The 40410-nt window shown below is 37.7% G+C and carries 35 protein-coding genes and 3 pseudogenes; 17 read left to right on the top strand and 21 right to left on the bottom strand.

What is annotated here, in order from left to right:
• The 3 genes from PVV60_RS06365 to PVV60_RS06355 form a co-directional block, all read right to left on the bottom strand.
• On the bottom strand, positions 1-638 hold a 638-nt coding region (locus tag PVV60_RS06365), incomplete at its 3' end, for an Arm DNA-binding domain-containing protein (protein ID WP_273723866.1).
• 381 nt (positions 639-1019) lie between these two features.
• The gene (locus PVV60_RS06360; RefSeq protein ID WP_273723865.1) at positions 1020-1637 is read right to left on the bottom strand and encodes an HD family hydrolase; all 618 of its coding nucleotides are present in this window, start codon (positions 1635-1637) and stop codon (positions 1020-1022) included.
• Entirely contained in the window at positions 1630-2502 is an 873-nt protein-coding gene (locus tag PVV60_RS06355) for a folate-binding protein YgfZ (RefSeq protein WP_273723864.1), read from the bottom strand. The genes PVV60_RS06360 and PVV60_RS06355 overlap by 8 nt, the downstream gene beginning before the upstream one ends.
• 64 nt (positions 2503-2566) lie before the next feature.
• On the opposite strand from PVV60_RS06355, the gene PVV60_RS06350 reads away from it, so the two are divergent.
• Positions 2567-3895, top strand: a complete 1329-nt coding sequence (locus tag PVV60_RS06350; protein WP_273723863.1) for a dihydroorotase — start codon at positions 2567-2569, stop codon at positions 3893-3895.
• Between the two features lie 415 nt (positions 3896-4310).
• Here the strand turns inward: PVV60_RS06350 and PVV60_RS06345 are convergent, their stop codons facing one another.
• The gene (locus PVV60_RS06345) at positions 4311-4679 is read right to left on the bottom strand and encodes a TIGR02301 family protein (RefSeq protein WP_273723862.1); all 369 of its coding nucleotides are present in this window, start codon (positions 4677-4679) and stop codon (positions 4311-4313) included.
• A 489-nt stretch (positions 4680-5168) separates the two neighbouring features.
• Here PVV60_RS06345 and cysS point away from each other — a divergent pair, with 489 nt between their 5' ends.
• The 5 genes from cysS to pssA all read left to right on the top strand — a co-directional run bounded on the left by cysS (position 5169) and on the right by pssA (position 11055).
• The gene (gene cysS, locus PVV60_RS06340) at positions 5169-6677 is read left to right on the top strand and encodes a cysteine--tRNA ligase (RefSeq protein ID WP_273723861.1); all 1509 of its coding nucleotides are present in this window, start codon (positions 5169-5171) and stop codon (positions 6675-6677) included.
• A gap of 44 nt (positions 6678-6721) precedes the next feature.
• A complete protein-coding gene (locus tag PVV60_RS06335; protein WP_273723860.1) occupies positions 6722-7393 on the top strand; it encodes a DUF421 domain-containing protein in 672 nt (223 codons plus the stop codon).
• A 114-nt stretch (positions 7394-7507) separates the two neighbouring features.
• Positions 7508-9391: an ABC transporter ATP-binding protein/permease gene (locus PVV60_RS06330; protein WP_273723859.1), complete on the top strand. Its 1884-nt coding sequence runs from the start codon at positions 7508-7510 to the stop codon at positions 9389-9391.
• 117 nt (positions 9392-9508) lie between these two features.
• Entirely contained in the window at positions 9509-10207 is a 699-nt protein-coding gene (locus PVV60_RS06325) for a phosphatidylserine decarboxylase (protein WP_273723858.1), read from the top strand.
• Between the two features lie 8 nt (positions 10208-10215).
• On the top strand, positions 10216-11055 hold the full coding sequence (pssA, locus tag PVV60_RS06320) for a CDP-diacylglycerol--serine O-phosphatidyltransferase (protein ID WP_273723857.1): 840 nt from the start codon (positions 10216-10218) through the stop codon (positions 11053-11055).
• A 70-nt stretch (positions 11056-11125) separates the two neighbouring features.
• Here the strand turns inward: pssA and PVV60_RS06315 are convergent, their stop codons facing one another.
• The 10 genes and pseudogenes from PVV60_RS06315 to rpsF all read right to left on the bottom strand — a co-directional run bounded on the left by PVV60_RS06315 (position 11126) and on the right by rpsF (position 21556).
• Positions 11126-11875, bottom strand: coding sequence for an SDR family NAD(P)-dependent oxidoreductase (locus PVV60_RS06315; RefSeq protein WP_273723856.1), 750 nt, complete (start codon positions 11873-11875; stop codon positions 11126-11128).
• A gap of 2 nt (positions 11876-11877) precedes the next feature.
• Positions 11878-13371, bottom strand: coding sequence for an amidophosphoribosyltransferase (gene purF / locus PVV60_RS06310; protein WP_404977300.1), 1494 nt, complete (start codon positions 13369-13371; stop codon positions 11878-11880).
• 75 nt (positions 13372-13446) lie between these two features.
• Positions 13447-14028: a CvpA family protein gene (locus PVV60_RS06305; RefSeq protein ID WP_273723855.1), complete on the bottom strand. Its 582-nt coding sequence runs from the start codon at positions 14026-14028 to the stop codon at positions 13447-13449.
• A gap of 142 nt (positions 14029-14170) precedes the next feature.
• A complete protein-coding gene (gene radA, locus PVV60_RS06300; RefSeq protein ID WP_273723854.1) occupies positions 14171-15547 on the bottom strand; it encodes a DNA repair protein RadA in 1377 nt (458 codons plus the stop codon).
• Positions 15548-15553: 6 nt separating this feature from the next.
• Positions 15554-16477, bottom strand: a pseudogene (locus tag PVV60_RS06295) (DnaB-like helicase C-terminal domain-containing protein); the annotation flags it as partial.
• A 632-nt stretch (positions 16478-17109) separates the two neighbouring features.
• A complete protein-coding gene (locus tag PVV60_RS06290) occupies positions 17110-18600 on the bottom strand; it encodes a replicative DNA helicase (protein WP_273723853.1) in 1491 nt (496 codons plus the stop codon).
• Between the two features lie 574 nt (positions 18601-19174).
• Positions 19175-19747, bottom strand: coding sequence for a 50S ribosomal protein L9 (gene rplI, locus PVV60_RS06285; protein ID WP_273723852.1), 573 nt, complete (start codon positions 19745-19747; stop codon positions 19175-19177).
• A 25-nt stretch (positions 19748-19772) separates the two neighbouring features.
• Positions 19773-20753, bottom strand: coding sequence for a hypothetical protein (locus PVV60_RS06280; protein WP_273723851.1), 981 nt, complete (start codon positions 20751-20753; stop codon positions 19773-19775).
• Between the two features lie 147 nt (positions 20754-20900).
• Positions 20901-21149 (bottom strand): 30S ribosomal protein S18, encoded by a 249-nt coding sequence (rpsR, locus tag PVV60_RS06275; RefSeq protein WP_012754957.1) that lies wholly within the window; start codon positions 21147-21149, stop codon positions 20901-20903.
• Positions 21149-21556, bottom strand: coding sequence for a 30S ribosomal protein S6 (rpsF, locus tag PVV60_RS06270; RefSeq protein ID WP_273723850.1), 408 nt, complete (start codon positions 21554-21556; stop codon positions 21149-21151). The genes rpsR and rpsF overlap by 1 nt, the downstream gene beginning before the upstream one ends.
• Positions 21557-21885: 329 nt before the next feature.
• On the opposite strand from rpsF, the gene PVV60_RS06265 reads away from it, so the two are divergent.
• The 7 genes and pseudogenes from PVV60_RS06265 (at position 21886) to gmk (ending at position 28296) form a co-directional block, all read left to right on the top strand.
• Positions 21886-22473, top strand: coding sequence for an undecaprenyl-diphosphatase (locus PVV60_RS06265; RefSeq protein ID WP_273723849.1), 588 nt, complete (start codon positions 21886-21888; stop codon positions 22471-22473).
• Positions 22474-22550: 77 nt separating this feature from the next.
• Positions 22551-23495: an ACP S-malonyltransferase gene (fabD, locus tag PVV60_RS06260; RefSeq protein ID WP_273723848.1), complete on the top strand. Its 945-nt coding sequence runs from the start codon at positions 22551-22553 to the stop codon at positions 23493-23495.
• A gap of 18 nt (positions 23496-23513) precedes the next feature.
• Entirely contained in the window at positions 23514-24251 is a 738-nt protein-coding gene (fabG, locus tag PVV60_RS06255; RefSeq protein WP_273723847.1) for a 3-oxoacyl-[acyl-carrier-protein] reductase, read from the top strand.
• A 262-nt stretch (positions 24252-24513) separates the two neighbouring features.
• Complete coding sequence (locus PVV60_RS06250) at positions 24514-24750, top strand: acyl carrier protein (RefSeq protein ID WP_004860281.1); 237 nt, start codon at positions 24514-24516, stop codon at positions 24748-24750.
• 100 nt (positions 24751-24850) lie between these two features.
• Entirely contained in the window at positions 24851-26113 is a 1263-nt protein-coding gene (gene fabF / locus PVV60_RS06245; RefSeq protein ID WP_273723846.1) for a beta-ketoacyl-ACP synthase II, read from the top strand.
• A 96-nt stretch (positions 26114-26209) separates the two neighbouring features.
• Positions 26210-27319: pseudogene (gene mltG, locus PVV60_RS06240) on the top strand (endolytic transglycosylase MltG).
• A 299-nt stretch (positions 27320-27618) separates the two neighbouring features.
• On the top strand, positions 27619-28296 hold the full coding sequence (gmk, locus tag PVV60_RS06235; RefSeq protein ID WP_273723844.1) for a guanylate kinase: 678 nt from the start codon (positions 27619-27621) through the stop codon (positions 28294-28296).
• A gap of 30 nt (positions 28297-28326) precedes the next feature.
• On the opposite strand, the gene rsmA is transcribed toward gmk, so the two are convergent.
• The 6 genes from rsmA to lptF all read right to left on the bottom strand — a co-directional run bounded on the left by rsmA (position 28327) and on the right by lptF (position 35866).
• Positions 28327-29157, bottom strand: coding sequence for a 16S rRNA (adenine(1518)-N(6)/adenine(1519)-N(6))-dimethyltransferase RsmA (gene rsmA, locus PVV60_RS06230; RefSeq protein ID WP_273723843.1), 831 nt, complete (start codon positions 29155-29157; stop codon positions 28327-28329).
• On the bottom strand, positions 29148-30161 hold the full coding sequence (pdxA, locus tag PVV60_RS06225; RefSeq protein ID WP_273723842.1) for a 4-hydroxythreonine-4-phosphate dehydrogenase PdxA: 1014 nt from the start codon (positions 30159-30161) through the stop codon (positions 29148-29150). The genes rsmA and pdxA overlap by 10 nt, the downstream gene beginning before the upstream one ends.
• Positions 30161-31117, bottom strand: a complete 957-nt coding sequence (locus PVV60_RS06220) for a peptidylprolyl isomerase (protein ID WP_273723841.1) — start codon at positions 31115-31117, stop codon at positions 30161-30163. The genes pdxA and PVV60_RS06220 overlap by 1 nt, the downstream gene beginning before the upstream one ends.
• A gap of 109 nt (positions 31118-31226) precedes the next feature.
• Positions 31227-33587 carry an LPS-assembly protein LptD gene (locus PVV60_RS06215; RefSeq protein ID WP_273723840.1) on the bottom strand — a complete coding sequence of 787 codons (2361 nt, stop codon included), beginning with the start codon at positions 33585-33587 and terminating at the stop codon, positions 31227-31229.
• Positions 33588-34679, bottom strand: a complete 1092-nt coding sequence (gene lptG, locus PVV60_RS06210) for an LPS export ABC transporter permease LptG (protein ID WP_273723839.1) — start codon at positions 34677-34679, stop codon at positions 33588-33590.
• Positions 34676-35866, bottom strand: a complete 1191-nt coding sequence (lptF, locus tag PVV60_RS06205) for an LPS export ABC transporter permease LptF (RefSeq protein ID WP_273723838.1) — start codon at positions 35864-35866, stop codon at positions 34676-34678. Before lptF ends, lptG begins: the two co-directional genes overlap by 4 nt.
• A gap of 401 nt (positions 35867-36267) precedes the next feature.
• Here lptF and PVV60_RS06200 point away from each other — a divergent pair, with 401 nt between their 5' ends.
• Positions 36268-36714, top strand: coding sequence for a DNA polymerase III subunit chi (locus tag PVV60_RS06200; protein WP_273723837.1), 447 nt, complete (start codon positions 36268-36270; stop codon positions 36712-36714).
• Between the two features lie 165 nt (positions 36715-36879).
• On the top strand, positions 36880-37140 hold the full coding sequence (locus tag PVV60_RS06195; protein ID WP_273723836.1) for a hypothetical protein: 261 nt from the start codon (positions 36880-36882) through the stop codon (positions 37138-37140).
• Here the strand turns inward: PVV60_RS06195 and PVV60_RS06190 are convergent.
• Entirely contained in the window at positions 37137-38426 is a 1290-nt protein-coding gene (locus tag PVV60_RS06190; RefSeq protein ID WP_273723835.1) for an MFS transporter, read from the bottom strand. The two genes, PVV60_RS06195 and PVV60_RS06190, sit on opposite strands and share 4 nt — an antisense overlap.
• A gap of 570 nt (positions 38427-38996) precedes the next feature.
• Here PVV60_RS06190 and PVV60_RS06185 point away from each other — a divergent pair.
• Both PVV60_RS06185 and PVV60_RS06180 read left to right on the top strand, forming a co-directional pair.
• A complete protein-coding gene (locus tag PVV60_RS06185) occupies positions 38997-39119 on the top strand; it encodes a hypothetical protein (protein WP_273723834.1) in 123 nt (40 codons plus the stop codon).
• 360 nt (positions 39120-39479) lie between these two features.
• Positions 39480-40410, top strand: a pseudogene (locus tag PVV60_RS06180) (DUF6990 domain-containing protein); the annotation flags it as partial.

Here is a 40410-nt window from a genome sequence, read left to right as displayed (position 1 = left end):
TCTCTCCAATCCATGGCTGGTCTATTAATGGTTTTATGACGTTGTTTACCTAAAAGAGCGCGTGCTTTTGTTGTTGCTTGTAAATCAACATCCAAACCCAAGGCAGCTGCATGTTTGAGACAGAGATTAAGACGTATCAATGCTGTTTGGGCAGTTCTCGCTTTTGAATGCCAAATAGGAGCAAGGGTATCGCGTATCTCTGTTTGTGTAATCTCTGAAACGGGCATACAGCCTAATTTAGGGAGAATATGAAGGCGTAAATGTAAAAACCAATTTCCATCTTTCCCATCTCCTTTTAGTTCAGCTTTACGACTTTCAAAAGCATCCACGGCAATATCTTTTAAGTAATGGAGATTGCGCATTGCCTCACGCTTTTGTTTATTACGTTCTTGAATAGGGTCACGCCCTTCACGTAAAACAGAACGCCATTGCATTGCACATTCACGGGCTTGTTTTAAAGAGACATCTCTTAAAGCACCCAAGCCCATTTCGCGACGACGCCCATGAATGGTATAACGATAAAGCCATTGAGCACCTCCATCTTTACGTTTGTGAAGAAGCAAGCCAGCACCATCATTATATTTGCCAGCCCCCAATGTTGCGACAGACCTTGCATTAAGACGGTTCATAAGAGCCATTTTTAGTCCTTTCTTGTATAAATTTTACCCACACACCAGCCCCGCTTTTGACGTGCAAGCAAGTGATTTTAATTGATTCAATATGAGAGGGTTTGTGATGAGAAAATCTTACTATATTCGGAGGTCTAATTCAATATGAATAACGACAAATTATCTATATAAATCAATGTATTGAATTCTTTCTTTAAAAATTTTTATCCATATGCTGGTCTCGCTTATAATGTGCAAGAGAATGATTTTGATTGATTCAATATAAACAGATTTGAAATGGGTGAATCATGCGATATTAGGGGCTCTCATGCAACATGAAAAAACAATGAATTATTATTATAAATCAGTGTGATGTTTCTGTAATGACAAGGAATCAACAATGCGAAAAGGTTATAATCTTTCGGCATCCAAGTCATTAAAGCGAGTTAAAAATGCGTTTTCAGTTTGTTGGGTAGAATAGGGGTATAAACTAAGATCATCGGGTAAAATATTATTGGGAGAGCCAAAATAGCGAAGGGCTTCTTCTGTATTAAATCCAGCAAGCGTAATTGCTTCATAATATGCAGCGATACGGTCGGCTTGTTTGATTTTTTTTAAAAGTTTTTGAGAAAGATCAACGGGAAGAGAAAAGCGCATGTGGATAGCATCTTGAATGCCTTTTTCAATGCGTTCATATTGTTTTCCTATGACAGCTTTAAAGGGGGAAATCATATCGCCGATGACATATTCTGGAGCATCATGAAGAAGAGCATAAAGACATTCGTTGCTTCCTGATTGTGGAAAAAGTTTTTGAAATATTTGTTCAACCAAAAGTGAATGTTGTGCAACAGAATAGGCATGCTCCCCTCGTGTTTGACCGTTCCAACGTGCCACGCGAGAAAGTCCATGGGCAATATCTTCAATTTCAACATCAAAAGGAGAAGGGTTGAGAAGATCAAGTCTGCGTCCAGAGAGCATTCTTTGCCAAGCGCGTGCTTCTCCATTTTTTAATAATTCAGCTTTAGCCATGCGTATTTTCTATAGTATTTTCAGGAAAGGTAAAATTCATATTTTCAGCAATGTTTATAGTGACAGGAATGTTTTTTACAGTAAAGGGGATATTATGGTCCATAGAATCTTTGACATGGTCCATACGCATTAAAGCGAGAGCCTCATTTTCTACACACGTTCCCAAGTAGCCAAGCACTTTTGTTCCTGCTTCAATGCTAGATTGAGGGGGCAATTCACACTGGCCTTTTACAATAAAAATACGGCGACGTGCTGCACGGTGGTGGTGCATTCGTGAAACAATTTCTTGTCCAATATAACATCCTTTATTGAATGAGAGTCCATTGATTTGATCGTAATTAATATCATGAGGAAAGACTTTACCAATTTCATAGTCTTGATCGCTTTCCGCAATTGCATAACGGATACGCAATTGATTCCATGTGTCATGATATTCTGAAGTCAAAAAAGGTTTTTTGCCATAGATTCGTATTATTTTTTCTTGTTGTGGGAAGCGTTTATCAACAAAACTTGAATCAAAATTTAAAGCTTCTGATTCTTTATTCAAAGAAACTGTAACAAGCTCTTGTAATGGTTGTGTAATTTCTACTTTTTTACGCAGCTTATAGAGCAACAGACGTTGGTGAAGGGTATCAGCTAAAGGCATTCTGATATCAATCAGATAACCATCTTCTTTTTTTCCGATAAGAAAATCAGCAAGAACCTTTCCTTGTGGGGATAAAAGGGCCCCGGGGAAAAGTTCCTGTGGGCTGATTTTTTTTACATCTGTCGTGATAAGGGATTGTAGAAAATCTGTTGCTTCTTCGCCTGTAATTTGAATAAGCCTGCGGTTTTTTAAGCAAATGGCATTTTGTTTTTCAATCATGGTTCTTGCCTTTCTGCTCAAAGTTACATAATCGATAAGTGAGCAATATGTAAGGAGCGTGGCTATGTTTAAAACATTTGATACAATTTTTAAAGGTGCAACACTTGTGAATCATGATGGAAGAAGCAAGCGTGATATTGGTATTACAAATGGTCGTATTGCTGAAATAGGCGACCTTACATGTGCATCGGCTAGTGAGGTCATTGATTGTACGGGACTTCATATTTTACCAGGAATTATTGATAGCCAAGTGCATTTTCGTGAGCCAGGAAATGAATATAAGGAGGATTTGGAAAGTGGCTCGTATTCTGCTGTGTTAGGGGGTGTTACGGCAGTTTTTGACATGCCTAATACCAATCCATTGACAACATCAGAAGAAACATTAAGCGATAAGGTTAAACGCGGATTTCATCGAATGCATTGTGATTTTGCATTTTGGGTTGGAGGAACGCGTGAAAATGCCCATGAACTCTCTGAGTTAGAAAGACTTCCTGGTGCGGCTGGAATTAAAGTCTTTATGGGGTCCTCTACTGGTAATCTTTTGGTTGATGATGATGAAAGTGTACGCCTTATTTTGAAGAATACACGTCGTCGTGCAGCTTTTCATTCTGAAGATGAGGCGAGGCTCAAAGAGCGTAAAATATTGCGTATTGAAGGGGATGCATCGTCACATCCGATTTGGCGTGATGAAGTTGCGGCATTAAAATGTACACAGCGTTTGGTAAAAATTGCCCATGAGACGAAGGCACGGATTCATGTGCTCCATCTTTCGACAGAAGAAGAAATTGATTTTTTAAAAAAACATAAGGATGTTGCAACAATTGAAGTGACACAACATCATTTGACTCTCACGGCTGATGATTATAAGAAGCTCGGTACACTCATTCAGATGAATCCGCCTATTCGTGAGTCGCGCCACCGTGAAGCTCTTTGGTACGGTGTTCAACAAGGAATTATTGATGTCTTAGGCTCAGATCATGCGCCTCATACTCTTGAAGAAAAGCTTAAACCTTATCCCTCTTCACCTTCAGGAATGACAGGGGTGCAAACAACAGCAGCACTTATGTTAACACATGTGAATGCAGAGAAAATATCTCTTGAACGTTTTGTTGATCTTACTTCACATGGCCCTAGTCGTATTTTTGGTATAAGCTGCAAAGGGCGTATTGCTGTTGGGTACGATGCTGATTTAACCATTGTTGATCTTAAGAGAGAAGAAATTATCACGAATAGCTTAATTGGTTCGCGTGCCGGTTGGACACCTTATGATGGTCAAAAAGTTAAAGGTTGGCCTGTTGGGACTATTATCCGTGGTATGCGCGTTATGTGGGAAGGTGAAATTGTCACACCGTCACAAGGAGAGCCTGTTAAATTTATAGAAACTTTGGTGTAAACAGATTAAAATTATAAGTATGCTGTAAAATATCATCTTTTAGAGTGTTGATATAGGGTATGTCAGCCTCTTTTGCACATAAGTGTTTTTTTATGCGTGGTGAATATTCTTAGGATTGTTTGTAGGAACTATGAAGCAAATTACATACGTTAGAAGCCAAGAGGAATCTTGTTCAACAAGAACCTAGATTATTTACAGAGCAAATTTAGTTAAAAATCTTCGTTCTTTGAGGTATGGGGGGAAGCCAAAGAGCGATTTTGTATGGGAAAAGGCGCTCATACGAATAAAAGCGTATTGAGACATTATTCTTTAAAAATCTCTCTATTTTCAGAGCTGGTTTATTGTTCCTCGCATTTGTGAGAGGAGTATCACTGATATCGCTAAAATTAAGGGAGATACTTTTTGTATAGATTAATTATTTATAATGCATGAGGAGATTTTCAGATAAAATTCTTCCTTCCTCAATGTATCTTTGATTGGCTTCAATGGCTGCTTGTGTACAATGATGATAATTTTCTGAGAAAGCACGATAAGCTTCATTAAACGCTTCATAAAAATAAGCACGTCTTTGTGGAATGAGGTGTTCTGCTTCAATCAGTGCATTCATATAATCATACCATTGGTTTGTTGGAGGCTCGCAAAGATTTTGGAGAGAATGCAATGATCCCAAAATTTCTGCTAATCGGAGTAATTTTTTTTCATAAGGTGGAGATTGTTGCGCAAAGGCTGGCGTTGAAATGACAAGAAATATTAAAATAATGATGTTCATCAATCTATTAAGCATTATTTTGATCGCTTTCTTTGAATAAAACTCTGTACAGATAAAATAATTTTGTCATGAGAACGATGTAAAAAAATAGAGTTAATTGCTGCATTATTCTCAATTGTTGATTTAAAATATAGGGCGTAAGAGGCAGTAAGGAACCCGTTGTGGAATTATTGAAAATACTGACAAAGCTTTGTGTAGTTTAAAATTTAAGATTTGCTTCCTGCAAACGATCTATTTTTCACATAGATTTTTGCCTATAGAATTTTTTCTAAGTTCGTTTTGTTTAAAGAGGGAAAGCATCTCTAATGATAGAATGCTTTTGTTCAATCAAATAAAATAGATTGTTTTTATGATAAATGATGAATACAGCCGTGAATACAATGGAAAATGGTAAGAAGAATTTACTATAGGATAAAATTTTTGAGCCTAAACCGCGTAATAGGATAAGTTGAGATAAGATACATCTAAAAGGAGCGGTGCATAATATCGTCCATGGAGTTAATAATGAAAGAGTTGCGATTTTATAATACGCTGACACGTAAAAAAGAAAATTTTACACCAATAGATGCGACAAGAGTACGTCTTTATGTTTGTGGCCCGACAGTTTATGATTATGCGCATATAGGAAATGCACGCCCTGTCATTGTTTTTGATGTTTTATTTCGTTTATTGCGTCATGTTTATGGCAATGAGCATGTTCTATATGCACGTAATATTACAGATGTTGATGATAAAATTAATGCGCGAGCAGCTTGCGAATATCCAAACTTGTCACTGAATGACGCTATTCGTCAATTAACAGAACGTACATATTTCCAGTTTCAACAAGATACAATAGCACTTGGTTGTCTATTGCCAACTAGCCAGCCACGCGCAACCGAGCATTTAGAGGAGATGCGCTCTTTAATTGAAAGATTACTTGAAAAGGGGCACGCTTATAAAGCGGAAAATCATATATTATTTTCTGTAAGTAGCATAAAAAATCCTCCCCATTATGGGGCATTTGCAAATCGTTCTTTAGATGAAATGAGGGCGGGGGCACGTATTGATGTTGCTGCTTATAAAAGGGAAGAGATGGATTTTGTTTTATGGAAGCCTTCTGTGGAAGGGGAGCCGGGTTGGGAATCGCCGGCCGGAATTCCTGTTTTAGGTCGTCCAGGTTGGCATATTGAATGTTCTGCGATGTCAATGGCAAAGTTATTAGCACCCTATGGCGGTGGTTTAACCTGTGATGATCCGACCGCGAATGTTTTTGATATCCATGGTGGTGGACTTGATTTAATTTTTCCTCATCATGAAAATGAGATTGCACAAAGTTGTTCAGCTTTTGGGACGGAGAGAATGGCTAATTTTTGGATGCATAATGGTTTTTTACAAGTTGAAGGCAAAAAGATGTCGAAAAGCTTTGGCAATTTCATAACTATTCGTTCTGTTTTAGAGAGTAATTTTGGGGAGTTTAATGGTATTTTAACCGATGAAATGAAGCAAAATTGGGCTGGTTTGTCTGCACGTTTTTCTATGTTGCAAACGCATTATCGTGAACCATTAAATTGGACAGCACAGCGTTTAATACAATCGAGCAGCGAACTGTATCGTTGGTATGAATTGCTTCGCAGCAAAAAAAGTGAGATGGAAAACAATGAAGCGATTGATGATACTTTGATAGATGCACTCAGTGATGATCTTAATACTCCAAAAGCACTGACTCTTTTACGAGAGTTTTATAAAAAAGGGAATGCTTTGGCTCTTGCTAATGGGATGAATTTATTAGGACTGTTACGACAAGAATGGATTAAAGAAATAGACTGCCTATTATTTATGAGAAAAACTTTCCTTGATACAAAATTTATTGATCAGCGCATTGCCGAAAGACTACGACTTATCCATAATAAAGAGTGGGAAGCTGCGGATACAATTCGTGATGAGCTTGCAGCCGAGGGGGTTCTTTTAAAAGACAGTAAGGATCCGCAGAGTGGTGAGCGCATAACTTTGTGGGAAATAAAACGATTCTAATTTTCCTATCCCAGCAGCTTACATAAATAAAGGGAGAAAGTTTGATGGAATTTTTATATCATTATGGATATATCGCGCTTAAGCTGGTTGTAGGTCTTGTTGCCTTCTTATTTATTTTAAGAACGACGGGGCGGGGGAGTCTTAGTCAGATGACACCAGTTGATTTGGTCAGTAATTTTGTTATGGGAGGTATTATTGGAGGCGTTATCTATAATCAGAATATTAGTAGCCTTCAATTATTGCTTGTTTTATTCATCTGGCAAACCTTGATTACATCTTTTAATTTTTTTGCACGCTATTCAGTTTTTTTTCGTCGTCTTATTGCAGGGCGGAATGTCACATTAGTTTTAGATGGAGTTTTCCAAATGGATAAGATTAAGAATTTAGGGATCAATATTAATGATCTCATTACGATGTTACGTCTTAAAGGGTGTCACTTACATGAAGCTGCTTTTGTTCGTTTGGAAACCAATGGTGATTGCACTGTCATTAAAAAGGACGAGGGAAAGAAATCGACGATTTTAATAGAAAATGGTGAAGTTATTGATGATGGACTTAAAGAGATTGGTAAAACAAAAAAGTGGCTTCAGGCAGAATTGAGAAAAAAGCATGTAAAAGTTGAAAATTTGTTTGCAGCAGAGTGGTATGAAAATACAGATCAAAATAATAAATTGTATAGTGGATTATTTCTTGTTCCTTTTTCAAAAACAGTCTAACTTCAAATAACAAGTGGGGATAGCTTATTGGAAGCATAATGAAGAGATGAGCCTATAAACAACCGCAAGGGGTATTTTGCCTGTTTGTGCGGATGATAGAGAAGTAAGGACTTTATGAAACGCAATGAAATGACAAAAACTGTATCATCAGATACAGGGAAAACTCTGCACACACTTTACAATTTATGGCCCTATATGTGGCCAGTAGGTCGGCGTGATCTAAAAATGCGTGTGCTATGGGCAATATTTTATCTTGTTTTGGCTAAGCTTGTTCTCATATCTGTACCGTATTTCTTTAAATATTCTACGAATGTGCTTGATTCAAGCTTTCAGCCACCTGAATGGTTTCCATCCAGTTGGATTATTCCCATCATGCTCGTTTTGGCATACAACGTCGCGCGTATTATGCAGGCTGGATTAAATCAATTACGCGATTCCCTTTTTGCTACTGTTGGTCAATACGCTGTTCGTCAATTAGCTTATAAAACCTTTGTACATATGCATGAGTTATCCTTGCGCTTTCATTTGGAACGCCGAACAGGCGGTCTTTCTCGTGTGATTGAGCGTGGAACAAAAGGAATTGAAGCGATCGTAAGATTTTCAATTCTTAGTACAGTACCGACAGTTTTAGAATTTATATTAACGGCACTGGTATTTTACATAAGTTATGGGTGGCATTATCTTCTCATCGTTGTTGCAACGGTTGGATTATATATCTTGTTTACCATTAAGGCGAGTGATTGGCGTATTCGTATTCGGCAAAAAATGAATACAGCGGATACTGAGGCGAATACTCGCGCTGTTGATTCTCTTTTGAATTTTGAAACGGTCAAATATTTTGGTAATGAAACTCTAGAAGCCGATCGATTTGATGCTTCTATGGTAGGTTATGAAAAAGCCGCAACAAAGATTTGGACATCGTTAAGTTGGCTTAATTTTGGTCAGACTCTTATCTTTGGTCTTGGAATGACGATCATGATGCTGATGTCAGCTTATGAAGTTTTTTATAAGACACAAACTTTAGGAGATTTTGTTTTTATTAATGCACTTTTAATGCAACTTTCCATTCCACTGAATTTTATTGGTTCAATGTATCGTGATATTCGACAAGGTTTAACGGATATTGAAGCAATGTTTGATCTTTTAGATGTTCAGAAGGAGATCGTTGATAAATCGGATGCTAAACCGTTAGAGATAAGCGATGGGACCATTTGTTTTCATCAGGTGAAGTTTTCCTATGATTCGAGACGTCAGATTCTCAGAGATATTGATTTTAAAGTTCCTGGAGGAAAAACAGTCGCCATTGTCGGTCCATCTGGTGCAGGTAAATCAACTATTTCTCGGTTGCTTTTTCGGTTTTATGATGTTGACGCGGGTTCTATCACAATTGACGGGCAGGATATTCGTGACGTAACACAAAAGAGTTTGCGTAAAGCGATTGGCATGGTCCCACAAGATACAGTGTTATTTAATGATACAATTGCCTATAATATTTGCTATGGGCGTCCAAGTGCTACAGATGAAGAAATGCGCAAAGCTGCTGAAATGGCACAAATATCAAAATTTATTGAAATTTTACCGGAAGGTTTTCAGTCTATGGTAGGAGAGCGAGGTCTCAAATTATCAGGTGGTGAAAAACAACGTGTGGCTATTGCACGGACACTTTTAAAAGCTCCCCCACTTCTTATTCTAGATGAAGCAACATCGGCTCTTGATACGGCAACGGAACAGGAAATTCAACAAGCATTGGATATTGTAAGCCGTGGACGTACAACATTGATTATTGCTCACCGTCTTTCTACTGTTATCAATGCTGATGAAATTTTAGTTCTTAAAAGTGGTCGTATTATTGAAAATGGGACGCATACAGAGCTTTTACGTAAGAAAGGTTTATATGCTTCAATGTGGAATAAGCAGCTTGAAGCATCGAAAGCTGAAGAAAAATTACGTAAAATGCGTGAAGAAGATGAGACGAGTGCTGTTAATCGTAAAAAATAAATAGAGCAAAATGTAATCTATATCTTTATATGGAGTGATTGATTAAATACATAAAAAGACACAAGAGGAACAAAAAGATTTGTTGCTTGTTTAAGTTTACGATGAATAGGAAATTATATGAGTATTCTGCAATCTTTCCATAATAGCTTTGTATCGGTTCATAAAGAAGGTTATCCTTTTATTGTAGCGTTTTTTGTTGTTTCGCTCATTCTTGGTTGGATATGGAGTCCGTTGTTTTGGTTTGGTCTCATTCTCACTGTGTGGTGTATATACTTTTTCCGTGATCCAGATCGTGTGATTCCTTTGAATTCAAATTGGGTTATGTCTCCTGCAGATGGGCGTATTTCATTTGTGGAATCATGTGTTCCACCTGAAGAATTAGGATTAGGGAAAGATGAAATGATCCGTATTTCCATTTTTATGGATGTTTTTTCATGCCATATTAATCGTATTCCTATCAGTGGTACAGTAGAGTCTATCGTTTATCATCCAGGTCGATTTACCAATGCTGACTTTGATAAAGCGAGTCAGTTTAATGAGCGTAATGGGGTAGTGATTGATAGCAAACATGGTAAAATTGGTATCGTACAAATAGCAGGAATGGTTGCACGCCGGATTGTTTGCTGGTCAAAAGAAAACGATGCCGTTATAACTGGTGAGCGATTTGGATTGATTCGTTTTGGTTCTCGCCTTGATATTTATATACCAACTGAAATGAAATTGCGTGTTGCAGTTGGACAGACAGCAATTGCTGGAGAGACAGTTTTGGGTTCTTTTGATGATAAGAGTGCCACAACGGATTTCAGATACGATTAGGATTCACAATGAAAAATTTTTCGCCATTTTCTTCATTCAATCCTGAGGGGCAGCATGATGATGTTGCAAATCGGCGGCGTTCACCTACATCAATGCGGTATGTCATTCCCAATATCATTACTATTTTAGCAATTTGTGCAGGAATGAGCAGCATTCGTTTAGCTTTTGAACATCGCTATGAAGCTGCTATTTTAATGGTGCTTTTGGCCGCAGTTTTAGACGGCGCTGATGGTCGCATTGCCCGTTTAATAGATGGTAGTTCATCTTTTGGGGCACAGATGGATTCTCTTGCTGATGTTGTAAATTTTGGTGTTACCCCTGCACTTATTGTTTATTCCTTTATCTTGAATCAAGCAAATCACATTGGTTGGGTTGCTGCCCTTGTTTATTGTGTTGCTTGTTGTTTGCGGTTAGCACGTTTTAATGTGATGTTGGATAACACCAATATACCTAAGTGGCAGAAAAGTTATTTTGTTGGTGTTCCAGCACCAGCAGGAGCATTACTCCTTTTATTGCCTACCTATTTAGGCACTCTTGGTTTGGTTCCCAGTTGGGGGTGGGCATTGTTTTTTAGTCTTTATACTGTAATTATTGCTTTTCTTTTGATTAGTCGTTTACCAGTATGGAATGCAAAAACAATTGATCAAAATTTAAGGCGCGATATTGTTATACCATGCATGTTGGTGATTGTTATTTATGTCGGTTTTCTTGCGACGTACACATGGAAAACTTTATTGATTACAGCAGTTAGCTATATGATTTTTCTCCCCTGTAGTTTTATCGCTTATAATAAACGTGCTACTTTAGAAGAGAAAAAAGCTGATGCTAAAGCTATCCAAGAATCATAAAGTGCTTCATTCTTCTGCTGAGAAGTACAGGAAAAAGAGATAATCAAACGATTTATTTCTCATATGATGATCAATCAGGTACGTGATAATCTACAAACCGATTTTTACGGACATTAAAGAGTTTTCCAGTTTCCTTTAAATCAGGTGATAACAGATGTACTATCTTTTTTGCAACCTCTTGTGGTGAAGGGAGAGTTTGTGGATCTTCACCGGGCATAGCTTCAGCGCGCATGGCAGTGCGTGTGGCACCAGGGTTGACACAATTAATCTTTATAGGGGTTTGTTTGAGTTCTTCTGCCCAACAGCGGGCAATCATCTCTAAAGCCGCTTTCGAGGCTGCATAAGCTCCCCAGAAAGGGCGCGCAGCATGCGCAACGCTTGAGGATAACAGGATGGCCCGTCCAGCATCAGATTTACGTAATAAAGGCTCAACGGCTTTCATTAAGCGCCATTGGCTGAAAAAGTTTATTTGAAAAACATCTTCAAATACCGTGTTTTCTATATGCGCTATTGGTGAAAGTGTTCCAAGAATTCCTGCGTTTGCAACGATAATATCAAGTTTTTTCCAGCGTTTGGCAATTGAGATAGCGAGAGTATCGATGTTTTCCATATGATGCAAGTCAAGGGGAACAAGGGTTGCATGAGCCCCTTTTTCTCGTATTTGATTATCTAATTCAGTAAGTCCACTGACTGTGCGTGCAAGAGCAATAATATGAGCGCCGCGTGCAGCAAGCTCGAGTGCTAAATAATAGCCAATTCCTCTTGATGCGCCAGTAACAAGTGCAACACGCCCATGGAGACTAAAGTCAAGTTTTGTCATCATTAATCTCTTGTTTTAAGAACAGATGATTGATGAATTTTGGAGAGATTTTCTTGATCAACCAGTTGCGTAGGATAATATCCAGTAAAATAATGGTCAGTAAATTGTGGATCGGCGTTATTCCGTTTTTCCCCTGCTACAGCAAGATATAATCCATCCGTTGAAAGAAATTCTAATGAATCCGCTCCAATAAAATCACACATAGATTTTAAATCTGGATATTGATTTGCTAAAAGGTTTTCAGCTTTAGGTGTATCAATACCATAAAAGTCAGGATAAAAAATCATAGGGCTAGAAATGCGCATATGAACTTCTTTTGCTCCTGCATCGCGAAGCATTCGTACAATTTTAAGGGATGTTGTTCCACGTACAATAGAGTCATCAACCAGAATAACACGTTTTCCTTCAATCACAGAACGGTTTGCCGAATGTTTTAACTTGACACCAAAAGCGCGAATTTGTTGTGTTGGTTCGATAAAAGTGCGACCAACATAGTGATTACGAATAATACCAAGCTCGAAGGGAATTCCAATTTCTTGTGCATAGCCAATTGCGGCAGGCGTTCCTCCATCAGGAACAGGAACCACAACATCACCCTCACAAGGGGCTTCCTGTGCTAAATGAATTCCCATATTTTTGCGTGTTGTATAAACACTCCGCCCTCCAACGATTGAGTCTGGGCGGGCAAAATAAACATATTCAAACAAGCAAAGTTTTTCTGGTTTTTCATTTTCTGGTTTTATAATTTTTTTCGTAATTTCCCCATTTTTTTGTATTTCACATATGATGATCTCTCCATTTTTAACATCACGGACATATTTTGCTCCAATAATATCAAGAGCACAAGTTTCAGAACAAAAGATAGGCTTACCATCAAGTTCCCCCATCACGAGAGGTCTAATCCCTGTTGGATCGCGTGCCGCAATAAGTTTTGTACGTGTGAGTGCTAACATAGCATACCCACCTTCTACTTGCCGAATTGCATCAACAAAACGATCAGAGGACGATTCATAACGTGAGCGGGCAATAAGATGGAGAAAAACTTCTGAATCTGACGTTGATTGACAGATAGCACCAGAAGCGATGAGTTCACGGCGTAATGTGAGACCATTGGTAAGATTACCATTATGCGCAATAGCAATACCTCCAACTTTCAATTCAGCAAAAAGGGGCTGAACATTGCGTAATGCCACTTCTCCAGTTGTTGAATAACGGGTATGTCCGATAGCACGATTTCCTGGTAAGCGTGCAAGTGTTGTAGGGTTTGTATAGTGATCACCAACAAGACCTAAATGCTTTTCTTGATGAAATATTTTATTATGGTAAGAAACAATCCCAGCCGCTTCTTGCCCACGATGCTGAAGTGCGTGGAGTCCAAGAGCTGTTAATGTTGCGGCATCTTCATGCCCAAGAATACCAAAAACGCCACATTCTTCATGAAGGGTATCATCATCTAATGAAAATTCTTGACAGAAAACATCACTTTTTATCATCATATTCTTTCAGTTGTGATACGGAGGAATCGTTAATATCACATTTTACATCATTTAGTTCTCTCTCCTCATGAAAAACTATTCTCTATTTTTAAAAATTATCTTTTCATGAGAGTGTTTCTCATACGTATGTTTATTGCTGTCTTTAAACAAATTTTCTGCCTTTTCAAGAACAGATCCAATATCTTTTGGGAGTATTTCCCAAACTTTTTGTCCCAATGAATCTAAAATAGGCCTTGTTTTTGCATTTTTTAACCAATTCGCTTGAAGCTCAGGTTTAATCAGTGCATTAATCAGCAACATACCGATGACCATGATAAGTAAACCACGAAGTGCTCCAAAAATAAAACCAATAGCACGGTCAAGGATACCAATTCGACTATCAATAATAAAATCAGAGATCTTCATTGTAATAATTGAAGTAATAATGAGAACAATAATAAAAATAGTGACTAATGTTGTGATCAATGCAACCATTTTATTAGAGAGATAGTGTTCAAAGAAAGGTAAGACAGGTTTGAATAAAAACAGTGTCGTAACAGCTGCAACTGCCCAAGAAATCAACGATAACACTTCACGTGAAAATCCTCTAAGCATAGCAAGAAAAGCGGACAACAGGATGATTACTACGACAATTCCATCAAGGATTGTTATGATCATTTGTTTGTTCCTTATACATAAAGTTGTGTTCTTTTAAGTCTGTGTGCAAATATATTTTTTGTTATGCCATTTTTTGTTCTTATAGCAAGGATCTTTTGTATTTTATAGAGTTTTTTCTATATTATCATATCTGTGGTGCAGATTATTTTTTACTTACGGTAAGAGTAGCAACGAGTTCGGGAAGGTCGGAGAAAGTTTTTTGTTGAAAATTGAGCGACTTCATCATTTCGGTTGTTGTTGTGGGGTGAAAGGCTCCTTGAAAGCCGAGTTTTTTTGCTTCATTGATGCGCTGTGCTGAGTGTGAAACAGCGCGGGTAGCTCCTGAAAGACTGACTTCACCAAAATATACATAATCCGTTGGCAATGCGATATTGGCAAGAGAGGATACCAAAGCAGCGGCTACAGCTAAATCAGCAGCGGGTTCTGATATGCGATATCCACCTGCCACGTTCAGATAGACATCATGTTGTCCAAAACGAATGCCACAATGAGCTTCTAAAACGGCAAGAATCATAGAAAGACGATTTCCATCCCATCCGACAACCGCACGTCTTGGTGTTCCAAGGGAAGAAGGAGCAACAAGCGCTTGAATTTCTACGAGTATCGGGCGTGTCCCTTCCATTCCTGCAAAAACAGCAGCGCCTGGCGCTTTTTCATTACGTTCCCCTAAAAATAATTCAGATGGATTTATTACTTCGCGCAATCCTTTATCAGACATTTCAAAGACACCAATTTCATCTGTTGGTCCGAAGCGATTTTTTACAGTTCTAAGAATGCGATAATGATGTCCTCCTTCACCCTCAAAATAAAGAACGCCATCAACCATATGTTCAACGACCCGAGGACCAGCAATTTGTCCATCTTTTGTAACATGCCCAACAAGAACAACGGCAGCACCTGTTTTCTTGGCAAAGCGGATCATTGCCTGAGCACCAATACGTACTTGTGTAACAGTGCCAGGTGCTGAATCTGCTGTATCTGACCATAGGGTTTGAATCGAATCGATAATCACCATATCAAGGTTTTTATGTTCGCTTAAGGTTGCCAGAATATCTTCAACATTGGTTTCAGCAGCAAGTTTCACCTCTGTATTGTTAGCTTCAAGCCTTTGCGCGCGCAGACAAATTTGCGCAATAGCCTCTTCACCTGAAACATAGATAACATTATATCCTTTGCGTGATAAAGCAGCAGCTGTTTGTGTCAGCAATGTTGATTTACCAATACCCGGATCACCTCCAACAAGGAGTGCTGATCCACGAACAAAGCCCCCACCGGTAACACGATCAAGTTCAGCAATACCAGAGTGAATACGTGGAGCATCTTCGATATTTCCAGAAAGAGATGTGAGTGTGACAATGCGTCCTTTACGAACATTTTGCTTAGGACCGCTTCCGATGCCGCCATTTATAGTTTCTTCGATAAGGGAATTCCATTCTCCACAAGCACTACATTTTCCTGCCCAACGAGAATGGACAGTTCCACAATTTTGACAGATAAACTGAACACGATTACGCACCATGTTGATTTAACCAATTTGCTCTGGAAGATAATCAATATCTTCCAGGTCGCTGAATCGTGTGAAATCAGATTGAAAGGCAAGGGGCAAGATTCCTGTCCGCCCATGGCGCTGTTTTGCAATAATAACATCAGCTTTTCCAAAAGCTTTGTCCATTATTTCTTGCCATTTTGTATGTTCCAAAGTGCCTAGCTTTGGTTCTTCATTTTTGAGATAATATTCTTCACGATAGACAAATAAAACGATGTCGGCATCTTGCTCAATAGAACCAAATCCACCTAAATCTAAAAGTTTTGGGCGTTTATCTGTTCTGTTTTCAACTTGATGTGAAAGTTGTGAAAGAGCAATAATAGGGATATTTAATTCTTTGGCTAATGCTTTTAATTCTGCAGTGATTTCTTGAATGCGATATTCAGATGTGTATTTTAAATCACTTGTCATGAGTTGGATATAATCAATAATTAAGACATCTAAACCATGTTTTTGCTTGAGACGCCGAGCACGGGCAGCCAGTTGTGAAATTGATATTCCTCCAGTTTGATCAATATAAAGTGGTGCCGTTTGTAGTTGGTTCACGGCACGAATAATTTTTGAAAATTGTTCATCTGAAATATTACCACGCCGAATATCAGAAGAAGAGATTTCTGTTTGTTCAGAAATAATACGTGTTGCAAGCTGTTCGGAGGACATTTCAAGTGAAAAGAACCCTACAATGCCACCTTCATTTTCTTGGATATTGGCATTACGATTATAAGCATTGGCAATATTAAAGGCAATATTGGTAGCTAGTGAGGTTTTACCCATACCAGGGCGGCCTGCAAGGATAATTAAGTCAGATGCTTGTAATCCTCCCATTTTTTCATCAAGTGTTTGAATGTGAGTGGCTATCCCTGATATTTGCGAAGAGCGTTTTTTTGCAGCACTTGCTATATCAATAACTCTTTTGATTGCATTATCAAGACTGTTAAATCCACTATCACAGTCTTCTTTTTTTTCTAGCATAATTATATACCTTTTCTTTGTTAGATATCAGTTTTTATGCAATTTTATATCAAAAATATTTTGCATGTTGTAAATTTTTCTTTGTACTGTAGTATTTAAAACACAGCTTGTTTTTTTATATGCGGTAATTAGGGTAGTTTTTTTTCAGATAGATTAGAAAATATTTTTGTTTAAAAATTAGGGATTTTTCTATGAAGAGGAAATCTTCTGATATTTTCATAATAGCTTGCCGTACACAATAGCAGCAATTATTTTTAAATTTAATAACGAGAAAATGGGTGTCTTGCAAGAAGGAGACTTTGTAAAAGAAGGAACAATATAGCAAGGTTTAAATTAGCTATGGATTTTAATATATGTACCCCACTTATAACATTGTTAAGAGATGTGTTATCATTTCATTCAAGAGGAATGTTATTAAATAGCAAATAACGGAGGCTAGAATCATTGAAAATAATTCTTTGTAAGAAATTTCATTCTTGATAAGAGCTACATTTTTTTCTAATGAGAAGAATGGTTTAACAATTTTGGCAGATAAATTGAATACGATTACGCGCCATGTTGATTTAACCAATTTGCTCTGGAAGATAATTGCTATCTGCCAGATCACTAAAGCGTGTGAAATCAGATTGAAAGGCAAGGGGCACGATCCCTGTTGGTCCATGACGCTGTTTCGCAATAATAACATCAGCTTTTCCCATAATTTTATCCATCTCATCCTGCCATTTTGTATGTTCCAAAGTGCCTAATTTTGGTTCTTCGTTTTTGAAATAATATTCTTCACGATAGACAAACAGAACGATGTCGGCATCTTGCTCAATTGAACCAGACTCACGTAAATCTGAGAGTTGTGGACGTTTATCTGTTCTATTTTCTACTTGGCGTGAAAGTTGAGAGAGAGCGATAATAGGAATATTCAATTCTTTCGCTAATGCTTTTAATCCTGTGGTAATTTCTGTGATCTCTTGAACACGATTCTCTGATGAACGCTTTGAACTGCTTGTCATGAGTTGGATATAGTCAATAAACAAGATATCTAAACCGTGTTGCCGCTTGAGACGCCGCGCACGGGCAGCTAATTGCGTAATTGATATTCCCCCAGTTTGATCAATATAAAGTGGTGCCTTTTGTAGTTGGTTCACCGCACGAATAATTTTTGAAAATTGTTCATCTGAAATATTACCACGCCGAATATCAGAAGAAGAGACTTCTGTTTGTTCAGAAATAATACGCGTTGCAAGCTGTTCTGAGGACATTTCAAGTGAAAAGAACCCTACAATGCCCCCTTCATTTTCTTGGATATTGGCATTACGATTATAAGCATTAGCAATATTAAAGGCAATATTGGTAGCCAGTGAGGTTTTACCCATACCAGGGCGTCCCGCAAGGATAATTAAGTCAGATGCTTGTAATCCTCCCATTTTTTCATCAAGTGTTTTAATATGGGTGGCTATCCCTGATAATTGTGAAGAGCGCTTTTTCGCAGCACTTGCCATATCGATAGCTTTTTTGATAGCCTCATTAAAATTTTCAAATCCACCTCCATATTTCCCTTTTTCTGCTAGCTCAAATAACTGATTTTCAACAGTTTCAATTTGTTGGGTAGGCGTGAGCTCCACAGGAGCATCAAAGGCTGTATTGACAACTTGAGTTCCAAGGTTAATCAAAGACCGTCGGATAAAAAGATCGTAAATGACGCGTCCATAATCTTCAGCGTTAATAATAGTGACTGCCTCTGTGGCTAAGCGAACAACATATTGGTATACAGTAATATCTCCAATTTTTTCTTCCATTTGGATATAGGGCTTGATTGTAACTGGATCTACACATTTTCCTGTTTTAATAAGGTGAGATAAAACATGATAAATTTTTTGATGCAATGGTTCAAAAAAATGTTCTGGTTTTAGAAAATCTGAAACGCGGTCAAGAGAATCATTGTTGATAAAGATAGCACCAAGCAATGCCTGTTCAGCTTCAATATTATACGGAAGTTGCCGAAAAGAAGGAGAATCTTCTTTTTTTGAAGAGCCTACATTAACAACGTTAGTTTCTTCCATAATATTTTTCCACTAAAAATCTAAGTCTAGCTACTTTAGGCGATAAATTGAAAATCGTATAATTAAAAGAATAGAGCGACAAATCTTCATTTTAAGTTAAGATTATATAATTTTTCAAACCCCTCGTTTCGTTGCTCATTGATCATTTGTGTATTATTTATGTTACGTCTATCTATTTTATTTTATAATACGTGATTTTAAAGTGGAAGTTTTGGTACTCTAAATTTAAGTATTTTGAAGTTACATGACCTTAAAATTTCAATATCTGTGTAAGCAGAATTACTTTTTTATAACTGAAATTATTTCAGATCATGTGAGGATACAATCAACTTACCGTTCATACAAGCCTTACCCTTAAGGGGAGAGCTTTAAATTATTTTTGCTTTATATACTGGAAAAAAAGATATTTCCTCTTAGTGATATTATTTATTCTCAGCATGTAATGCCTTTAAATAATATATTTCTAATTCTTTCATAAAAATTAGGTTCTTTATGTGTGATAGCCATAAAATACTCAGTTTTAAAGTGTGAGTATTTTATGAGCAATATTTAAAACAGAAAGCAAAAATAGCAATTAAGCTTCTTGATGAGAACTGTTTATATCGTTGTCATTAATTTCTTCTTCTAATAATTCTTCTTGAATATTATATATTTCTTTAGCCGAAGTGAGAGTTTCACCTTCTGCTTGGCGTTGTGCTTCACTGGTAGAACGTGCAACATTAATAATCACAGAAATTTGAACCTCAGGATGTAAGCTAAGAGTGATAGTGTGAAGACCGATCATTTTTATTGGATGGTTAAGTTCTATTTGATTTCTTCCAATAGAAAAGCCTTCATCTATTATAATTTCAGCAATATCACGTGTTGACACAGAACCATAAAGTTGTCCTGTTTCACCAGCAGAACGAACAACAATGAATGATTGGCCATCAAGTTTTTCAGCAATTTTTTGCGCTTCGCTTTTGCGTTCAAGATTACGTGCTTCAAGTTGTGCACGTTGTATCTCAAAATGTTTTTTATTGGTTTCATTCGCGCGTAAAGCTTTACCTTGAGGCAAGAGAAAATTACGTGCATAACCATCTTTAACTGAGACAATATCACCCATCTGACCAAGACGAGGAATGCGCTCAAGTAAAATAATATCCATAGTTTTTCCTTTCGAACAAATAAATTTAGTGGAGTTTTTTGCGTGATTGAAAATTGTATTGAATAGCAGCCCAAATTCCCATCAAAATCATCATGAAAGAAATAGGTGGAGTAAAAACAACTGTTAAAATAGCAATATAAACAAGAGAAAGTATAATAATCCGACCGTTTACCCCTTTTGTAATATTGTGAAGATATGCTAGACCGCTAATTAATATGATAACAGTGTATGCAGTACTAAAGACACAGGCACTCAAGTTAAGAGAAGCGCTCAACTCAACCATCGATGCTATGCAAACAATAATGAAAATAACAATTCCAGAAATTGGAAGGCGGAGAGTTTGGCTCCAATCATCACGGGGTCTTTTCAGCCATTTCATGTGTTGTGCTGCTATCATGGAAAAGTAAAGGTTACCAATGAGAAAAACCAAGCTATAAATAGTCAAAGAAACAGCAGTAAAAGTTGCTGTATGCGTTATTAAAAACTCACTAAAAGGGCGTATATCGGCTTCTTTTATTGTCTGTGATTGTTGCAGAGTTTGTACTATGTTTTCGATGATTTTTTTTGCAATGAAGGGTGTGGAAGGACGGGTTTGAACATAGAGCCCAATGAAAGTTGCTATAAGAGCGATAAAATTAGTTAAATGAAAAATAACCGATGATAATGGATACCATATTAGTTCGTTTTCTTTTTGCGCTGGACGTGCAAGCCCAAGAAGCCAAGAAGTATAGACAGCAGGAAGGAAAAATAACAACATAAAACCAAGAGCAATATAGGTATTAGTGGTCACGATAAGAACAACAGTGGCACTTATGAGGGCAATGAGACTGGCTAATGTTCCTTGACCGAACGCAACAATAGAAATTGGCAATGAAAGAAAGCAGCCAAGAAGAAGAGAAAAAGGGGGTACGACATTTGCAACACTGATGATTGCCATTCCTATCACAACAGCAAATAATCCTGCCAAAATACCGGTTAATATCTCATAGGTGCGATCTTTTTTCATTTATTGCTGTCCTGCTTTCTGCAGTTAGGGGCATGTCAATACCCCAACTTTAACATTCAATAGCTTAACATAGGATATAACAAGCTATTTTAAATCATATAAGAAAAGCAACTGGAGAAACTCTCCAGTTGCATAGCGCATTATCGTTTACTTTATAACGTACGGAAGTAAGCCTAAAAAGCGAGCACGTTTGATAGCATTAGCTAATTCACGCTGTTTTTTCTGACTAACAGCAGTAATCCGTGAAGGAACAATTTTCCCACGTTCGGAAATATAACGCTGTAACAACTTGATGTCTTTATAATCAATTTTGGGAGCATTGGTCCCTGAAAAAGGACATGTTTTACGACGACGATGAAAGGGGCGACGTGCAGAGTTTTGATTAGTATCAGTCATCATTCTACCCCTTCTATAGCATTTTCACGTTGACGACGTGGAAAACGAGGACGCTCTTCATCGTGTCCAATATGACTATTGCGATCAAGGTGTGAGAGCATAGCAGATTTTTCTTTTTCGTGTTTTTCTACGCGAATAGTCATATAACGCAAAATATCCTCATTGATGCGCATCTGACGCTCCACTTCAGCAATTGCTGAAGCTGGTGCATCAATATTGACCAAGACATAATAAGCTTTACGGTTTTTACGAATACGGTAAGCAAGAGGACGAAGTCCCCAATTTTCTATACGCCCAACTTTTCCACCATGCGCTTCAATGACACCTTTGTAGAGACTCAAAAGTTCATCAACTTGCTGCGGTGCAATGTCTTGTCGGGCAAGGAACATATGTTCATAAAGAGCCATTGTTTTGCCTTTCTTCAATTAAATCTTACCGGTTTTAGCGCAAAGCCCCTGCGACTTGTCTTTTTGGGAAATCCAAAGAAGAAAGGACGCGTTTACAATTTGAGACATCCGAGAGCGGAGACACGGGAGGCCGGAAACATTGTATTTCCTACTGATATTTTACAGCCCTCCGTTCAACCTCCAGCTAAAGTGCCGGCAACGAATATTTCATATCTACAGGTTATCTTTTAAAATAGCAAGTTTATGCACATAAAAAAATTGATTTGTTAAATCTTGATATATTTCCCTCTTCTATAAAAAGATAGTACTGTAACATAAAGGAGAGAAAAATGGACTTTTTAAACCAGATTGATGTTACACTCTTTAAAATGTTTGTCGGCAATCATCAAGCTTGGTCGATTGTGGTTTCGTTTAGTATTTTTTGTGCAAAGTTTTTAATTTATATTATTCCTCTCCATCTTTGTGCGTTGTGGTTTTGTGGTGGGAAGAGGGAACGAGGTGTCGTGCTAAGCATTTGCATGAGTATTTGTGCGGCTCTTTTCACAGGTTATCTCATTTCTCTTTTTTATTTTCGTCCTCGCCCATTCGTGGTAGGGTTGACGACATCGCTTATTCAACATCGTGCAACAGCTTCTTTTCCTAGTAATCATGCTTTGACTATTGCGTCTTATGCAGCTAGCTTTTATTTTTACCGATACAAAGTTGCTTTTAAATTTGCCACGGTGTTTTTGTGCTTAATCTGTTGGGCGCGCATCTTTGTGGGTGTACATTATCCCTTTGATATTTTAGCAGGTGCAATTTTAGGAAGTCTCATAAGTTTGGGTGTTATTCAGTTTATAGCCCCCTATTTTCCTAAGTTTTTATATCAAATTCCGCCCTTAAAATATAATTTTAAGTGTGGTATTCGTTTTAAGTAAAGGGCTTTATCTTGATTTGTGCGGATGAATAAGGTCAAAAGAAAATAATTTAATTGTACAATTTTAGGAGTTGATAAATGGGTGCAGCTTTTATTTTTCCAGGGCAGGGGAGTCAACTTGTTGGTATGGGAAAGGCGCTTACAGAGCAATTTATTGCCGCACGGATGGTTTTCGAGGAAGTTGATGATGCTTTGGGTGAGAAATTATCAAAGATCATTTTTGAAGGACCAGCAGATGTTTTAACGTTAACAGCAAATGCACAACCGGCATTAATGGCTGTATCCATGGCGGTCATTCGTGTGATGAAACAATTAGGGCTTCGTATAGAAGAAAAGGTAAGGTTTGTTGCTGGACATTCTTTAGGCGAATATTCGGCTCTTTGTGCTGCTGGTACATTTACTCTCACAGATACGGCAAGACTTTTGCGTATTCGTGGCAATGCTATGCAGGCTGCTGTCGCGGTTGGTGAAGGTTCTATGGCAGCACTGATTGGTTTGGAAGAGCACATTGTGGAAGAAATTTGCGAAACTGTTTCTGGAGAAGGACTATGTCAGATTGCCAATGATAATGGTGGTGGGCAAATTGTTATTTCAGGTAAAGCAAAAGCAGTGGAGGCAGCGGTAGAGATTGCATCAACAAAAGGTGCAAAACGTGCACTTCTTCTTCCAGTTTCTGCACCTTTTCATTCATCTTTAATGCAACCTGCTGCTGATGCCATGAAGAAAGCACTTTTGACTGTTAACAAAATGCCCCCTATTGTTCCTTTGATTGCCAATGTTTCTGTTGCACCTGAGAGCAATCCAGAGCGTATTACTACTCTTCTTGTTCAACAAGTGACTGGGAGGGTGCGGTGGCGTGAAACGATAGAATGGATCGCTGCTAATGGGGTTGATACGCTTTTTGAAGTTGGTTCTGGAAAAGTATTAACAGGTTTAACGCGCCGTATTAACAAGGATATAAAGGGAGTAACAATTGGAACAGTTGATGAAATAGAATCAGCGCTAGGCATACTTGGCGTTTAATCTATAAGGAGTAAAAAAATGTTTAGATTAACAGGGCGTAAAGCTCTTGTAACGGGGGCTTCGGGAGAAATTGGTGAGGCAATTGCACGCTGCTTTCATGCACAAGGAGCCATTGTTGGACTTCATGGAACACGTGAAGAAAAGCTTAGAGAAGTGGCAGAAGAATTAGGGCAGAATGTTTTTGTATTTCCCGCTAATCTTTCTGAACGCCAATCGATTAAACAGTTGGCTGAAGTTGCAGAGAGAGAAATGGATGGCGTCGATATTCTGGTTAACAATGCGGGAATCACTAAGGATGGTCTTTTTGTGCGTATGCAAGATAAAGACTGGGATGATGTTTTAGAAATTAACCTAACAGCAGCTTCTCTTTTGACGCGTGAATTAATACATTCTATGATGCGCCGCCGTTATGGAAGAATTATTAACATTACATCTGTTGTTGGTGTTGTGGGAAATCCTGGACAAACGAACTATTGTGCTGCAAAAGCAGGCTTGATAGGTTTTTCTAAAGCATTGGCACAGGAAATTGCTTCGCGAAACATCACTGTCAATTGTATTGCTCCAGGATTTATTAAATCTGCAATGACAGACAAGCTCAATGAAAAGCAAAAAGAAGTCATTATGGCTGCGATTCCAATGAAGCGTATGGGAAGTGGGCAAGAAATAGCTGCTGCTGCTGTTTATTTAGCAAGCGATGAAGCAGCTTATACGACAGGTCAAACATGCCATATCAATGGTGGAATGGCAATGATTTGAGTAATTTATTTTATTCCACATTGATTTATCAGTTGTATTATTTTAGATAGTAACGATTGAAATGGATAGATGCATCTATTTCTTTAACATGGTCGTTGATCAATTGATGTCGGAATGTCAGATTGGTTCATTTTGTAGGGGATATCCACAGGATGTTTTAAATCATTGCTAAAATCTTTTAAAGCAATGCATCTATTGCTTGATTAGATGAACCGATATAGTTAACCAAATTATAGGAAAATATAAATTCGAGGATTTCAACATGAGTGATACAGTAGAGCGCGTTAAGAAAATTATTGTGGAACATCTTGGAGTTAATGCTGATAAAGTTGTAGAAAATGCAAGCTTTATCGATGATCTAGGGGCTGATAGCCTTGATACGGTTGAACTCGTTATGGCTTTTGAAGAAGAGTTTGGGGTAGAAATTCCAGATGAAGCCGCTGAAACGATTTTCACAGTTGGTGATGCAGTCAAGTTCATTGATAAGGCTTCTGCGTGATTACTAAAGGGCAAAGGCATAAATTGCTTTTGCCTATATTCTTCGGAGCTCTTTTAAAAAAGAGCTTTGAGAGGTGAAGTTTAGTTCAAGGTTAGAAGTTATGAGACGTGTTGTTGTTACTGGTTTAGGATTGGTATCTCCATTAGCTGGTAATATTGAATATAGTTGGAAACGACTTCTTGAAGGAAGAAGTGGTGTCCGACGTATCACTGAGTTTGATGTGTCAGATTTGTCATGCCAGATTGCTGCGCGCATTCCCTTAGGGGATGGAACAGGGGGGACCTATAATGCTGATTTGTATATGGAACCTAAAGAGCAACGTAAAGTTGATGCATTTATTGTTTATGCAATGGCTGCTGCTAACCAAGCGCTTGCAGATGCCGAATGGTTTCCTAAGAGTGATGAAGATCAGATTTGTACAGGTGTGTTAATTGGTTCGGGAATTGGGGGAGTTGAGGGCATTGTTGAAGCTGGTTATACGCTTCGTGATAAGGGCCCACGTCGTGTTTCTCCTTTTTTTATTCCAGGTCGTTTGATTAATCTTGCTTCTGGTTATGTGTCTATTCAATATGGTTTACGGGGGCCTAATCATTCTGTTGTAACTGCTTGTTCGACAGGGGCGCATGCGATTGGTGATGCAGCACGTTTGATAATGTTTGGTGATGCAGATGTCATGGTGGCAGGGGGAACCGAATCTCCGATAAATCGGATATCTCTTGCAGGTTTTGCAGCTTGTAGAGCTCTTTCTACTTGTCGCAATGATGATCCTGAACGGGCGTCTCGTCCTTATGATGCTGATCGTGATGGTTTTGTGATGGGGGAAGGAGCAGCAATTGTTGTTTTAGAAGAGCTGGAACACGCCAAAAAACGAGGAGCGCGTATTTATGCTGAGGTTATTGGCTATGGTTTATCTGGTGACGCTTACCACATTACAGCACCTTCAGAAAGTGGTGAAGGGGCTCAGCGTAGTATGATGGCCGCTCTTAAGCGTGCACAAGTGAATGTGAGTGAACTTGATTATATTAATGCTCATGGTACATCAACGATGGCTGATTCCATAGAGCTAGCGGCTGTTGAGCGTGTTTTAGGGAATTATGCACCACAAGTATCCATGTCATCAACGAAATCATCTATCGGGCATTTACTTGGTGCCGCCGGTGCTGCTGAGGCTATTTTTTCTGTTCTAGCTATACGGGATAATATAGCTCCAGCGACACTTAATCTTGACAATCCATCGATTGAAACTAAAATCGATCTTGTACCACACAAACCGCGTGAACGAAAGATTGATACGATTCTTTCTAATTCTTTTGGATTTGGTGGGACAAATGCATCGTTGGTGATGCGACGTTTTAGGGGATAATAAGTATTTTTATTTAATTTCTGCTTTTCAGTTTTCTACTTTGTTATAAGGTGAATGAAAAATTATAATATTGTCCTTAATCGCTATTGAGGGGTTATGTCCGATGTGAAAAAAGGAAAATCATTAAAGGACGTAAGTGATTCCTCTTCGAATCATTGAGCAGATAGTTATGACATGTTAGTACATAAAAAACGAAAGAAATCATCTATCGTTCGTAATCCGTTGGTTATTCTCGGTCATTTTTTTCTTATGCTGATTGTGGTTATTCTTTTCGCCATAAGTATTCCTCTTTATATTGGAAAAAGTATTTTTGAAGAAAAGGGAAAAATTGAGGAAGAACAAATTGTTCTTATCCATCCTGGCACAGGAATTCGTGAAATTGCTTCATTGTTAGAAAAACGTGGTTTCATTCGATCATCGGATATTTTTGTTTATGGGGTTGGTTATCACCAAAAAACAACGCATCTGAAGGCTGGTGAATATTTAATTCCGGCTCATGCTTCGATGCAGGATATTATGGATATTCTTGTGAAAGGAAAATCTATTGAGTATACATTTACAGTACCTGAAGGTTTAACGGTTCAGCAAGTTTTCGATCGATTAGCTGCGAATGAAATTTTGATTGGAGACCTTCCAAAAATTTTGCCTCCAGAAGGCTGTTTAATGACAGATACTGTTCGTTTTATTCGGGGGACAACGCGTAAAGAGATTGTAAACAGATTGCGTGAAGGACAGACAAAATTAATTCATGCTATATGGGCTACGCGTTCACCTGATTTACCTATTAAATCAATTGATGAATTTGTTATATTAGCCTCAATTGTTGAGAAAGAAACAGGCATTGCAGCAGAAAGACCAATGGTTGCTGCGGTATTTTATAACCGCCTTACAAAGCATATGCGTCTTCAATCGGATCCAACAGTAATTTATGGTCTTTTTGGAGGAAAAGGAAAACCATCCGGTCGTGCAATTTATCGTTCAGATCTTGAGAAGGAAACACCATATAATACTTATAAAATTAATGGTTTGCCTCCAACAGCTATTGCAAATCCAGGTCGAGATTCTTTGAAAGCAGTGGCACATCCACCAAGCAGTGATGCACTTTATTTTGTTGCTGATGGTTCAGGAGGGCATGTTTTTTCTCGAACTTTAGAGGAACATAACATGAATGTTCGCAAGTGGCGAGAATTAAAGGCAAGACACTGAATTTATAATGATAACACATCTTTTTGCATCGTAAATGAGAATGCAAAATATAGTAAAAATTTTCTCTTTAAACTTTTTATGAGAATGATAAAAAATTATTTTCTTGTCTGTCACAAGTGGGATTAGCGTATGGATAAAAATATTTAAGAAAGCTGTGAATACATTGCTAATAACTTATCTCAAAAAAGAGCAGAATAACATTGAGAACTGCTAAGAAAACACATTGATTAAGGGAAAGGTTGAGATAATGTATAGTTCAAATTTTGGAGAAACATTTATGAACAAAGTAGAGTGATGTAATGACAGTCTTTGAAAGTAAATTGAGTGCGATAAAAATAAATCAACGCCGCGGTTTTTTATTTATTCTCTCTTCACCTTCAGGTGCTGGTAAATCAACAATTTCTCGATTACTTCTAAAAGATGGACAATTAGAGCTTTCCGTAAGTATGACCACAAGAAAAAGGCGTCCTAGTGAAGTAGATGGACTGCATTATCACTTTATTTCAAAGGAAGAGTTTGAATATAAGCGTGATAGAGATGAATTTATTGAATGGGCAGAAGTTCACGGAAATTATTATGGCACTTTACGTGAAACTGTTGAAAACGCACTAAGTACTGGCCGTGATATGTTATTTGATATTGATTATCAAGGTACCGAACAGTTGCAAAAAAAGATGCTAGGGGACACTGTATCTGTTTTTATCCTTCCACCTTCAATGAAAGAGCTTGTTTCGCGTTTACATCGTCGAGCAGAAGATAGCCAAGATATCATCAATTTACGATTGGAAAATGCACGAACGGAGTTAAAGCATTGGCGTTCTTATGATTATGTTGTGATTAATGAAGATTTAGATCAGTCTTTATCTTTTATTAAATCAATTTATTTAGCTGAAACCACAAAACGCGAGCGCTGTTCTTATCTTGACTCTTTTGTTGATGGGCTTATTGCTGAAAAGATCGATAAATGTCTTGATTAAAAAAGATTGCATAACAAAAAGTGCAATTTTTTAGAGCACGAGATGCGCTAAAGTTACAAATTCGGAAACCGAGAGCGTTTCAGCACGGCGCGTTCCATCAATTCCAGCTTTTTCTAACAATACTTCACCTCCAAGTGTTTTGAGATTTTGACGAAGCATTTTTCGTCTTTGTCCAAAGGCGGTTTTTGTGACGAGGCTTAGCTTTTGTGCAGAGCAGGCAAGAGGTTGTGTTCGTGGAATAATATGAACAACGGAAGAAGTTACTTTAGGTATTGGTATGAAGGCTTGAGGGGGCACATCAAAAGCAATTTTAGCAGTGGTACGCCAGCCAGTTAAAACACTAAGACGTCCATAATGAGTAGATTGAGGTTTAGCTGTAATCCGTTTGGCAACTTCACGTTGAAACATCAATGTCATTGATTCATAAAAAGGAGGCCATGGTTCAGTCAAAAGCCAATTTAATAAGAGTTGTGTTCCAATATTATAGGGAAGATTTGCAATAATGCGAGGTTTTTCTGGGCTTGTTTCAAAGAGTTTTGAGAAGTCTTGCTTTAGTGCATCATTACAAATAATTTTTAATTTTTTAGGATAGTGCTTTTCTATTTCTAAGAGAGCTGGTATGCAGCGCTCGTCGCGTTCTATTGCTGTTACAATGGCGCCCTTTGCTAGCAAGGCACGTGTGAGACCTCCAGGACCTGGACCAATTTCAAGAACAGGTTTTCCTTCTATATTGCCTGCGTGATGAGCAATTTTAGATGTTAAATTAAGATCAAAAAGAAAATTCTGCCCCAAAGATTTATGCGCTTGTAATCCATATATATCAATGATTTCACGCAGAGGAGGGAGATTATCTATTGGCATGGTATTAAACTATTTTCGGCAAGTTGATTTGCAAGTTTAAGAGCAGCAATAAAGCTTTCGGGAGAGGCTATCCCTTTATCAGCAATGTCAAAAGCAGTTCCGTGATCTGGAGACGTGCGAATAAAAGGGAGACCTAACGTGACATTAACAGTGCTATCAAAGTCTAATGTTTTAACAGGGATAAGGGCTTGATCATGATACATACAAATGGCAACGTCATATGCCTTTCTTGCGCATTCATGGAACATTGTGTCGGCAGGCAGCGGGCCTGCAATATTGCGTCCTTTCTTTTTAAGAAATTCAATAGCAGGAGTGATAACTTCAATATCTTCTTTTCCCATTGCACCTCCTTCTCCAGCATGAGGATTAAGACCAGCAACAGCTAGTCGGGGTGACGTTATTTTAAACCGTGTTTTTAAGTCACATTCAGTAATAAGTACCGTTTGAATAATTAAATCACGGGTAAGCTGTGAAGGAACATTTTTAAATGGAATATGAACAGTTATTGGTACTGTTTTTAATCGAGGTCCTGCTAACATCATAACTGGATGATAACATTTATGAAAAGCTTTATGGGCTAAATCGGCTAAAAATTCTGTATGACCTGGAAATTGAAAACCGGCATCATAAAGATTCTTTTTTGCAATAGGACAAGTGATAAGTGCACATGCATGGCCATTTTGAATCAATTGAACACAGCGTTGAATTGCTTCAATGATTCCAGCTGCATTATTCGATGAAGGTATACCTAATTGATCACTTTGTTTGTTTTTTAACGGTATGATAGGAAGAGCGTTTTGAAAATTTTTTACGGGATTATCGATTAGAACAGATTGCACCTCAACATCAATCTGTAAAAAACGAGCGCGTGAACGAATAACATCGGGATCAGCAAGAAGAACAAAAGGTGGAATTTGGCGCGTAACACGCAAATTCCACGCTTTTAGCACTATTTCAGGACCAATTCCGGCAGGATCACCACCGCTAACAATAAGAGCAGCCATTATGAATTTTGAATACGCGCCACTCGCCGCAACTCTCCTAAATATTTGTTGCTTAATTCTTCAAGTTTTTGCGGGCTTCTTTTTTTACTATCTTGAAGAGAAAATATCAGTCGAGCGACATAATCATCAGAAACTCTTTTTATTTTGCAGACAGCAATTGCTTCTATTCCATCAGATGTTTCTTGTAATTTTGTCATTTTTCCAGCAGGCGTTGCAAGAATAGCTTGTTCCCATGCATTGGGAAGTTGGGGCTCCAGAAACTTTCCTAAGTGGCGGATAGTAACGTCTAAAATACCTCTTGCTTGATTGTGAGCATTGGCACATCCACTGAAATGTGCGCGAAAATTACTTGCTTCTCTTTGACGTCTTTCAAAGATTTCTGAACGACGATGTGCAGGAATGACAAAAACAATTCGCTGTAATGTATATTCATTGGTTGAAGGTTTTACACCACCATTTTTTAATATTCTGCGTACAGCTTCTTGTTCGCTAATCATACCGGTTTCAGCTTGATAGCGTGCGCTAACAAGACGCCCCCATCCTATTTGTCCACGGATGTAATCTTTAAAGTGTTGCACAGTGATCTCAGTTTGGATCAGAATCTGGTTGAGCTGATCAATCGTCATATTATTTTGTGTCGCAAAATTCTCAAAAGCTCTATCAACTTCATCATTGCTTACTTCAATATTACGACGTTTTATTTCAATATTTTTTAGCTTTTCGTCAATAAGCTCTTTTTTAGCCTGTGCCACCAAATTGCCTTGCTTTTGTTGTAATCTGAGAAAAGCAAGGCGTCTTTGTATATCATAATTTGTGATGGGGCTGCCATTAACTGTAACAACAATAGAAGTCTGCGCAAAGACTGTCGGAATCAAAAATCCATTTATTAGCAGGCTGCTTACGCTCAAAGACGCAATATAAAATAAAGCAATAAAACGCTTTTTCAATTTATTCATGTAAATAGGCTTTCGCATTGTTTATTAATTCTCATCAACAACTTAAAATACACGCTTTCTTTTATAAAAACAATGATAAGTTAAATGACTGATACATTCCCTTTATAAATTAATCTATCTTTTTTCCGATATCTGCGATCGTACGCAATGAAAGAGAGAAATTAAAGTTTTGCAAGGGTGTTTTCCTGCCTGGATTCGTTACCTGTTGATAACCGAATGTTAACCCGAAACATTCATCCATATAACTCAAGCTAATTCCTCGCTTTATAAATGTACCAGATACTAAATCATAACCGGCGTTGCTATTAATGGACCAATAATCTGCCAATTTAAGTCCTGTTTGAAAAGAAATTTCTTGGCGCTCTTGAGAATATTCATAATCTGGTTGCTTTGCGATATAGGCATATTGTAGAGCCGCCCAAAAATTTTGCCATTTTTGTGATGCTTCGATTTCACTACGGCGGATTTTTCCTGTATTTTTGTCAAAGCGTCCACGCGTTTCTAAGGAAAAACCACTTTTATGGGTTGTACCAAACATTGCAACATAGTCTGAACGTTTTGCCTCTAGGCTAGAATGAATACCGACATTGACAAAGTCCTTTTCTGCAAAAGAATTCTTTCCTGCCAGATGAAAGGATTGTCCAACAAGACCATAAAGAGACCAATTGTCATTAAAGCTTCCAGAATATCTTAGACCTATATTGGCTCTCGTACCACCTTCTACACGATCATAACCAGAAAATTTGTCTCGTTGAAAGAGAGTGGTTGCATCAAAGACAAAGCTTTGAGCATCTTCATTAGGAATTTGTCCAATATATTGTTCATTATTGCGTATAAAAATTTGTGCGGTTGGTTCTATAATATGTGTAGAATGATCAGCTGTAATGAGGAAGGGATAGCGTAGTTCCAACCCTGCTGTTGCCATGCCACGAATTTTTGAACCATGAATTGCGGATAAGGCATTGTTGTCTATAGAAGCTGTATGATTTTTGTTTGCATTGATTGTAATGATATCAGCTCGTAGAGAGAGAAGGGGGGTTAAGATGAGTCCGCTGTGCGTGTTGATGCGCTTTTTCCACTGAAGCTCGTTTGTTAAACGCAAACTATTTCCAGCCATACCAGAAAGTCTTACTGTGTTGAGAGGGTTTCCGTTCTGGTCGGGTGAATTGAAGTCAGCATGACGACGATAAATTGATTGCATATTACTATGGAAGATAAGCTCTCCATTATAAATGGGTTCATCTGGTGTGAAAAAATAATCGATGCGTGGTAAGACCCAAGCTTGCCGAGAGTGACGTTCATAATGAGGATCATTCAATATTGAATCTTGAACTTTAAAATGATAAAAGCGCATATCAAAATAATTTTTTCCTGCAAGACCATTCAGATAGGCTTGAGAAAGTTGTGTAGGATTGTTATAGTTTTCAAGTTTATAGGCACGACTAAAATGTCGATCTGATTGTGCAAGAATATCCCATCCATAAGTCCAGTGTGAATTAATACGAAAATCCCCCTTTGTTGCCAGCATATAACGGTTTTTATGTTGGGCATCAATTGTGTCGTTATCGAATCTATGCGGTTTCATTTGATATATATGAGCAAAGCGAATGTTATAACGGCCTGTTTTTAAACGCTGGCGCCATTCCCCTTCGGTTAAAAGCCCTTGTTGGGTATAAACCGTAGAAGAAAGAGTAAAATCATAATGGGGGGCGAGATTCCAGAAATAAGAATTCTTTATCCCCATCCCGAGATAATCAGTATAAAAAAAATGAGGAGTAAGCAGACCGCTAGCTCGCCTGACAGTTGGATCATAGATCTCAAAATTTGGAAATTTTATAATTGGTACACCAAAAACTTCAAAACTGCTATTTTCAAACCGAATTTTTTTGACGCTATTATTCCATATGATCTTTCTTGCTTTAATTTTCCATAGGACGTCTCGATCTGGTTTATAAGAGCAAGGTTCACAGGCTGTATAGGTTGCATTTTCAAAGACTGTTATGTGATTGTTTTTGCGTGTAGCATTTTGGGCTGAAAAGTGAACATTGTTGGCTGTATCAATACGTAAGGCGTTTACAAAACCTTCGCCAAGATCTTTGGTCATATCAATTTGGTTGGAGTAAATTTTATTACCATCCTTTTGAGTAATTTCAACGTTCCCTTGTGCTATAAGCCGTCCTGTTTTTTGATTGTAAATAATTTTTTGAGCGACAACTTTATTGCCATCATATTCGATTTGGACATTACCTTGTGCAGAAACAGTGTTTTCATCACGATTGTAGATGAGTTCATCCGCAGAGAGCAAAAGAGGAGGTTCCGGATTTTGAAGGCGGCTTTGAGAAGGAGATAGAAGGCTTTGAGCGTGCGCACAATAAGACAAAGCACTTCCTAAAATAACCCCCATAACACTTTTAAAAGCGAGAGCACCTAATTTTGTTAAAATAGTTCTTTTTAGTGTTAATGCTTTCACTTAGCCATCCTCTTTATGAAGTAAAAAAGAGATTCCTAAGAATAACGCAATAACAACGGGAGTCCAAGCTGCAATAATTGGTGGAATATATCCAGCATTACCAAAAGCTTGAACAAGTACGGAAATAACATAAAGCATAAACCCAGCTATTACGCCACCAAGAATCAACATTCTAGATTGCCCAAAACGTGTAAAATTTAAAGATACAGTTGCTGCAATGAGGGTCATTGCCACAAGCAATGCTGGTAATGCAATCAAAGATTGGAAATACATATCAAAATTATTAGCAGAATAGCCAAATGAACGTGCAATCATAATTTTTTTGGGCAATTGGTAAAATGGAATAGTCGCGGGATTCACTAAACGTTCTGTTAAAAATTCAGGTTTTAGATTGGTTTTTATTTGCAACACGGTAAACTTTTCAGGAGGGTGCCCTATTTTATAGATTGTTCCATTTGTTAATAGCCAATATCCGTTAGTCAAGGTTGCTTTTGGAGCGTTAATCCAATTTTTGACGGTTGCGTTGTCATTGTATTGTACAAAGGTTGCATCGAGAAGAGAAAGTCCTTGATCGGTGATAGATTTGGCACCAATGGTTGTTCTGCCTAAATTTGTACGCTGTGTTAACCAGTGGATACCTGTATCATGAAGAGGTGTTAGTACATTGTTATTGCGCCACTCAGTCATCTTTTTTTCTGCTTGAGAAAATCCCCATGCAGCAAGTGGATTAATGAGAAGAATTGAAAATAATCCCAAAAGAAAAGCCCCAAAACAAGCTGGCATAAGAAATTGCCATGCAGAAACACCGATTGAACGAGTCACTACAAGTTCAAGTTTTTTGTTGAGCGAGATAAGTGTTGCCATTGCAGAAAAGAGTGCAATGAAAGGGATAAGTTGTTGCATGATAAAAGGGATGCGTAAAACAGAGAGGAAAAACGCATCTTTTGCTGTATAATGCGGAAGGGAAGATAGCCTACCGGAATTCTCTGTGAAATCAATTAAAAGAGCAAGAACAAAAATGCTTCCCCAGAAATAACAAGTTATCTTAAGATAACGTATAAAAAAATATCGTCCAAGTGTCCACCCAATCATGATATTTCATCCGAGGGATCTTGAGATTTTCGATGTTCAAATTTGTTCATCACTTTTTGAAAAGCGATTTGAAGTATCTCATTAACTTTTGTGGGAAGCCCAATTTTATGATTCGTTAAAAGCATAAAAAAGACAAATGCACTTGTTCCTATGGGCATAATATAAAGGAGAGGAACGTATGCAAGATCGTTCTTTGCTTTTTCTGCGAAAAAATATCCTATCCAATACACCAGAAAGGAAAGGGCAATTGCCGAGAGATTTGCGGAATGACGAGCTTGTCGATAGGAGCGTACATCCCCTGCCGTTGCTAATGCAATAAGTGAAAAAACAATAGGGTAGAGCCATTGCGTTAATCTGCGGTGAAACTCAGCTTTATATTGGAGTGGTTTTCGTTGATAGTAGGGATCTTTTGGATCAGGGTTTTGTAAATAAGAAAGAGACCGATCTTTTGGATAAAGAGTGGGTGCTTTATCACTGGGGAGAAACTCCCCTAGGCTAAAAGTATATGAGCTAAATTGAACGATTGAAACACTGTTATTTTGATGGTTGACTCTTTCTATTTCACCGTTATTGAGAACCAGAAAACTGCCGTTTTTATTGCTCACAATGGATGCATCTGTTGCATAATAAAAAAGATCAGTCTTAGGATCACGCTGGTCGGCAATGAAAAGGCGTTCAAGTGTTCCATTTGGATTTCGTTCGCCAATTTCTATGTAAAGGTTATTGGCGAGTTTTTGGAAGCTGCCTTCACTAATGAATAGATTAATGAGATCAAAATGAGCGCTTGCTAACATTTGTCGCATATGAAGACGCGCTTGAGGAACAACAAAATTAGCTATAGAAAAGGAGATACAGGATGCAACAATAGCAAGAAGAAGGATAGGTTTCCAAACAGTACTTTTAGGAAAACCAGAGGCATTTATGACAGCAAGTTCTGAGTCTTGATGCATTGCTGAGAGGATGGTTGTAACTGCGATCACTAATGCAAATGGAATGACAAGAAAAATAACAGAAGGAACCAATGAGAGTGAAAATTGTAAGACTGTGAGGAGTGTTTGTTTACTTGTTGTGAGAAAGTTTATCCGTGCGAGAATTTGTATAGTCCAACTAACGCCTACTGCTGCAATCATGACAGAACTAAACAAAACAAGGACACGTTTCAGGATGTAGAACTCAATAATACGCATAAATTGGGGAAAATCCTCAGTTTTTAATTCGATAGCAAATATTTTTACTGCTTTCGGTTAAAATGTAATAAAGTTTGAAAAAATATCCTTTCATGAATCGGATATTTTACCAAATAAATAATATAAAATTTTCTATGAGGTCCTCTTTAAATTTTCCGCACATTATATTTTATTTTCAACTATAGTCTACAAAGAATCTAGAAAAATCTAGAAAATAACTTAATTTTTTTTATTAACGTTGAAAATAAAAATTTTTGTCTTTTAAAGACACGTGCAAAAAGGTGATGCATCTCAGTCAAAAGATAGTTTATATCTTGAACCATTTCCTTTGTATTAGGGATATAGAAGTTTTTCTAAAAAGATGTTAGCTTTTTTATAAAGAATGATGAAGGCTTAAGAGGTTGGATATTTTATTCTATCATTTAACGCAGTCAACGCTGAAGGACATTTTGCCGACACTTGTAGAGCGTGCATTGGCTCGTTTTGGTAAGGTAACAATACAATGTGTAAGTGAAGAACAACGCGATTCTTTGGATATGCATTTATGGGTTTATGCGGATGAATCATTTATTGGACATGGAACTGAGTGTGATCAATATTCAAACTTTCAGCCTGTATTTCTTACGACAGGACAAGAAAATCCGAATGATTCAAAGATTCGTTTTCTCATAGAGGGAGCTGTTTGTTCGGATATTGATGCTTACCAACGGCTTGTCGTGATATTTGATGGTAGCAGTGCAGAGCAGTTGAATCTCGTTCGTGCACAGTGGAAGAAATATAAAATGGAAAATCATAATTTAACGTATTGGCAACAGACTGAAGATCGTTGTTGGGAAAAACAAGTTTAATGCGTCTCATCTCTCTTGTTCTGATTTTTATAGGATTGCTGGGAATAGTAAATCCAGCACTTTTTATTACGGAAGGCTCAGGGGGAGGGCGTTGGGTTTTTATTGTGATTTCTCTTTTAGGCATATTAAAGATATGGCCTACAATTAAAAAAATGAAACGGTATCATGATAATTGATCGAATTTTGCTTGTTTTATGGGCTGTGATATTGGCTTTTTTTTGCGTTTCGTGGTTGGGAACAACACATATCCTATCAGGAATGTTTACTGTTGCTTATATAAGCAATATTGCAGATTTTTTATTTTTCTTTTTGAGTGCTTTGTTTGCAGGAATATTGTGGTGGAAAATACCGCAACCTATGTCTTTAAAAATGAAACTGGCAGCATTTTTGCTGCCAGTACTTATTTTATGCTTCATTATATTTTAGTTGGATATTTCATCATCTGTAAATCCGACGAAGCAAATCAGTGAAATGAAAGAAGCAAAAAGCAAATAATAGCCGATATAAGATGTGTCAAAATGTTGTACCAGATATTCTGCAATATAAGGCGCAAGAGAGGCTCCTACGATACCTGATAAGTTGAAAGTAATAGAAGAACCAGTATATCGAATGGCTGTTGGATATGGTGAAGCCAAAACAGCACCAAGAGGACTGTATATCATCCCCATGATAGACAAACCGATAACAGACATTGCAAGGACTCCTGTAATTCCAGAACTTAAGAAATAAGGAATTGCAAAAGAATAGATACCGGTGATGATTGTAATCCAAATCATCAAAGTTCTGCGTCTAATACGATCAGCGAGTCTTCCAGTGATGACAGTAAAAATTCCACAAAAAACAGCACCAACAATTTCGACTTGAAGAGCTTGATAAAATGGCAATTGCAGATGGTTTGTTGAGTAGCTTAACAAATATGCAGTGACCAAGTAAAATAAAACAAACGTTGCCATACCAGAAAATATTCCAAGAAATAGGATTCGTGGACATTTTAAAAAGACATCAACGATAGGAACCTTGACACGTTCTTTACTTTCAAGAGTTTTTTTGAATTGAACAGTTTCATTGATTGAAAGACGGACCCATAATCCTATAATCATAAAAACAACTGAAGCAATAAAAGGAATGCGCCATCCCCAAGCTAAAAGTTCCTCATGATCAAGGAAATGCAACAGACCTAAATAAACGGCAATAGATAAAAATAAACCGATTGGAACGCCCAATTGGGGGAACATCGCATACCAGCCGCGCTTTTCTGGAGGGGCATTTTCTGTTGCGAGCAAAACAGCTCCTCCCCATTCTCCTCCTAATCCCATTCCCTGTCCAATACGGCACAAGGTTAAGAGAAAAGGGGCAAACCACCCAGCGGTTTCATAAGTAGGAAGAAAACCAATAATGACTGTTGAAAGACCCATTGTGAGAAGAGAAGCGATAAGTGTTGCTTTTCTTCCAATTTTATCTCCAAAATGTCCAAAAACAATTGATCCAAAGGGCCGGGCAAAAAAGGCTGCTCCAAAGATCAGGAAAGATTGTAAAATGGCAACCTGATCATTTTGTGTTGGAAAAAACACATGAGGAAATATGAGCGCTGCGGCAGTGGCAAAGACATAGAAATCAAAGAATTCAATTGTTGGGCCAATAAGGCTTGCAAATAAGATCCGACGAGGGGAGTTTCTGTTGCTTGTAGCTTTCATTTCTGAGTTTATAGACATGAATAGAATGTCCCTTTCAGTATATGACAAATCAAATGACGAGTTAACTGACTATAACTATAGAAATTTCAAATCAGTGTCGAGTCAATATTATGACACTTCGTTATATATTAGAACAAAGATTATGGATGATGAGTATGAAGAAGTATTCTATATATTATCCAAATTGAATAAAATAAAGACACTGCTTTAAATGCTGTAGAATATGGCAATAGGTGGACATAAATGCAGTTCTCATTCACATTGCTGTTTCCTTTAAAGCTTGATGCCATTTTTATCCATTAAAGAATCAACCTTATTCGCAGATCAGTGTTTAGTGTCTCAAAAGATTAAAAAATTTTTCATGGATGTAATTATAACACTTTTAAAGCGTATCTAAAGAAAATTAAATCTTTTAGTTGCGTATGCATTTTAAAACACATGGTGTATATCTGATCTGTCAGAGCTTAATCCATCGAATGCTTTGTTATCTTAAAAGATATGAGGTTGAGCAATTACATTATGTTGTTTTGATCTATGCACTTTTTTCTAAATGGGGAAATTTAAATTTGAAATTATGGAGTGCGAATAATGCAACGCAAATTTAAATTAAGTTTTTATGCATTAATGACCAGTGGTTTTTTTATCAAGATTGCGAGTGCAGATGGGGGCGATACCAAGAGAAAAGTTATTCATACCAGTAAGTATCAGTGAATATCTAGAAGAGACAAGAAAGTTGTTATTGGAAATGAGGGGATTAAAAGAAAAAAGGGGGGATCAAAAAGGATAGAGAATAAACAGACAGTAGAAGGAAGGAAGTCTTCAGAAGAGAAAAGGAAGGGATTAGAAAACCTATTCTTTGAAGTAGTCACAAATTCAATAAATAAGTGATGGTGCTACTGTCTATATTACGAACCGTGACTCTGAATATTCTGAAATAAATAGCTTTAAATTTGAAGATGCAGGCTATTCCATCAATAATACGGTTCAAGAAGGTGGAAAACTCTACATTGATGCAGTAAGTGTTAGCAGGGATACGACAATTGAGAGTGGCGGGATTGAGTTGGTACAGAACCTGAGCATTTGCAAAATCTTGATGAAGAATTAGAAGACTATGTGAAGCACGCTGTTGAATTTGCTGAAAAGCATCTGAGAATACTCAAGGAGCGAAAAGACACGGATGCGCGTCTTAGTCCACACGCTTTAGCGGTTTTTAATAAAATTGCTGAGCAATTAAAAGCGATGGGGTGGACAGTTTATCGTGATAAAAACTACGAGCGCAATGCTTATTTTATAAGCAAAGACCGTATCATCAATATAATGTATAACCTTCAAAGTGATGAAGAAGAGCCGATTGTTGCATTTAAGGCTTCCCTTTCAACACTTAGTTTTTCTACGGCTCATAGAGAGATTTTCTATAATATGCCTCAATATATAGCTCTCAAAGAGGCAGAAGAAGTTTATACGTTGTCTGGTGCTGAATTGGACGATGGCAAACTGAGGGAGATCTGTGCGGATATTCTTGAGTGGGCTGATAGGCAAAATACCAGCCAAATCATCTATGATTATGCTGCTTTGTCAACGGATAGTGAATCTTGCCTTGCAGAATGTCACCTTATAGCACTTATTTTGAGGTAATGTCAAAAAGCTCAAATCTTATAAGGAGAATTTTAGAAAGGGAAATCCTTTAGGTTTTGTGGAAGAAATCTCAAAATATAGAATTGATAATCTCCTCACTCTTGCACGGGGTTATCGAGCAGGTTTTCCGAAAAATGCACCGATTTTAAGCTTGGATCAGCAAACAGCATCTGTTGCTTCTAAAACAACTTCTGTTGAAGCGGCAGAAGAAGTAGATGAAGCAGATGACACTGATGATCGTCTCACCATGGAAAGTGCTCATGCACTTTTAAAAAGCCTAGGCTGGTCAACCGAGAAAATCAATGAAGATGACTATATGGCAAGCTATCAATTGGCTGATCGTGAAGTAGATATTCTTTATAACGAC

This window comes from Bartonella sp. AU18XJBT, assembly GCF_028618595.1.
GTDB lineage: Bacteria > Pseudomonadota > Alphaproteobacteria > Rhizobiales > Rhizobiaceae > Bartonella.
This window is presented reverse-complemented; position numbering and strand designations above follow the sequence as displayed.

Excerpts from the sequence above, each read along its gene's own strand:
- PVV60_RS06345 (WP_273723862.1), bottom strand. The coding sequence starts at position 4,679 with ATGCTTAATAGATTGATGAACATCATTATTTTAATATTTCTTGTCATT.
- radA (WP_273723854.1), bottom strand. The coding sequence starts at position 15,547 with ATGGTGCGTAATCGTGTTCAGTTTATCTGTCAAAATTGTGGAACTGTC.
- rpsR (WP_012754957.1), bottom strand. The coding sequence starts at position 21,149 with ATGACTGATACTAATCAAAACTCTGCACGTCGCCCCTTTCATCGTCGT.
- PVV60_RS06305 (WP_273723855.1), bottom strand. The coding sequence starts at position 14,028 with ATGATCATAACAATCCTTGATGGAATTGTCGTAGTAATCATCCTGTTG.
- fabD (WP_273723848.1), top strand. The coding sequence starts at position 22,551 with ATGGGTGCAGCTTTTATTTTTCCAGGGCAGGGGAGTCAACTTGTTGGT.
- lptF (WP_273723838.1), bottom strand. The coding sequence starts at position 35,866 with ATGCGTATTATTGAGTTCTACATCCTGAAACGTGTCCTTGTTTTGTTT.
- pssA (WP_273723857.1), top strand. The coding sequence starts at position 10,216 with ATGAAAAATTTTTCGCCATTTTCTTCATTCAATCCTGAGGGGCAGCAT.
- cysS (WP_273723861.1), top strand. The coding sequence starts at position 5,169 with ATGAAAGAGTTGCGATTTTATAATACGCTGACACGTAAAAAAGAAAAT.
- fabF (WP_273723846.1), top strand. The coding sequence starts at position 24,851 with ATGAGACGTGTTGTTGTTACTGGTTTAGGATTGGTATCTCCATTAGCT.
- PVV60_RS06355 (WP_273723864.1), bottom strand. The coding sequence starts at position 2,502 with ATGATTGAAAAACAAAATGCCATTTGCTTAAAAAACCGCAGGCTTATT.
- PVV60_RS06315 (WP_273723856.1), bottom strand. The coding sequence starts at position 11,875 with ATGACAAAACTTGACTTTAGTCTCCATGGGCGTGTTGCACTTGTTACT.
- PVV60_RS06195 (WP_273723836.1), top strand. The coding sequence starts at position 36,880 with ATGATAATTGATCGAATTTTGCTTGTTTTATGGGCTGTGATATTGGCT.
- PVV60_RS06190 (WP_273723835.1), bottom strand. The coding sequence starts at position 38,426 with ATGTCTATAAACTCAGAAATGAAAGCTACAAGCAACAGAAACTCCCCT.
- PVV60_RS06280 (WP_273723851.1), bottom strand. The coding sequence starts at position 20,753 with ATGAAAAAAGATCGCACCTATGAGATATTAACCGGTATTTTGGCAGGA.
- PVV60_RS06250 (WP_004860281.1), top strand. The coding sequence starts at position 24,514 with ATGAGTGATACAGTAGAGCGCGTTAAGAAAATTATTGTGGAACATCTT.
- rsmA (WP_273723843.1), bottom strand. The coding sequence starts at position 29,157 with ATGCCAATAGATAATCTCCCTCCTCTGCGTGAAATCATTGATATATAT.
- PVV60_RS06325 (WP_273723858.1), top strand. The coding sequence starts at position 9,509 with ATGAGTATTCTGCAATCTTTCCATAATAGCTTTGTATCGGTTCATAAA.
- PVV60_RS06335 (WP_273723860.1), top strand. The coding sequence starts at position 6,722 with ATGGAATTTTTATATCATTATGGATATATCGCGCTTAAGCTGGTTGTA.
- pdxA (WP_273723842.1), bottom strand. The coding sequence starts at position 30,161 with ATGGCTGCTCTTATTGTTAGCGGTGGTGATCCTGCCGGAATTGGTCCT.
- PVV60_RS06290 (WP_273723853.1), bottom strand. The coding sequence starts at position 18,600 with ATGGAAGAAACTAACGTTGTTAATGTAGGCTCTTCAAAAAAAGAAGAT.
- rplI (WP_273723852.1), bottom strand. The coding sequence starts at position 19,747 with ATGGATATTATTTTACTTGAGCGCATTCCTCGTCTTGGTCAGATGGGT.
- gmk (WP_273723844.1), top strand. The coding sequence starts at position 27,619 with ATGACAGTCTTTGAAAGTAAATTGAGTGCGATAAAAATAAATCAACGC.
- purF (WP_404977300.1), bottom strand. The coding sequence starts at position 13,371 with ATGATGATAAAAAGTGATGTTTTCTGTCAAGAATTTTCATTAGATGAT.
- PVV60_RS06350 (WP_273723863.1), top strand. The coding sequence starts at position 2,567 with ATGTTTAAAACATTTGATACAATTTTTAAAGGTGCAACACTTGTGAAT.
- PVV60_RS06220 (WP_273723841.1), bottom strand. The coding sequence starts at position 31,117 with ATGAATAAATTGAAAAAGCGTTTTATTGCTTTATTTTATATTGCGTCT.
- PVV60_RS06185 (WP_273723834.1), top strand. The coding sequence starts at position 38,997 with ATGCAACGCAAATTTAAATTAAGTTTTTATGCATTAATGACCAGTGGT.
- lptG (WP_273723839.1), bottom strand. The coding sequence starts at position 34,679 with ATGATTGGGTGGACACTTGGACGATATTTTTTTATACGTTATCTTAAG.
- PVV60_RS06360 (WP_273723865.1), bottom strand. The coding sequence starts at position 1,637 with ATGGCTAAAGCTGAATTATTAAAAAATGGAGAAGCACGCGCTTGGCAA.
- PVV60_RS06265 (WP_273723849.1), top strand. The coding sequence starts at position 21,886 with ATGGACTTTTTAAACCAGATTGATGTTACACTCTTTAAAATGTTTGTC.
- rpsF (WP_273723850.1), bottom strand. The coding sequence starts at position 21,556 with ATGGCTCTTTATGAACATATGTTCCTTGCCCGACAAGACATTGCACCG.
- PVV60_RS06330 (WP_273723859.1), top strand. The coding sequence starts at position 7,508 with ATGAAACGCAATGAAATGACAAAAACTGTATCATCAGATACAGGGAAA.
- fabG (WP_273723847.1), top strand. The coding sequence starts at position 23,514 with ATGTTTAGATTAACAGGGCGTAAAGCTCTTGTAACGGGGGCTTCGGGA.